This is a genomic window from Streptomyces sp. NPDC004838 (assembly GCF_053600955.1).
The window spans coordinates 284,285-339,664 of record NZ_JBSGAW010000002.1; the positions used below are offsets into that span (position 1 = coordinate 284,285).

Below are 55,380 nucleotides of genomic sequence, written 5' to 3' on the forward strand. Positions count from 1 at the left end.
CCAACATCCGTTCCAACTCCCAGAAGACCGATTCGACGCGGCCTGGCGGGAAATCGAGCCGAATCAGCCCGGCGATGTTCGACGGGGCCTCGCAGCCCTCCTCCGTCAGCAACGCCACCCGCCCGAACCCGTAACACCCCTGGAAGAGCCCGACCTGGTGGACCAGCCGCTCCCCGGCCCGGCGGCTGCCGCCCGCCATCGCCTGGGTGGCCGTCAGCACGCACACCGCGAACCCGCAGCGCGCCATTCGCTCCATCGACACCGGCTTCGGCTGCCCCGCTCCCGGCCGCGCCGGCGACAGATCGACCCGGTCCACGTTCAACTCCAGGTCCTGTGTGAGGAACCTGTCCAGCTCCTCTCCGCCCTGTTCCCCCTCGGACGCCACCAGCACCGCTCTGGGACGGCTCCCCGGCCCGGCCGGATCCTCCGGCGTCGTCACCAGCCCTTCCGCCAGATGGCGCACACCGGTACTGCGCCACGATCTTCGGGCCGCGCGCTGCCGGGACAGATCGAGACCGATCCGGGCCCCGAGTTCGACCTGCAACCGACCCGAGGCCACGGCGGCCAGCACCGACGCGGCGAACACGTCTCCCGCGCCGGTCGCGTCCTCGACGGCGCTCTCCCTGATGGGCCGCCGTAATCGGAAGCGCCGCGCGAGCAGTCCCGTACCCGCCATCCGGAACACATCCACCGCGTCGTACCGCTTGGTCACGAACAGCGTTGTCGCGGGAGCGCGTTCCAGCAGCCGGGCGGCGAGAACGTCGTCGGACTCGCCCACCGCGTAGCCCGCCAGCGCCTTCAGCTCCCGGTGGTTGACGAAGAGCAGATCCGCCATCCCGAGGATCGCCTCCACCCCCGGAGTGGGGTGCTGCGCCCAGTCGAATCCGGGATCGAAGCTGATGCGCATGCCCCTGCTCCGCGACTTCGCCTCCTTCAGCACCTCGCTCAGGACGCCGGGAGTCCTCTCGTCCAGGAACGAGGTGACATGCACCAGCCGTGCCTGCGCCAGATACGACGCGACGGCGTCGGCGTGCTGACGGAGATGATCGGCCATCGCGAAGTTCGCGCCCGGATGGGTGAGCATGACCCGTTCGACATCGTCCAGATGGGAGAGACAGACACCGGCGGTCAGATCCTGGCGGCGGGCCACCCAGCGTCGGTCGATGCCGAGCTGGTCCATCTGTCCGAGGAACGACAGCCCCGGAGTCTCGATCCGCCCCGCGACCCCCACATAGCCGAGGCGCAGATCGAGCCGTAACTGCGCGAGGGTGTAGATCGTCAGCCACGCCGACCCGCCGAGCGAGGCGTCCAGTGCGGCGCTGCCCAGCCGCTCGATGGCCTTCGCCACGGTCGTCTGGTCCACCGGCCCCTCGGTGTTCCACTCGAACCGCGCCACCGATTCGTGCACGCGCTCGGCCATACGCTGCGACAGCCGGGACGCGGAGGCGATGTAGTCCACATTCAGAGCGCCCACGCCGATCACTTCCACACGTGCCGCCTGTGCCGCCATCGCGCCCCCTCGTCCCGCTTCCGCGCGTCAACTGCCCTCTGCTACAAGGAAAGCCGCAGTGCTACGGCCCGGCAACCGGCCCTGTGACACACGGGAGCCGTGGTGCCGCGCACCGCCGAACGCAGTGCCGGAGGTCGGCCTCCGGGCTTGGGCCCCTGTTCCGAGCAGCTCGGCTGTCACGCCGCCGAATCGGCCCCGCGGGCCGACTCCGCTGGCCGCCTCCGCGGCGGAACGGTACAACCGCCTCGGCGGGCCGGACGGCACAACCGGCCACGGCGGCGGCCGTGTGATCATGCCCGTATGACAGCTGGCCGGATCATCTTCCTCAACGGCACATCCAGCTCCGGGAAGTCGAGCATCGCCCGGGAACTGCTGAACGTCCTGGACGACGGTGTCTTCTTCCACATGGCGGTGGACGGCTTCAACGCGATGCGCACCAAGCGGAACCTCGGACCGGAGGACCTCGACACGGCTCTGCGGCGGACCAGGATGGGATTCCACCGCTCGATCGCGGCCATGGCCGAAGTGGGCAACGACATCGTCGTCGACCACGTCCTCAGCGAGCCCTGGCGGCTGCTCGACTGCCTCTCGGTGCTGCGCCCGGAGGACGTGCTGTTCGTGGGCGTCCACTGTCCGCTGGACGAACTGACCCGCCGCGAGCAGGCCCGCGGGGACCGCCCGCCGGGCCTCGCCGCGCACCAGTACGAGATGGTCCACCGCCACGGCGAATACGACCTGGAGTGCGACACCGGTACGGCGAGCCCGCTCGAATGCGCCCAGCTGATCAAGGACTTCCTGCCGCACCGCCCGAGCCCCACCGCCTTCGCCCGCCTGCGCGGGCGCTACCTGACGGACGGCCGCCCAGCGGACCGCCCCGATCCGGGGAGCACGGAACCGGGCAGTGCGGAACCGGGCAGTGCGCTTTGAGTACGTGTACTCATGACCGGCGCACGCTACCGCAAGGAGGGTGGTCCCCACCGACGAGGAGAAGGAACCCACCATGCATCCCACCCGACGCCGCAGCAGTCTCGCCGCCGGAACCGTGGCCGCGGCGGTGACCGTTTTGCTCACGACAGGCTGTTCGGCGATGGAGGAGAACCAATGCAGGGGCGGCGAGTACCCGGTCATAGGGGTCGGCCCCGAGGGCGGCGGCGCGTGCGTGCCGAACGGCGAGGAACCGGGGGACGGCTATGTGCGCTACCCCGAGGGCAAGGTCCCCAAGAAGGTCGACGACAAGTGGGACGTGTACTGGAGGGACCACTACGTCGACGAGAACGGCAAAGAGGTCAAGCGCTAGGTCGTTCACATCGACGCCCGCATCGGCGAGACGGGCGAAAACGTCGTCGAATGGGTCGACTTCACCCCGCTGCGCGAGCAGGCACCGACCACTGCCGGCCTCGGCCAAGCCGTCTGAGTACCGCTGAAGGACCGCGAACGAGTTCCCTCAGTGGGACGGTGCCACCAGCCCCGCTTCGTAAGCGAGGATCACGAGTTGCACCCGGTCACGTGCGTCGAGCTTGGCGAGCAGCCGGGTCAGATAGGTCTTGGCGGTCGCGACGCTGATGAAGAGCTGGTCGGCGATCTCGGCGTTGGACAGGCCCTGGCCGATCAGGGTGAGCACCTCACGCTCCCTGTGGGTGATGCGCTCGAGTTCCGTCCGCCGTGGCGGCGTCCCTGTAGGGCGGCCGACGAACTCCTTGATCAGTCTGCGGGTGACGCTCGGTGCGATGAGGGCGTCACCGGCGGCCACGATACGGACTGCGGCCAGGATGTCGTCCAGGGCCATGTCCTTGACCAGGAATCCGGACGCGCCGGCGCGCAGCGCTCCGTAGACGTAGTCGTCGTCATCGAAGGTCGTCAGCACGACAACGCGTGCGGTGCCGGTACCGGTGGTGATCAGGCGGGTGGCCTCGATGCCGTCCATGCCGGGCATCCGGATGTCCATCACCACCACATCGGGGGTGACTTCCCCGGCCAGCCGGACCGCTTCGGCGCCGTTTCCGGCCTCACCCACGACCTGGACGTCCGCGGTGTCGGTGATGACCATCTGCAGGGCGGCGCGGACCAGGGGCTGATCATCGGCGAGTACCACCCGGACGGTCATCTGGCTCCAGCCTTCGCTACGGGTTCGATCCCTGCCACTGTCGGCACCGGCAGCCGGGCGTCTACCCGGAAGCCGCCCCCCGGACGCGGCCCTGCGGCGAAGTGGCCATGCAGCAGAGCGACTCGCTCCCGCATGCCGACCAGACCGAATCCGGTGTCCGGGGTCTTCGCATTCGTGCCGCAGCCCCTTCCCCTGTCGACGACCTCGATGCCGAGCTCGTCCTCGCGGTATTCGACTCTCACCCGGCAGCCATCGGCACCCGCGTGCCGCACGACATTCGTCACCGCCTCCTGGACGATGCGGAACGCCGCGAGGTCCACGTCCGCGGGGAGCGGGCGGCGTTCGCCCTGCCACCACACCTCCACGCGGACACCGGCGGCCGTGGTCGTCGCGGCGAGCCGTTCCAGATCCGCCAGGCCGGCGGCCGGTCGCAGCGGAGCCTGTGTACGCCCCTGGTCGTGGCCGGTCGGTTCCTGCCCCTGGGCAGCGGGTTCCTGCTCCTGGTCGGCCTGCCGCAGGGCGCCCAGCATCCGCCGCAGTCCCGCCAGCGTCTCACGCCCCACGTGCTCCACGGTGATCATCGCCTCGCGGGCCCTGGCCGGCTGTGTCTCCACGACGCGGGCCGCGGCTCCGGCTTGCAGGGCGATGATGCCGATGCTGTGGGCGACCGTGTCGTGCATCTCGCGAGCGATCCGCAGCCGTTCGGCGGTGACCGCCTGGGCGGCGGCCCGGGCGTGCAGTTCCGCGGTGTGGGCGCGGGCCTGGTGCACCGAGTTGCCGATGAGCCAGGCGATGACGACCGTCAGGGCGACGAACGGTTCCGAGGCGGTGCCGGATTCCCCTCCCGTGATCCACCGCAGGACGAGGAATCCGGCGAGCACGCCCAGCGCCCCGGCGGCCGCGGTGATCGCGGTGCGCCGGGGGCGTGTGGCGGCGACGTAGCAGAGGGCGGCGTCCAACCCCAGAAACTGCGTGGGCGGAATTTCGATCTGCCGCCAGGCCACCGACGAGACGACCGTGCCGGCCAACACCATTCCGTACGCTACCGCCGTCCGGCGGCGCAGCAGCGCGCTGCCGGTCAGGACCAGCAGAAAGGCGAGGGCGAGCAGAGCCTGAGCCGTCAGCGAGTCAAGGCCGTCCCGGGGATAGCTGTAGGAGTACCCCTGCCGGGGCGGCAGCAGGACGAACTGGACGATGGGCTGCACCGCTGCCGCGACCCACACCAGTCCCGTCCACAGGCCCGGCGGTACGCGCTTGAGCAGCGGCGACGGCAAAGGTGAGGAGGCGGGCATGCCGCGATCGTAAACGCGTACTCGCGACGGGGCATCGGACCGCGGTCGTACAACCAGGGTCGACACCGGCGCCCGGCGATTGTCAGCACCGGTCCGACGACGAGCGGGGGCGGCGAACGGCACCGTGGGCGCCGTGATCGAAGTCAACGAACTCACGAAGCGATACGGCGGCACGACAGCCGTCGAAGACCTGACCTTCTCTGTGCGCCCGGGGCAGGTGACGGGGTTCCTCGGGCCGAACGGCTCCGGCAAGAGCACCACGCTCCGGATGATCCTCGGCCTGCACGAGCCCACCAGCGGCACGGCCACCATTGAGGGCCGGTCTTTCCGTGACCGCCCTCGCGGCCTGCGTCATGTCGGCTCCCTCCTCGACGCGCACGACGTGCACGGCGGGCGCAGTGCGGCGGCGCATCTCGCCGCGCTGGCACGCGGCAACCGCATCCCGCGGCGCCGGGTGGACGAGGTACTGCGGGAGGTCGGTCTCGCCGAGGTCGCGGGGCGCCGCATCGGCGGATTCTCGCTCGGCATGAAACAGCGGCTCGGCATCGCGTCCGCACTGCTCGGCGACCCGCCGGTGCTGCTCTTCGACGAGCCGCTCAACGGCCTGGACCCCGAGGGGGTGAAGTGGGTGCGTGAGCTGTTCAGACGGCTCGCCGCCGAGGGCCGTACCGTGTTCGTCTCCAGCCATCTGATGTCGGAGATGGAGCACACCGCCGACCAGCTGATCGTGATCGGCCGTGGCGAACTGCTCGCGGCGGAGAGCCTCGCGGAGTTCTCGTCCCGCGGCGACCGGCGGAGCGTCACCGTGACCACGCCCGGCGCGACCGCCCTGAGGGACCTGCTGACGGCCGAGGGCGCGGCCGTGCACGTGGAGGGCGAGCAGCTCACCGTGACCGGCCTGACCGCAGTACGGATCGGTGAGATCGCCCGACGGCACGGCCTCCCGCTGCACGAGCTCAGCACCCGCTCCGCCTCGCTCGAGGAGGCGTTCATGGAACTCACCGCCGACCGTGTCCAGTTCTCCGGAGGAGAGCCCCGATGACCGCGACCACCACCACGGCGACGAACGTTCCCGGCGGACGATCCGCCCGCGAACCCCGCGCCCGGTTCCGCGACCTGGTCGCAGCCGAGTGGATCAAACACCGTTCGCTGCGCTCGACCTGGATCGCCTACGGGGCCACCGCCCTGGCCGTCATCGGTTTCAACGCGGGCACCGCCTATGACACATACAGCCACTGGACGCAGCAGGCGTCGAAGGACCGCGCCGCGTTTGAAGCCGCGTTCGAGAAGGACGGGATAGCGTTGCACGAGGCGTTCACCTCGAACGCGGCCCTGCTCATGGCCCTCGCCATCGGTGCCATCGGTGCCCTGATGATCGTCGGGGAGTACAGCACGGGCACCAACCGAACGACCTTTGCGGCCGTTCCGGCCCGCCGCTCGGTGATGGCGGCCAAGGCGGTCGTCGTCACCGTGGTCACGACCGTCTTCGGTGCGTTCGTCGCCGGGGTCTCGTTCGCTGTGACGCAGGCCATTCTCGATCGCCGGGACGCGGGCGTCTCCATCGGTGACCCGGGAGCCTTCCGTGTCGTCCTGGCCTCCGCACTCCTCGCCCCGGTGTGCGCGCTCGCCGGCCTCGCGCTCGGCGCCGTCATCCGACACACCGCCTCCACCATCACTACCTCGGTGGTGATCCTCCTCGTGCTGCCGCTGTTCCTGACCGACGGCCGCCACTGGTCGGCGGTCGCCGGGCACACCCTTCCCTACCGTGCATGGCACCGGCTCACCGATGTCGACTACTCCCCGATCGCGTTCCCATGGAGCACTGGCGGAGCCTGGACCGTCTACGCGGTGTGGGCGTGCGCCGCGTGTGCGGTCGCCGTCACCAGCGTCCACCTGCGCGACCAGTGAGCGGTCGAAGATCACAAAGTGCTGATCAACCTGGGCTGTCGCCTCCACCCGCGGGCAGCTTCAGGCGCTTCCGCGGCGTCGGCGTCCGAGGGGGAGACGTGGATCAGATCTCGGATGGCAGCGCCCATCGCGTTCGCCACACCTGCGGGTAGCTGCCACCCCCGTGCCGTGTTACCAGTCCCGTGCGGCTATCAGCTTCTCCGAGTCCGCGTCCTGGAACCCGTACGCGTGCGCCACGAACCAGAAATCCTCGCCGATCTCCTCTCGAGCGACGGTCTCGATCTCGCTGCCCGCCGCCTCGAACTCCTTCTCCAGCGCGTTGAACTCCTCCGTCGCCGCCTCCGTCAGCACATACAGCGCCTCCACATCCGACGGCCGCTCGGCCTCGATCCGCTCGCACAGTCTCAGCAGGATCGCCTTCCCCTTGTCCACGACGTGATCCGGAAAGTACGCGTCCTCGTACAGCCCTTGCAGAAACGCATAGCCTGCCACCTGCTCATTGGTGATCGGCACCAAGATCCCCTCCTCCAGCCGAAGAACCGAGATCTTCATCGTGCACCACACCACTGACAATGCCGGGCCCATGCTGTGCGCGCCCGAGGATCCGGAGCCACGAGAGCCCCGCGTCCATCGCCGAGGGCAGCGCTACGGGCCGCCTCATCGTGGTGATGAGACGGCCCGCAGCTTGGTTCTCAGCCGCTGAGCTGTCCGGCTTTGACGGATGAGACGAAGCCCATCCAGGCTCCTCCTTCGAAGATGAAGGCGGGGCCTTCGGGGTTCTTGGAGTCGCGGACGGCTATGGCGTTGGGGAGTTTGGCGGCTTCGACGCACTCGCCGCCTTCGTCGTTGCTGTAGCTGGAAGTGAACCAGCGGGCGTCAGTCAGTCTCGCCACTTCAACGCACTGACCACCTTGGTCGTTGCTGTAGCTGGACTTGTACCAACGAGCGTGGGATAGCCGGTCATTGGTCATGTGCGATGAGTCGCCCCGCGGCATGATTCTCAGCCGCCGAGCTGTCCGGCTTTGACGGATGAGACGAAGCCCGTCCACGCGCCGCTCTCGAAGATGAAGGCGGGGCCTTCGGGGTTCTTGGAGTCGCGGACGGCTATGGCGTTGGGGAGTTTGGCGGCTTCGACGCACTCGCCGCCTTGATTGTTGCTGTAGCTAGAGGTGAACCAATGGGCGTCAGTGAGTTGCGCCACCTCCATGCACGCACCACCTTCGTTGTTGCTGTAGCTCGACTTGTACCAACGAGCGTTGGCCAGCGGGTCATTGATCATGTGCTCAATGCTCCTTGATCGCATCTTTGATCATGCTCAGGGATTCCTTCGGTCCTAGAGCATCGGCTTGTAGGTCCTGGAATGCCACCTCGTACCGCTCCACGTCCTCTCCATTACGGACGACCTGGGCGAATCCCTGACCCTCCAGGTAGATGATCGGCTTCAGTGCGTCGCTCTCACGGAATCGCAGGAGGGTGAATGCCCCGTTCATGCCCTCATGTACTCCGCTCGCAAAGGGCACGACTTGGACACGCACCTGCGGAAGTGACGAAGCAACCTCCACGATGTGCCGCAACTGAGCGCGAATCAGCGAGGGCCCACCCACCTGACGACGGAGTACGGACTCGTTGATGACTGCCGTGAATCGAAGAGGCATCTCTGCGCGGTGCAGCACCACCTGCCGCGTCATCCGAACCGCCACATGCCGGTCGACCTCGTTGGCGTCACGCCCCAGATCTGAGACCTGATAGATCGCCCTGACGTAGTCCTCGGTCTGGAGAAGACCGGGAACGAACTCGGACTCGTACTTGTACATCGAGGCGGCCGTCGCCTCCAAGCCCAGGTACGCCTTGAACGTGGGGCTGATCGCCGGACGGTACTCGCCCGACTGCCACCAGTCCTTTTTCGTCTTCGTCACCACCGCGTACCCCACCAGCAGGGCCCGCTTCTCCGCGTCGGCCCCGTACATGTCGCACAGTGCTATGACGTCCGACGGCTCGACGCTGGCGTTCTCTCCCGTCTCCAGGCGGGTGAGCTTGGAGGGGCTCCAGATGAGCCTCCGCACCACCTGATTGGCCCTCAGCCCGGCCGCCTGGCGGAGCTGTCGTAATTCACTGCCCAAGTGCAGACGGCACAGAGCGGGCGTAGCCGACTCGATGTCCGTGATCATCTGCTGTCCTTCCTGCGAGCGTTACCCAGTGTGTCGGTGGAAGTTCCGCCTGTGCAAGGAACGTTCTGCGCCACAGCGGGAGGTTCTGCGTCCCCTCGTGAAATCCCTTCGAATCGAAGGTGGTTCACTCAGAAACTTGGTTTCGGAATCCCGCTGGAACGGTCCAAGCGTATCTCTCGAAGTGTCAGGCTTGATCCCAGTCGCTCACGCAGTGCGGTGTTCCCACTGCCTTGCGTGAGCACGCTGACCAACGAGCGAGAAGGGCTCGAAGATGCCACCTCCAACGATATTGACCGGTCAGACGGCTTCGGAGGCGGGTCGCAGACCGTGTGCGGCGGATGTTCGCCGCATCGAGGTGTCGTTCCGCCCCGAGCCCGCGTGCGTCTCGCTGATGCGGCGGCTGACAGTAGATATCCTCCAGCAGGGCGACCCCTTCGAATTGAAGGTGGTCTACACGGTTCAGCTGCTCGTGAGCGAGATCGTGACCAACGCGATCGCGTACGGGAACGGCAGCCGGATCACGTTGGCGCTCGAATGCGACCCGCTGAGGGAGGTGCGCATCGAGGTGGACGACCGTTCGCCGGGCACGCCCGAGGTGCGGTGGCCCGGACCGGACGAGGAGAGCGGCCGGGGCATGCAACTGGTCGAGCAGCTGGCGCGGGAGTGGGGCCGCGAGGGCACCTCCACGTGGTGCACGGTGTCGGCCGCCACCGACGGAGAGGAGGGCTGGGCCGATGGGCGCGACGAGGGATGACGCGACCGAGACGATCACGTCCGAGATACGCCAACACCCTGAAGAGGCGGTTTCGTTGAGGGCATCAGCCGACAGTTGCGCCGTGAGCCCCCGGAGTCAGCAACTCGCGTATGTGCTCGCGGTTCTGGCGCTGGGCGGATCGCTGGTGTGCGCGGTGCTCAGGGGCGCTGGGGCCGGGGCCGAAGACCGCTGTGCGCCGAGACCCGCGACCGGGGTCGCGGTCCGGTAATCGAGAACTTCCGCCCCGGCCGTCTTCCTTCGACAGCGGACGGCCGGGACGGGCGCAGGTGCACCAAACAGACACACCGAAAGGAACCATCTCATGAACGGTCTGTATGGACTTCCCCTCGAAGGGGCCACGTTCGAGAACTACTGCGGCGGCAACCAGGGCGGCGAGCACGAGACCTGCGTCGAGGTCGGCGCGATCCCGGACGCGCTTTCGGCCTTTGTTCTCCGGGACGGCAAGCCTGAAGGCGCGGGGCGCGAACTGCGGTTCACCACCGCCGAACTGGACGCCTTCGCCCTCGGCTGGGCCTCCCGGCGGGGCCTGACTCTGTCCGCCTGACCCTGCGGGTTCGACCTGGCCGGTCCCGACCTGCCCGTCCGATCGCGCCGGCATCGGTCGGCCGGCTCGGCCGGCTCGAACCCTTCCGTTCCGTCCGACCACCTCCCACGGGCCGCCCCTTGCACCCGCCCCCGGTCAAGGGGCGGCCCCCCTCCCCACGTACCCCCGAGGAACCCCCATGACCTGGCAGGGACACTGGCACGGCTACGGCCCCTGGACCGGAGCCGGTACCGAGTACGCGAAGGAGAGCAACCGGCGGCCGGGTCCGCATCCGGGCGACGAGCAGACGCGCGCCTTCCTCGCCGCCCCGATCCCGCCGATGATGACGGGGCACTGGTTGCTGCGCCGCACCCAGACCTCGCCGGACCGCACCTGGACGGACCCGGTCGCCGCGCTGGACTGGCTGACCGACCACTACGCGGCCAACCCGCCCTTCACCGGCCACACTTCCCGCGAGGTGAAAACGGCGCACGCGCGCGAGTGTCTGCCCCTCGGGGTGGACGTCACCTGGGCGTACTGGACGAACGCGGGAAGCCTGGTCTCGTACTCGGTGGTGTCCTGCCCCAACCGGCACCAGCCCCACATCCCGTGCCCGCTGCCGCCTCCGGCCGCCCGCTGAGGCCCATGGCTGTGGAGGGGGTGCGTTGTCAGGTGGTGGTGACGGGCGCACCGTCCCCACCACCGGCAGGTGATCCGACCAGGCCGAGAGCGCCGACGGACTCAGCACCCCGCAGGAGGTGAAGGACCCCTTCGCTGGCGGAGGGTGACTCAGGAGGCGGACGGCTCGATCTCCCCCGCGAAGACGATGACCTGGTCGATGAGGCTCCGCCGCAGATGGACGACGTCTGTTCCCGCCAGGCGGGGGCCTCCGTCCGGCGTGGTGAAGACCCACTGGTACCGGGCCCACTCGTCAGGCATGTCCACTGCCGAGCAGCGCACCATCGTGCCGGTCCCCGCCGGGTGGCGCCGGATGTCCAGCACGAACCGCTCGACCGCCTCGATCCCTTCGCTGCGGCCCAACGGCCCCCAGAGGACCACGTCCGAGGTCAGGGCCTGGGAGAGCAGCGCAGTCACATAGCTGTCGTCCGAGGCGTTGAACGCGGAGATGAACGTGTCGATCGCGGACCACGCGGTCTCTTCCTGCATGCACCAGTCATACCAGTCGCTACGCGGAACGCGCTCGTCCCGTGAGCCGTCTGTCTGAGGGTTCGAGCGACCCGATGCCGAGGGCCGGGGTGATCCGGTCGGCAGCAGGTCTCGACCACCGCGGAAGGGCTGAGAGGATAGGAGAGCATTCAACGAGATGGAGAGGGCATGCCGGAGTCGGAGAGCCGCCCCAAGGGCGGAGAGGGAGACATAGCGGCTTCGGAGACCTCGGAGGTCCTGGCCGTTCCCGAACCCCGGAAAGCCCTGGAGGCTACGCCCCCTGCGGGCGGCGCCGACGTCGGCGCCGCCCGCAGGGCCGGGCTGGTGGTGACGCTCGTACTCGGCGGGCTCACCGCACTGCCGCCGCTCTCCATGGACATGTACCTGCCCGCGCTCCCCGCCGTCACCGAGTCGCTGTCCGCGTCCGCCGCCACGGTGCAGCTCACACTCACCGCCTGTCTGGTGGGCATGGCGCTCGGCCAGCTCGTCATCGGGCCGCTGAGCGACAAGCTCGGGCGTCGCCGTCCGCTGCTCATCGGCATGGGCGTCTACATCGTGGCCACCGCGATCTGCGCGTTCGCCCCCAACGCCGAACTCCTCGTCGCCTTCCGGCTGCTCCAGGGACTGGCGGGCGCGGCGGGCATCGTCATCGCGCGAGCCGTTGTACGGGATTTGTACGACGGGGTGGAGATGGCCCGCTTCTTCTCCACCCTGATGCTGATCTCCGGTGCGGCCCCCGTCATCGCGCCGGTGCTCGGCGGGCAGGTCCTGCGCGTGACCGACTGGCGCGGCATCTTCGTCGTCCTCACCGTGGTCGGGATCGCGCTGACACTGGTGGTGGTGAAGTGGCTGCCCGAGACGCTCGCCCCGGAACGCCGGCACAACGGCGGCGTCGGCCAAGCGCTGCGCACGATGCGCGGCCTGCTCGCCGACCGGGTGTTCACGGGGTACATGCTCACGGGCGGGCTCGCGTTCGCCGCGCTGTTCGCGTACATCGCCGCGTCCCCGTTCGTGGTGCAGGAGATCTACGGTGCGTCCCCGCAGACGTACAGCCTTCTCTTCGGCGTCAACGCCATGGGGCTCATCGCGGTCGGCCAGCTCAACGGCAGGGTGCTGGTGGGCCGGGTCAGCCTCGACAAGGTGCTCGGCCTCGGCCTCACGGTCATCGTCCTGGCGGCGGTGGCGCTGCTGCTGATGACCACGGGGGTGTTCGGGGACGTGGGGCTGTTCGGGATCTCGGCGGGGCTCTTCGTGTTGATGGCCGCCATGGGCCTGACGACGCCGAACACGAACGCCCTGGCCCTGACGCGCACCCCGCACGCGGCGGGCTCCGCGTCGGCGCTGATCGGCACGGCCTCGTTCCTGATCGGCGCGATCGCCTCGCCTCTCGTCGGCATCGCGGGGGAGGCGACGGCCGTCCCGATGGCCGTGGTCCAGCTCGGCTGCGCGCTGGCGGCGGTGGGCTGCTTCCTGGGCCTGTGCCGCCCCTGGCGGCACCGGGTGGGGGCCATGGTCTGACGCGTACGAGTACGAGTACGAGTACGGATCGGGTAGGGGTTACGGATACGGGGCGCTGGAGCGGGGCGGGATGGCGGCCCGAAAGGTCACCATCCCGCCCCGCCGGGCTCCCGTCCCCCGATCCGACCGGGGCGTGCGGGTGACCCGTGGGTCAGATTCGCGGAAGCTTGGTCCACTTCTCGTCCTGCGCTCCATTGCAGGTCCACTGAATGAGCTGTGAGCCGTTCGTGGGGTTCGCGCCGATCCCGAGGCACTTGCCGGAGTAGACGTTCCGCAGTTCGCGGGTGGTGGAGTCGTACCACCATTTCTCGTCGACCGCGCCGTTGCAGGTGTACTGGATCACTCCGGCTCCATTGGCCAGACTGGACCCCACCCCCATGCATTTGCCCGAGTACTCGTTGCGCACGAAATACGCGACGTTCATGTTCGCGTCCGTCGTCTGCTCGAACAGCCAGAGTTCGTCCCGGGCGCTCGTGCACGTCCACTGGATGACCGGAGCGCTGTTGTCGATCCTGTTCCCGCCGCCCGCGCACAGAGAGCTGTGGTTGTTCATCAGTCTGACCGTCGCGTCGGCCTCTCTCGGCCGCAGCGAGAAGACGACCCGTTTGCCGGTGAGTTCGTTCATGCCCCACAGGCGACCGGAGGACGGTGAGTACGACAGATTCTGCGTCAGGGCCGGCGCGCGGGTCAGCACGGTCACCGCGGAGCCGGGCTTCGCCTCGAAGACGCACTTGTACGCGTTCGATGCCGCGGGGTCCGGAGTGCCCATGTAACCGGCGGGGCACTGACCCGACAGGTAGTAGTACACGCCGTCCGTGGCGACGCCTTGAAGTTGCTTGACGGCCGTGGAGAAAGCGCCTGTCGCGGTGACCGTGCCGGTGCCGTCGGCCTGGAGGAGGCCGGTGGCTTGGTCGAGAGGCCAGCGGATCACATGCGCGGTATCGGCACTGGCGGCGGAAAGGTACTCGCCCGAGACGAGATGGTCTGTCGGGCCGCTCCGGTCCAGACTCAGGGAACTGAGACACGCCCGTGAGCTGGGGCAGGCCCGCGGGTGATCGGTGGCAGGCCCGGTGAGATAGCGGCCCACCATGGGCAGGGCCCACTGGTGGTAGCGGGCGGAGGCGACGCCACCGCTGACGCCGGTCCGCTCGACGGCGGTGGTGCCCATCCTCCACATGTGCCGGAAGTCGTACACCTGCAGTTCGCCGCCGTTGGCGACGAACAGCTTGTCGCCGTACCAGACCACGCCGTCCGCGTGGACCCGGTCCACCGGTTCGAAATCCGCGAGCCCATTGGCGTGGCGCTTCGGCTTGACGAGCATGACGTGCCCGTAGCTCCAGTCGGTCCCGGTCGACTTCAGGATGGAGATCCGGGCGAGCTTGTCGCGGTCCACGCTCGGATCCGCGCTGGGGCCGTTGCCGTAGTACCAGGAAGCCACATAGAGGTGGTGGCCGTTCACCGTGCCGCCGGGGTAGGCGTCGTGCGAGGCCGTCAGGCCCTGGGGGTGCCAGCCTCCCGCCGGGTTGTAGGCGCTGGTGGTGTCATCCCCCGTGTCCCAGCAGAAACCGTTGTACTTGAAGGTGCCGTTGAGGCCGGTGGTGTGACACAGAGGGCGTCCCACGTGCTGCCGGGAAAGGGCGACGTCCACCGGCGACACCTTGGTGACGGCTCCGGACGCCTCCACGTCACCGATCATGGAGCCGTAGTCCCCGAACACCGATCCCGGAGCGACGCGCAGCTTGAAGCCGCCGGCGGGGACCCCCGTGAGCGACCCCTCCGCCGCGGCGGCCGACTGGACTCCGCCGAGGGTGATCGCGGCCATCGAGATCGCGATGACCGCCGCCCAAATCGAACGAATGATCCCTGAACGTATGTCTGGTCTCATGCGTGGACGGTACCGACGATGTGACACGGCCCACCAGACCGTCCGGACTCGTCCAGAGCCGTCCGGACCCGTCCAGATCGTGTGGTGGGAAAGCCCTACCGGAAGAGTGCGCCGCCCTGGAGAGGCGTGCGGTCGTCGGCGCGGCGTACGGTCCCGGTGCTCCCGCCGCGCCGACCGGTCCGCTCACCCCGCCGACCGGTCCGCCCACCCACTCGCCGGGCCTAGAATTTCTCGGTGAACGATGTCACCCACCCCACCGCCGAAGCCCTGCGGGGAGCGCTCGCCGCGCTGCTGGACGGACTGCCGCCCAGGCAGGCCGCGCAGGCCGTCGACCGGCTGATCGCCAGCTACCGCGGGACCACCCCGACCGACGCCCCTGTGCTGCGGGACCGGTCCGACGTCGTCGCCTACGCCGCGTACCGGATGCCCGCCACCTTCGAGGCCGTACGGTCCGCGCTGGCCGCGCTCCGGGACGCCGCGCCCGAGTGGACGCCCGAGACGCACACCGACCTCGGCGGCGGCACGGGTGCGGCGAGCTGGGCGGTGGCGGAAGCCTGGGAGGGCGCGGAACGGGTGCCGGAGACCACCGTGCTGGACTGGGCCGAGCCCGCCCTGGAGCTGGGCCGGGAGCTGGCCGCCGCCTCGGGAGTGCCCGCGCTGCGCGCCGCCCGGTGGCAGCGCTCCCGGATCGGTTCGGCGCTCCGGATCGAGAACACCGATCTCGTCACCGTCTCCTACGTCCTCAAGGAGCTGACCGAAGGCGACCGCGCCGCCGTCGTCACCGAGGCCGCCCGCGCGGCGCGGGCCGTCGTGATCGTCGAGCCCGGCACGCCCGACGGGTACGCCCGTGTCATCGAGGCCCGCGACCGTCTGATCGGGGCCGGACTGACCGTGGCCGCGCCCTGCCCGCACAGCGCCGCCTGCCCGATCGTCCCCGGCTCGGACTGGTGCCACTTCGCGGCGCGCGTCAGCCGTTCCTCGCTGCACCGCCAGGTCAAGGGCGGATCACTGGCGTACGAGGACGAGAAGTTCAGCTATGTCGTGGCCACCCGCTTCCCGGTCCGCCCGGCTCCCGCCCGTATCACCCGGAAGCCGCAGATCCGCAAGGGACTGGTCCTGATCGACCTCTGCACCGCGGAGGAAGGTCTGCGCCGGGACACGGTGACCAAGCGCCAGGGCCCGCTGTACAAGTCCGCCCGTGACGCGGTGTGGGGGGAGGAGTGGCCCCGGCCTGATGCCTGATGCAGGATGTCTCGTGCCGGGTGCGGGGTGCGGGATTGGAGGGTGTCTGGCAGGGTGTCTGATACCTGATGCAGGGTGTCGGACGTCTCGTGCTTGATGCCTCATGCCGAACCCGTTTCGTGCCGGGTGCCGGGGCCGTCTCGTGCCGGGTGCCTGATGCTTGATGCAGGATGTCGGGCTTTCCTCTCGGGCGCCGTGCCGGGGTGTCTAGTGCCTCGTGCATGATGCCTCGTGCATGATGCCGGGTGCCGGGTGCCGGGTGCCGGGTGCCGGGTGCCGGGTGCCTCGTGCGTGGTGCCGCACGTCTCAAACCTGGTGCCTGGTGCCCGATGTCGGGCCGCCGGACGCGGTGCCGGATGTCTCATGCAGGATGTCTGACATCCGACTCTGGTCTGCGGACGCGTCCCGCCGCGAGTGGGCAGGGCAGCCCGGCCGGGCCCCGGCCCGGAACCGGTCGGTTCGCGGCCCGGCGGCCCGGCCGTCACACGTGCCGCACGCGTGGTTCCCGTGGTTCACGTGCCGCACGCGTGCTTCACGCGCTCGCGCTCACGGACCTCACGGACCTCACGCGCGCAGCTCCTGCGTGCAGCACTTCACGCTGCCGCCCCCTTTCAGCAGCTCGCCCAAGTCCATCCCGATCGGCTCGAACCCGCGGTCCCGCAGCGGCTCGAACAGGCCCACCGCCGCCTGCGGCAGCAGAACGTGTCGGCCGTCGCTCACCGCGTTGAGCCCGAAGGCCGCGGCGTCTGACTGCCGTGCGATCAGGGCGTCGGGGAAGAGCCGGGCCAGCACCGCGCGGCTGCCGGGCGAGAACGCGTCCGGGTAGTACATGATCTCGTCCGCCGAGTCGTCCAGGACGCTCAGCGCCGTATCGAGGTGGTAATAGCGCGGATCCACCAGGTCGAGGCCGATGACGGGCCGGCCGAAGAACTCCTGCGCCTCGTCATGGGAGAGCGGACTGGAGCGGAATCCGCGCCCCGCCAGCAGATACGACGAGGTGACCGCGAAATCGCCCTCGCCCTCGTTGACGTGGACGGGCTCGTGGATCTCGGTGAACCCGGCGGCGCGGAACCACTCGCGGTGGACCGCCGCCTCGGGCTCCCGTTCCCGGTGGGCGAACCGGGCGCCGAGCACCCGGCCGTCGATGACGGTCGCGCCGTTCGCGGCGTAGACCATGTCGGGCAGGTCGGGGTGCGGCTGGAGCAACTCGACGGTGTGGCCGAGCGCGCGATAGCGGTCGCGCAGGTCCTCCCACTGGGTCTGGGCCAGCGGCAGGTCGACGGGTTTCGCCGGATCCATCCATGGGTTGATGGAGTACGTCACCTTGAAGTGCGCGGGTGGGCACATCAGAAAGCGGCGCGGCGATGCGTCACGGAGCGATGAGCGCAATGAGGGCTCCTCACATACGACTACACGGGGGTACGCGGGTGTGCGTGCCAGCCATGGTGAGGCCAAATCGGCCGTCGTGCAGCGAACCGGAACGGTGTTCGTCGTTTTGTACGGAACTTCTCGTGGCGGACGTTGGGCGAAACCCCGCATATCGTGGATCACGAGACGATGCGTAGCGTTTTGTCGCTGGACGGCCTCTGGGCCATGGCCCTGACCAGGCACCCGACGCAAGCCGCGGCGGCGAGCGCTCCCGCCCCGCGATCCACGGGGCGACCCTCGCTCTCGTCAGCGAGGTGGGATGCGCCCGTACCTCCATTGAGGGCATCGCAGCCCGTACCGGAGTCGGCGGGCGGACCATCTACCGCCGGTAGCCGTCCTAGGCCGCCGTACTCCTCGATCCGTCGCAGCGTCGCAGCGTCGGGGCGTCGGACCCGTCGGCGCCGGAACCCGCGGGCCCTCGGTCGGCCGCTCCAGGTCACGGCGGCGAAGTATCCCGTACCACACCCCCGTACACCCTGGAATGGGCCGAGAGGCCCCCCGGTTGAGGACAGTGGACACCCGCAGAGCAGGATGGTGGGACCATGGCAGAGACCGCGAGGGGCGAGCGTGATGTGTGAGGGGATAGATGGGCGACGGTAAAGGCCGCTTCCGCGGCACGGAGAACAGGCTCCCTCGGGAGAGCCGGCTGTCCCAGTGGCTGCGCCGGCGCCCCAAGGACACCGAGGCCGACGACTCCCACCGCGAGAACCTGCTGCTTGCCGTTGCCGCCGCGGGACTTCCGCTCGCGCCAGCCGCGTATCCCGTCGCCTACCGCTGCTCCTGCGAACGCATCGGCTGTCCCACGCCGGGCCGCCACCCCGTCTCCTTCGCCTGGCAGACCCAGTCCACCACCGACTCCGCCCAGATCCAGCGATGGGCCCAGGGCCAGCCGCACGCGAACTTCATCACCGCCACCGGCATGGTCCACGACGTGCTCGACGTACCGCTGGAAGCGGGCCGCAGCGCGCTCGAGCGGCTGCTGGAGCAGGGCATCGAGGTCGGCCCGGTCGCCGAGTCGGGCGGCGAGGGCGAGGACGCGAGGTCGCTGTTCTTCACCGCCACCAGGGGCACTCCCGAGGACGAGGACGAATGGTGGCCCTGTGAGCTGGACTGCCATCCCGAGACCATGGACGAGCATCCCGGTCTGCGCTGGCACTGCCGCGGCAGCTATGTCCTCGTACCGCCCGCGCTGCTCCCCGGCGACCACGTGGTCGCGTGGGTACGCGGGCCGGAGCACCCTCTTCCCGACCCGCTCACGCTGCTGGAGACGCTCACCGACGCGTGCGCGCGATACGCGGGGGAGCGGCAGCCCGGGGATCCGCACGAGGTGGCCTGGCCGATCCACCGCTGACACCGGGCTGACACCGGGTCCGGGGGCCGGGGGCCGGCTATCCGGGGTCGGCTTTCGGTGCGCGCGGGGGTGCCCGCTGTACGGCTTGGTCTTCCACGTGGGACATCCGTTGTACGGGACGTCCGTTGTACGGGTCGGCCTGCCGTACAGGCCGGCCTGCCGTACGGCGGACGAATGCCCCGTCCCACACGCTTCCCGTCCATGACCGCCGCCCAACAGGCCCTGAGACCGCCCGGGACGGGCTACCCGCCCTTCGCCGCCGTCAGACCCGCCAGCCGCGCCAGCACCTCGACCTTCCCGCCGTCCTGGCCACCGCCGCCCGCCGCCGGTACCAGTACCGTCTGGCTGGACACCCGCTCCTTCGTCATCGTGGACTTGGCGTCCCCGGTGAGCAGCGGCTTCACATCCGGGTGGACTTGCAGCGGCACCCCCTTCGCCGCGGTCTGCCGCTCGAAGTTGCGTATCGAAAAGAACACCAGCGCCCCGCCGTCCGCCGTCGCCAGGGCCAGCGGCGCGAAGTCACCGGTCTCCAGGGGCTGATCGATCCACTGGGTGGAGACACCCGGCAGATTCGACGTCTTCCGGCGCGCCTCGCGCCAGCCGGAGGTGTGAGGGCCGTCCTTGAACAGCTCGGGCTTTCCGGACTGCATGAACGACGCGTAGTTCTCGCTCAGTTCGCCGGGTGCGCTCACCAGTGAGGTGGTGTTCACCGCGACCGGCTCGGCGAAGCCGTCGCCGTCCGTTCGCAGCGCGGGCACGCGGCCGACGGGGACGACCGTCAGGTGGGCGGCCTTCCAGACGTCCGCCGGACCGTTGCGCAGGAAGACCAGCAGCCAGCGCTCGTCCAGATTTCCCTGGTCCTCGTCGCGGTTGGAGTCCACGTCCGCGAGGAAGTAGCGCGGCCAGCCGGCCTTCTTGGGAATCGCGTACTTCGCATCGGTCAGCTCCATCGGCACATGCCGCGGGTTGCCGCCGGGGTAGTTGCTGCCGCGCGACTTCAGCCCGGCCTGGTTTATCGCCCCCAGCGCCCCGGTGACCTGCTTCGCGTCCAGGGCCGGATCGTACGCCTTGTCAGCGGCGTTGTAGGCGTCGGTGAACTCCTTGAGCGCCTGTGCCGCCTCAGCCTTCGTCGCCGCCGGAACGATTTCCCGCTCCCCGTGCACCGTCACGCATCCGCTCGCCGTCAGAGCCAGCGCCGTCATCGTCACGAGCCCGGTCAGCGCCCGTCCGTGCCGTGGCGTCACCGGCCCCACCAGCCCCATCGCCGCCCGCCCTCGGCTCCGGCTCCGATTTCCCACCCGTATCGGCCTTCTCATCGGTCGACTTCTCCTTGCCCCCTGCGCCCCCGACTGATCGTCCGAACCCTACCGGGGTGAGGAACAGCACGAGTGTCGGGATGACGTACAGGGCCCAGACGACGACCTGGAGGACGGTCGGGTTGGGCTGGAAGTTGAAGACGCCCTTCAGGAGGGTGCCGTACCAGCTGTCCGGCGGGATCGTGGAGCTGATGTCGAACGCCTTGTTCGCCAGACCGCCCAGGAAGCGGGCCTCCTGGAGATCGTGCACCCCGTACGCGAGCACTCCCGCGGCCACGATGACCAGCATGGCGCCGGTCCAGGTGAAGAACTTCGCCAGATTGATCCGCAGCGCGCCCCGGTAGAACAGCCAGCCGAGGACCACCGCGGTCGCGATGCCGAGCAGCACCCCGATCAGCGGCTGCGCGCTGCTGCTGTCCCCGGTCGCGGCCCGCACCGACGCCCACACGAACAGGGCGGTCTCCAGCCCCTCCCGCCCCACCGCCAGGAACGCCGTGGCGACCAGCGCGCCCGTGCCCATCCGCAGGGCCGTGTCCAGCTTGCCGTGCAGCTCGGACTTGAGATGCCGCGCGGTGCGCCGCATCCAGAACACCATCCAGGTCACCAGGACGACCGCGATGATCGAGAGGGTGCCGCCGAGGAGTTCCTGGGCCTCGAACGTCAGGGTCTGGGAGCCGAATTCGAGGGCGAAGCCGAAGCCGAGCGAGATCGCCACCGCGACCCCGATACCGGCCCAGATGGGACGGAGCGCGTCCCGCCGGTCGGTCTTCACCAGATACGCGATGAGGATGCAGACGACCAGGCTGGCCTCAAGACCCTCGCGCAGGCCGATCAGATAGTTGCCGAACACGGCGGGGTCCCTTCCGGTGTGCGTGTCTGGGGTGTGAGGGGCCGGGGTGTACGTGGCCGGGGTGTACGGGTCCGGGGTGTACGTGGCCGGGGTGTACGGGTCCGGAGTGTGCAGGTCCGGAGTATGCGGGTCCGGGCACGGGCCCGTGCAACGCGCCTCCGTCCGGGCCCGCCTTGTCCGGGCCCGCTCGGTCCAGGCCGGCTCCGTCCGGGCCCGCGTACGCCTGAGCGGGTGGCCTTCCGCGCGGGGCCGGGCGTGGGTCCGGTCATGAGAACAGGGCCCGGCCCCACCAGTCGTCCCCGTCGCGGACGCCCGGCGGGATCGCGAACAGCGCCGAACCCACGTGCTGGATGTACTCGTTGAGGACGTCACGCGCGGCGAGCGAGCGCTGTACCGGCACGAAGCCCTTGTCGATGTCGCGCTGGTAGGCGAGGAAGAACAGCCCGGCGTCCAGCCGCCCCAGACCGTCCGTGCCATCGGTGAAGGAGTAGCCGCGGCGCAGCATCTTCGCCCCGCCGTTGGTGTCCGGGTGCGCGAGCCGCACATGCGCGGTCGGCAGCATGGCGGGCAGGAACGGCTCGTCCCGCTCCTTCGCCTTGCCGACCGGGGCGCCCTCGCCCTTGTCGCGGCCGAAGATGTCCTCCTGCTCCTGGAGCGAGGTGCGGTCCCAGGTCTCGATGTTCATCCGGATCCGGCGGGCGACGAGATACGAGCCGCCCGCCAGCCACGCCGGGCCGTCCCGGTCGGACACCCAGACGTGCCGGTCCAGTTCGGCGGCGTCCGTTCCGGAGATGTTCCGGGTGCCGTCCTTGAAGCCCATCATGTTGCGCGGGGTCTGCTCGTCGGGCGTCGTCGACGACGTCTTGCCGAAGCCGAGCTGCGACCAGCGGATCGCGACCTTGCCGAAGCCGATGCGGGCGAGGTTGCGTATCGCGTGGACCGCGACCTGGGGGTCGTCGGCGCACGCCTGCACACAGAGATCGCCGCCGCTGCGGGCCGGGTCGAGATTGTCGCCGGGGAACTTCTCCAGCTCGACGAGGGCCTTCGGGCGTCGCTCCTCCAGGCCGAAGCGGCCCTTGTCGAACAGGGACGGGCCGAAGCCGATCGTCAGCGTGAGCCGGGACGGCTTGAGGCCGAGCGCCTCGCCGGTGTCGTCCGGCGGAGCCTCGGCGACCCCGCCGAACGCGCCCTCGCCGACGGCCTGGCCCGCCGCCATCCGCTCGGCCGCGCGGGTCCAGTCCCGCAGCAGCCGTATCAGCTCGGCGCGGTCCCGTGTCTTCACGTCGAACGCGGCGAAGTGCAGCCGGTCCTGTACGGCGGTGGCGATACCGGCCTGGTGTACGCCGTGGAACGGCACGCCCGCGCCGCTCGCCGCGGCGGGGGCGGCGGCCTCGTCCCGCCGGGTCAGCCCGACGGCGGTGCCGCCGGCCGCGGCGGCGCCGACGACCAGCCCCGCGCTGCCCCAGCCGAGCAGCGCCCGCCGTGAGGGCGCGGGCCGTCCGCGCTCGGACGGCGAAGGCTCCGGGGGCTGCGGGGGCTGCGGCTCGCGCGGCTGCGGCTCGGACCGGCGCGGTTCGGTCCCGGAACCGTTGCCGGTCCCGGAACCGTTGCCGGTCTCGGGCAGGCGCGGCTCAGAACGGCGAGGCTCAGAACGGCGCGGCTCAGAAAGGCGGGGCTCCGGCTGTGGGGGCTCGGACGCAGACATCTCTGGCATCTCCGGCATCTGCGTACTCCCTACTTCACCACTGCCGCGGCCAGCTTGGACAGCGGCTCCGCGAGCGCGTTGACCGCGTCGCTCAGTTCCTTGCGCTGGTCCTTGCCGACCGTTTCGTACGACACGAAGTCATAGGACGTCTTGTCCTGGCGGTACTTGTCCAGCAGCGTGTCGAGCGCCGCGAACTGCTTGTCCAGCTCGGCCACCAGACCGGGGTCGTTCTTGGTCGCGACCGGCTTCAGCAGCTCGTGCGACTGCCGCGCGCCCTCCACGTTCGCCTTGAAGTCGACCAGGTCGGTGTGGCTGTAGCGCTCCTCCTCACCCGTGACCTTGCCGGTGGCGACCTCGTCGAGCAGCTCCTTGGCGCCGTTCGCCATGGAGGTCGGGGTGATCTCCGCCGTGCCGACCTTCTTCTGCCAGTCGGTCAGGTCCTTGATGAGGGTGTCCGCGAGGGCCTTCTCCTCGGGGCCGATCTTCTTCTCCTGCCACAGCGCCTTCTCCAGGCGGTGCCAGCCGGTCCACTTCTGGCCCGGCTCCAGGCCGTCCTCGCGGAGGTCGACCTTCGGGTCGATGTCGCCGAACGACTCGGCCACCGGCTCGGTGCGCTCCCAGCCGATACGGGAGGTGGCGTACGCCTTCTTCGCGGCCTCGACGTCCCCGGCCTTGACCGCGTCCGTGAACACCTTCGCCTTGGGCAGCGTCTCATCGGCCTGCGCCTGCGCGTACTGGCGGTACGAGGCCACCGCGGCGTCCATCTCCGGGCTGCGCGCGGCGGTCTTCCCTCCGGTGACCGTGACCTGCTGCCGGATGCCGTCGCCCTTCATGCCGGGCTTGCAGGCGATCTCGTACGAGCCCGCCTTCACCTCGGCGGTGAGCTTCGCCTTCGTGCCGGGGCCTATGTTCTCGCGTTCGGTGACGATCCGGTCGTCGGGGAAGAGGATGTAGACCTCGGTGATCTTCGAGCCCTTGTTCTCGATGTCCAGCTCGACGTGCCCCGCCGGGAACTCCTTCTTCGACACCTCGCAGGCGTCGTCCTTCGCGAGGACCCGGACGGAGCCGTCGCCGCCCTGGCTGTCGGCCTTCTCGGCGCAGCCCGTGAGGGCGGCCAGGGCGGCCACCGCCGTGGTGGCGGTGACGACGGAGAGACGGGCGCGCATAGGGGCTCCACGAGGAGAAAGGGGCGGCCGGGAGACCGCCGGCAACGGGGTGAGGCAGCCCTAACTTAACCGAGGCTTACCTGACCGAAACCCGCCCTCGCAGTGATGTAAACCTCAAAAAACGGGCCCGGAAAACGGGGGGTCACGGGCCGGCCATGACGCCCCCATGGCCCGGTCAAGCAGAGGTCAAAACGCCCGTTTCGGGAGGACCACGGGAGTGCCGGAGCGGGGGTGCGGAAAGACCTCGACGGGCTGCCGGTAGACCCGGCTCAGCAGCTCGTCGCCGAAAACCGATCCCGGCTCGCCCTCGGCCTCGATCCGTCCCTCGTGGAGGACGGCCACCCGGTCCGCGTACGCGGCGGCGAGCCCGAGGTCGTGCAGGACGACCACGACGCCGTCCCCCGCGGCGGCCCGCTCACGGCAGATCCGGAGCACCAGCTCCTGGTGCCGCAGATCGAGCGCGGCGGTCGGCTCGTCGAGGAGCAGCAGCGGGGTCCGCTGGGCCAGCACGCGGGCCAGGGCGACGCGGGCGCGCTCTCCGCCGGAGAGCGCGGAGAAGGGCCGTCCGGCGAACGCCTCGGCCTCGGTGGCCGTCAGCGCCGCCGCGACCGCCTCGTCGTCCTCGTCCTCCCGGTCGGTCCCCGCCCAGGGGGCCCGCCCCATCCGTACGACGTCCTCGACCGGGAACGGGAAGGAGAGTGTGGCGGCCTGCGGCAGCACGGCCCGGCGCAGGGCGAGTTCGGCCGCCGTCCAGTCCCCGGCGGGGCGGCCGGCGATCCGTACGCTTCCCCGGTCGGCGGGGAGGTCGGCGGCGAGCGCGGCGAACAGCGTCGATTTGCCGGCTCCGTTGGGGCCGACGAGCGCCAGCACCTCGCCGGCGCGGGCGGTCAGGTCGATCCCGGTGAGAATCCCGACGCCGCCGAGCCGGACGTGGAGACCGTGCGCCTCGGCGAGCACGGCGCCGGGGGAGGGGCGCGCGGGCAGCTCCCGGCGGCGGATCCCGAAGAGCGTTCTCATGCCCAACCACCTTGCTTGCGACGGGTCCTGCGCAGCAGCCAGAAGAAGAAGGGGCTGCCGAAGAGCGCGGTGAGCACCCCGAGGGGAAGTTCGGCGGGCTCGGCCACGGTCCGGGCGGCGAGGTCGCCAGCCGCCAGCATCAGGGCTCCGCCGAGCGCGCTGCCGGGGATGAGGAAGCGGTGTCCGGGGCCGTTCGCCATCCGCAGCAGATGCGGGACGAGCAGTCCGACGAAGGTGATGATCCCGGCGACGGCGACCGCGGCGGCGGTGAGCAGCGCGACGACGAGGACCAGGACGATACGCAGCCGCTCGACGTCCACGCCGAGATGCCGGGCGGGCCGTTCGCCGAGGGCGAGCAGGTCCAGCTTGCGTGCGTAGAGGGGCGCGAGGAGGAGCCCGAGGAGTGTGCACGGCAGTACGGCGAGCACCTTGGGCCAGGTCGCCTGCGAGAGCGAGCCGAGCTGCCAGAAGGTGATCTGGGTGATCTGCGCGTTGTCGGCGAAGAAGATGAACAGGCCGATCAGGGCCCCGGCGAAGGCGTTGACGGCGATGCCCGTGAGGATGAGGGTGACGACCTCGGTCCGCCCGCCCGAGCGGGACATCAGATAGACGAGGAGCACGGTCGCGAGCCCTGCGACGAACGCGCAGAAGGTGATCGTCCAGTTGCCGAGGAAGCTCAGCCCCAGCGCGATGGAGGCGACGGCCCCCACGGCCGCGCCGGACGAGATCCCGATGATGCCCGGCTCGGCGAGCGGATTGCCGAACACGCCCTGCATCAGGGCTCCGGCGCACCCGAGGGACGCCCCGACGAGCAGCGCGAGGACGACTCTCGGCAGCCGTACGTTCCACAGGACGCTCTCGCCCACCTGGTCGAGCGGCTGCCCGCCGAGTCCGGCGCGGTGCTGCACGGAGGCGATGACGTCCCCGAGCGGAATGTCGTACGCCCCGTACCCGGCGGAGACGAGGGCGACGGCGAACAGCGCGGCGACGAGCCCGGCGGTGAGGAGGTAGGCGGTGGAGCGCCGTCGGCCGGGTCTCGCTTCGTGCGGAGCCGTGCCGGGGGCCGGGAGCTTCCCGGTGGCGGTCTTCGCGAGCCGACCGGCGCCCGGTACGGGCCCTGGCGTCGGTTCCGGTACGGACCCTGGGGTCGGCTCCGGTACGGACCCTGGCGCAGGCTCCGGTACGGGCCCAGGCGTCGGTGTCGGTGTCGGTTCCGGCGCCGGCTCCGGTACGGCCCCTGATGCAAGTCCCGGCCCGGTCGCCCCGGTCGGGCGGCTCGCCGTCCCCGCCCGCGCGTTCTCGCCTGACGGGTCCTGCGCGCGGGGTTCCGTATGGGTCGTCATCGTCACTCGCCGTTCGCGTAGAGCTGGTCCACGAGGGACTTGAGCACCTGGTCCGTGCGCGGGCCGTAGTTCAGCATGACCCCGTCGTCGATCGAGACGACCCTGCGGTCCATCCCGGCCGGGGTCTGCGCGACACCCGGAATCTCGACCAGGCCGTCGACGCCGTTCACCGACTGAAGCCCCTTGGTCATCACGAGGATCGCGTCGGGCGCGGCCTTGGCGAGGGCTTCGCTGGTGATGGCGGTGAAGTCCTTGGTGAGGCCCGACTCCTTCCCGGCGTCCACTGCGCCCGCTGCCTCCAGCAGGGACGCCGCTCCGGACTCGCTGCCGCCGAGGAGATAGACGGAGGCCGAGCCGCGCAGATACAGGAACGCGACCCGTGGCTTCTTGCCGTCGGCCGGCTCGGGGATGTCCTTCTGGACGGCCGCGATCCGGGACTCCGTACGCGCCTTCAGCTCGTCCCCGGCGGGCTTCACCCCGAGCGCGGCGGCCACCGTGTCGATCCTGGTCCCCACGTCCGCGAGGCTCTTCGCCGTCTTCACCGTGATGAGCGGGACGCCCGCGTCGCGTATCTGGTCCACGGCCTCCGCAGGGCCGGTGGTGGTGTCGGCGAGGACGAGTGTCGGCTTCAGCGACAGCACGCTCTCGGCGGAGACGTCGTGTCCCCGTGTCACCACCGGCAGATCCTCGGCCTGTTCGAAGGTCGCGGTGACATCGCGCGCCACGACCCGCTCGCCGAGTCCGAGTGTGAAGACGATCTCGCTCAGCGATCCCGAGAGCGGGACGATCCGGTCCGCCGAGGTGACCGTGACCCGCTTCCCGTCCGCCGAGGGGACGGTCACCGGCAGCGCGGGCTTCGGCACGGCCGCCAGCGGCTCCACCCGGTCGACCGAAACGGAACCGGAATTCGCCTTGTCGTTTCCTGTGGGGGAGGCGTCGCCGCCACCGCAGCCGGTCGCCGCCAGGGTGAGGGCGAGCGCGGCGACCGCCGTGCGCGCCAGCCGAGTTCTACGCGTCGCTGAGGCTGTACGCGCCGAGGGCCGCGAGAGCTGCGAGAGCACCGGGAGCACCGTCCTGTCGTTCTGTGGTCTGTGGTTTTCATGAGGCCGTGGGGGGCTGTGGGGGCGGGCGTCCTTCCGGAACCGGAGTGCCCGGGGCTACCGGCATGGGCTGGAGATAGCTTAGGTTAGCCTTACCTCGCTGGCCAGGGTGGTGTGCCCCCTGGCTTGCCGCTCGACGTACCCAGGGAGGGAACCCATGCAGCCGTTCAGACCGGCCCGCGCGTTCGCCGTAGCGCTCCTCGCGGCCCTGCTCGGAGCACTGCTCCCGGCCGGAGCCGCCCATGCGGCCGAGCGCACGGTCCAGGGAGGCCGGCTCGACTGGGGGATCAAATCGTCCTTCCAGACCTATGTGACCGGGCCCATAGCAGGCGGCAACTACCGGCTCACATCGGGCGCGGCCACCGTCGGCGGCAGCCAGTTCCGCTTCCACTCCGCCAAGGGCTCGTACGACCCCGCGACCGGCGCGTTCGAGGCCCGCTTCACCGGCGGAGTCCACTTCACCGGCCACCGCAAGGCCGATGGCGGCAATGAACTGGACCTCGCCATCAGCCGCCCCACCGTCCGGATCTCCGGCGGCCGGGGCACCCTCTACGCGGACATGGTCAGCAAGGCCAGGGGCACCGGCAAGGTCACCAGCGCCGGCCAGGTTCCCTTCGCCGCGCTCGATCTCTCCGGCGTGAACATGGTCGGCGGCGGCGGGCCCATCGCGCTCAACCGCATCCCCGCGACGCTGACTTCGCAGGGCGCGGCGGGCTTCGCCGGCTACTACACCGCCGGTACGGCCCTCGACCCGATCAGCCTGAGCGTCGACCTCGCCGCCGCCCAGCAGCCGCAAAAGACCGAGAAGCCCCCGGTCAAGAAGGACGACAAGGCCGCCGCCCAGTCGGGCGCGGTGCGGAACGCGGCCGTCGACTGGGGAGTGCGCCGCACCTTCCGTGAGTACGTCACCGGCTCCATCGCCCGTGGCAAGTGGACCCTCGCGGACGGCGCCCAGGATGGCGGAGCGCTCTTCCGCTTCCCGCAGGGCAAGGGCACGTACGACCCGAAGAAGCAGACCCTGGACGCCGCCTTCGCCGGATCCGTCCGCTTCACCGGCGAACAGCTCGATCTGACCCTCGCCAAGGTCACCGCCAAGGTAGCCGGAGGCAAGGGCACGCTCAGCGCCGATGTGACCAGCGAGGGCACGACCCGCAAGGCCGTCCCCCTGATCACCTTCACCGCCGCCGGCTTCGCGCCCAAGAACGGGCTCGCCGCCCTGACCGAGGTCCCGGCCGTCCTCACCGAGGGCGGAGCCCAGGCGTTCGGCGGCATGTACAAGGCGGGCACCGAGATGGACCCGGTCTCCCTGGCGGTGGCCGTGGACGAGAAGGCCCAGCTGCCCGCCCTGCCCGACCTCGGCAGCGACGCCGCGCCCACACCGCGGGAGACCGAGTCCGCGCCCGGCCCGGCAACCCCCTCCGACGCGGCGGTGGCCGCGAACTCCACAGACTCGTCCTCCCCCACGGGGACGTACATCGCCGCGGGCGCGGGAGCGCTCCTCCTCGCGGCGGTCGCCCTGTATGTCGTACGCCGTCGTCGTACGACCGAGAACAGCTGATCCGGAAACGACGGATCCGAGCGAACCACCTTAGGAGCAGACCCTCATGGCAGTACCCAGACGCCCCATATCGATAGCCGCCGCGGCAGCCACCGCGGTCGTGCTCGGGGCCACCGCCCTCGCCCTCCCGGCGTCCGCGTCGACCGCGGCCTCCGACACACTCGGCACAGGCAGCACGTCCGGCACGCCCGGCACAGGGAGCGCGCCCGGCACAGGCGGTGCCTCCCAGGCGGACAAGAGCGCCCCCGCGGCTCCGTACAAGCTGAAGGAGGGCACGCTGGAGTGGGGCTTCAAGGAGTCCTTCCGCGGCTATGTGCTCAAGTCACAGGGGACGGTCGAGGTCTCGGACGGGGCCAAGCAGGCGGCCGGCAACGGTGTGTTCACCTTCGTGGACGGCGTCGGCACGTACGACATGGGCAAGCACGCCGTCACCACCGCCTTCAAGGGCACGGTGCGCTTCCAGGCTCCCCAGCGCTTCACCCTCCAGATCGCCGATGTGAAGCTGGTGACCGAGGGCAAGGGCGGCAGCATCAAGGCCGACGTCACCCTCGACGGCGTGACCATGAACGACGTCGATCTCGCCTCGCTCGACCTGACGGACACCAAGCCCGAGATGGGCCAGGGCGGCGCCATGGCCTTCAAGGGCATTCCGGCGAAGCTCACCGCGGACGGCGCGAAGGCGTTCAACGGCATGTACAAGGCGGGGGACGCGCTGGACGCGGCCACCCTCACGGTGAAGGTCGACGCCGGCCCGCCGCCGAAGCCCGATCCCGAGAAGCCGGACCCCGAGAACCCCGGGAAGCCGGACCCGGAGAACCCCGGGAAGCCCGACCCTGAGAACCCGGAGAAGCCGGAGAAGCCCGATCCGGAGAACCCCAAGCCCGAGAACCCCGGCAAGCCGGACGGCACGGCGGGCACGATCCTCGACGGCAACCTCGACTGGGGCGTCAAGGAGAGCTTCCGCGAGTACGTCACCACCGGCTTCGGCAAGGGCAAGATCGAGGTCTCCGGCGGTACGACCAGCAACGCCGCCGGCTTCCGCTTCCCTAAGGGCAAGGGCGTCTTCGACGCCTCCAAGAAGTCCCTCTCCGCCTCCTTCGACGGGCAGGTCCGCTTCCTCGGTCACCTGACCGACGGTCAGTACGTCCTCGACCTGAAGCTCTCCGACCTCAAGGTCAAGGTGGAGGGCACCAAGGGCACCCTGCTCGCGGATGTCAGCACCAAGGACCGCGAGACCCAGAAGGTCTCCACCTTCAACGACCTCGGCATCGCGTCGCTGGCGGTCCCGGCGAACGCCCTCAAGGCCGAGAAGAAGGTCGTCACGCTGAACGACGTCCCGGCGACCCTCACCGCGGACGGCGTGAAGGCGTTCGGCGGCATGTACCAGGCGGGCATCGCGCTCGACAAGGTCGATGTCGCGGTCTCCCTCGACAAGGACGTCACGCTGCCCGGCGCGAGCAACGGCGGTTCCTCCTCGGGCGGTTCCGGTGGGTCTGCCTCGGGCGGTTCCGGCGGGTCCGGCGGCTCGTCCACCGGCGGTTCGTCCGTCGCGGGCGGCGGCGGCACTGTCGGCGGTGGCGGCTCGGTGGGCGGCTCCCTGGCCGCCACGGGTTCGGACGTGCCGACGGCCGCGCTCCTCGCCGCGTCGGCGGGCATCGCGGCGGCCGGTGCGGGTGTGATCTACGCGGCCCGTCGCCGCAAGGCCACCGAGAGCTGACCCGGACGTCACCCTCACCGTGCGCACGGAGAACACAGAAAACACAGAAAACACAGAAGGCACGAAAGTACCGCGCGCATGGTGAGGACCCGACCGCCCGTCCTCGTTCCAGGACCCTCACACGACAGGCCGCACCGGCGTCGATTCGCCGGTGCGGCCCTGCCGTTGACGCCGTCGCGGCCTGTGTGGCGTTCACGACGCTCCGCGGCCGAACTGCGCGCCGGAGCCCGGCTGGTGCTTCAATGCCGGGGTGACTCAAGCACCCGCACGTTCCGCACAGCCCGCGCTCGATGTGCTGAACGTCTTCTGTGCCGCCGACGGCCGGCACGGCAACGCCCTCGGTGTCGTACGCGACCCCCGCCCCTACCCGGACCAGTCGTCCCGGCAGGCGCTCGCCGCCGAACTCGGCTTCAGCGAGACCGTCTTCGTGGACGACCCCGAGCGGGGGGTCGTCGACATCTACGGCCCCGGAGCGCGGCTCCCGTTCGCCGGGCATCCGCTCGTCGGGGCCGCCTGGCTGCTCGACCTGGAGGAGCTGAACCCTCCCGCGGGGTCCGTGTGGGCCCGTAACGACGGGGAGTTCACCTGGATCACCGCGCGCGCCGAATGGGCGTCGCCCGCGCTTCTGGAGCAGTACGCCTCCCCGGCCGAGGTGGACGCGCTGCCCGGCCCGCCTCCCGGTGAGGGCAGGCTCTACGCCTGGGCGTGGGAGGAGGAGGCGGCCGGCCGCGTACGGGCCAGGGCGTTCCCCCGGCGCGACGACGGCATCGTGGAGGACGAGGCCACGGGTGCGGCGGCGCTGCTGCTCACGGACCGGCTCGGCCGGGCGCTGAACATCACTCAGGGCCGGGGGTCGCAGATTCTGACCGCCCCCGGCCCTGATGGCGAGGTCGAGATCGGCGGGCGGGTACGCCTCGCCTCCCCGGCCCCCGTGGTGACTCCCGTGCCCCCGCCGGCCCAGGTGCCGGCGCGCAGACTGAGCGTCGCCCAGGCTCTGAGGCTCATGAGCTGACGCTCACGCATCGACGTCCGCGGGCCGACGTCCGCGGGCCGGCGTCCGTGAGCCGACGTCCGTGAGCCGACGTCCGTCGGTCGGCGTACAAGGTGCTGTCGCGGCCCGGACCGTCACGCGCTGAGCGGGAACTCCGCGCCCAGCTCGCGGAAGACTGCGCCGTTGAAGTCGAACGCGCGCTTGCACTCGTCGATGATGCGCTGCTTCTCCAGATCGTCCGCGTTCACCGCGTCCAGCAGCTCGCGGTAGCCCCGCTTGAAGGCGGCCGGGTTGGGGATCTGCTCGAAGACGTAGAACCGCACGCCGTCGCCCTTGCGCGCGAAGCCCCAGGTCTTCTCCGCCTTGTCCCGGATGATCTGGCCGCCCGAGAGATCGCCGAGGTAGCGGGTGTAGTGGTGCGCGACGTACCCGGCGGGCCAGGTACGCGCGCACTCCTCGACCCGTGAGGCGTACGCCTCGGTCGCGGCCAGCGGGGTGGCGGCCGTACGCCAGTCGGCGCCCCGCAGATGCGCGAGGTCGCGCTCCAGCTCGGCCGTGCGCATCAGTTCGGGCTGGATGAAGGGCCCGGCGACCGGATCGTCCTCGAGCGACTGCGCGGCGTCCTCCAGCGCCCGGTACACGAACCACAGCTGCTCGGTGTAGCGCGCGTACGCCTCGACGCCGAGCCGTCCGCCGAGCAGATGGCTCATGAAGGGGGAGGTCTCCGCTTCGGTGTGCTGCTCGTGCGACGCGACACGGATGAGGGTGGAGAAGGGCGTGGCGTCCAAGGCGGACCTCCGGGGAACGAAAGGACGGAGAACGGGCGGCGGCAGCCCATGGCTGTTGCCAGCACCGATTCTTTATACTTAGGCTTACCTAAGTCAATACGTTCCCGACGGACTGTCGGTAAAAACCCGCTCTTCGGGTTGCTCGGCGGGTGTTATGGGTGAATTCGTGGCCTCTTGTGGGTAGTCGATGGCCGCTCGGCCCGGCTCGGGGCGGTCATGGCGGCCCTGGCCTCCACGGCGGCCTGGGCTCCGGCGGGCCCACGTCGGCCTGGTCTCCGCGGCAGCCACGGCTGTCACGTGGAGGCCGCGGCGGTCACGGCAGCGTGAGGATCTCCGTTCCGGTCTCCGTCACGACCAGCGTGTGCTCGAACTGCGCGGTCCGCTTCCGGTCCTTCGTCACCACGGTCCAGCCGTCGTCCCACATGTCGTACTCGTGCGTCCCCAGCGTCAGCATCGGCTCGATCGTGAACGTCATCCCCGGCTGGATGACGGTCGTCGCGTGCGGGGCGTCGTAGTGCGGGATGATCAGCCCGGAGTGGAACGAGGAATTGATCCCGTGCCCGGTGAAGTCACGGACCACCCCGTAGCCGAAGCGCTTGGCGTACGACTCGATGACCCGCCCGATCACATTGATCAGGCGGCCCGGCCTGACGGCCTTGATCGCCCGGTCGAGTGACTCCCGAGTCCGCTCCACGAGCAGTCTCGACTCCTCGTCGACGTCGCCGCAGAGGTAGGTGGCGTTGTTGTCGCCGTGGACACCGCCGATGTACGCCGTGACGTCGAGGTTCACGATGTCGCCGTCGCGCAGGACCGTGGAGTCGGGAATGCCGTGGCAGATGACCTCGTTGACCGAGGCGCACAGCGACTTGGGGAACCCCCGGTAGCCGAGGGTCGACGGATAGGCTCCGTGGTCGCACATGAACTCGTGGGCGACCCGGTCCAGTTCGTCCGTGGTCACTCCCGGTGCGATGTGCTTGGCGGCCTCCTCCATCGCCTGCGCGGCGATACGCCCCGCGACACGCATCCGCTCGACGGTCTCGGGGTCCTGCACCTCCGGCCCGGTGTAGGGGGTCGGCGCGGGCTTCCCGACGTACTCGGGACGCCTGATCGACGCGGGGACGGAGCGGATGGGGGACAGCTCCCCTGGAACGAGCAGCGACTGGCCAGAAGACATGCCAGCGAGTCTATCCAGCGCCGGTGGGGCAGCATGGACGAGAGGAAGGGAGCCGACGATGGCCCTGTTCAAGAGGCGCACGGTCGGAAAGCCGGGCGAGTGGTACTACTGCCTCAAGCACCAGAAGGTCGAAGAGGGCCCCGAATGCCCCGCTCAGGACCGCTTCGGCCCCTACGCGAGCCCCGAGGAAGCGGCCCACGCGATGGACACCGCGCGGGAGCGCAATCTGGAGTGGGAGAACGACCCCAAGTGGCACGACAAGGGCCGCGCCGAGTAGCCACAGGGCGGGCGGCACCCCGGCCGCCGAGGGGTGACCCGGGATCCGGGGCACCCCTCGGCGGGGGATCCGGGGCACCCCTCGGCGGCCAGGGGCGTCAGGCCGGGAGCTTCGATTCCCTCTCGGCGCGGCGGCGCAGCGAGTCCTCGTCCGTCGTGGCGTCGTAGCTGATCAGTCTGGGCAGGGCCGCCGAGAGGAGGGCCACCCCGGCGATACAGGCCAGGCCACCGCTCCAGACGGCCGGGCGGGTACCGGTCCAGCCCGCCATCGCGCCCGCGCGCACCTGGCCGAGCTGGGGGCCGACGCTGTACGAGAGGACCTCGATACCGGCCAGCCGGCCCCGCAGTTCCTCGGGGATCGTCTGGTTCCAGATCGTGGAGCGGCCCAGACCGCTCAGCATGTCGCCCGCGCCCGCGAACGCCAGGCAGAACAGCACCAGCCACACATTGCCGAAGAACCCCGCCCCCGCGATCGCGACTCCCCAGCCCGCCGCGCCGAAGACCACCAGGAGACCGTGCCGCCGTACGCGGGAGGTCCAGCCGCTCGTCAGGCTCACGGCCACGGAGCCGATCGAGCCCGCCGCGTACATCAGGCCCAGCGACCAGTCCGCGTTCAGATCGTCCGCGAGGAACGGGAAGATCGCGTTCGGGAAGGCGAACACCATGGCCACCAGGTCGATCGCATACGTACCGAGCAGCACCGGCCGCGACCAGGCGTACCGCGCACCCTCCGCGATGCCCCGCAGCGACGGCTTCTCCGCGTCGTGCGAGGGCGGCGCCGGCGACAGCCGGAGACAGAGGAGCACGGAGACGACGAATCCGATGATGGTGACCCCGTACGCCGGTCCGAACCCCGCGTAGGCCACCGTCAGACCGGCCAGCGCGGGCCCGGCGATCGCACCGAGCTGCCAGCGCAGGGCGTTGAGCGCCGCCGCCGCGGCGAGCTGGTCGTGCGGGACGATCCGCGCGATCAGCGAGTCCAGCGCCGGGCGCTGGAGACCGGCCAGCGCGGAGACGCCCGCCGCGACCACGTACAGCGGCCACAGCATCGGATCCGGCAGCAACGCGTTCACCAGCAGGACGAGGGCCAGGAACCCGAGCCCCGCCTCCGTCCAGAGGATCATCTTGCGGCGGTCCGCGGAGTCGGCGAGCGCGCCCCCGTACAGACCGAAGACGATCAACGGGACCAGCTCCACCGCGCCCATCGCGCCGACCGCGAGCGGGGACCCGGTGAGGTCCTTGATCTGGAGCGGGAGCGCGATCATCGCCATGAAGCTGCCGAAATAGGTGATCAGGCCCTGGACCCAGAGGCGGCGGAAATCGCGGGAGGACCGCCATGGCGAGAGGTCCGGGAGTACCGCGGACAGCTTGGACGTCACAGGGGCCCATGGTCCGTGTGCCCGAGCGGCACGGGCAACTGGTTTTCCGTCGGCCAACTGGTTTTCCGTCGACCTCTCGCCCGTCGCCCCCTCGCCCGTTGCCGATCGCGGGTTGCCCACGACACGTTGCCCACGACACGTTGCCCGGAGTCCGCCGACGGGCGGCCCGTCCGCCGGGGCCGGAGATCGCGCGGCACCCATGAGCCGGCAGAGTCCGCCACCGAGCCGGCACACTCCGCCGCGCGGGATCCACGCGAACGGCGGACCCCACAGACCCACTCGATCGTGAACCTCGTCTCGATCACGCCACAACATGATCCATACACGTTCCCCGCGGCTAGGGTCGGCCCATGACTTCCTCAGACAACACCGCCGCCGCCAAGCCCGCCCCGAAGGATCCCTGGGATCTTCCCGATGTGTCCGGTCTCGTCGTCGGCGTTCTCGGCGGTACGGGCGATCAGGGCCGGGGGCTGGCGTACCGGCTCGCGAGGGCGGGGCAGAAGGTGATCATCGGTTCGCGGGCGGCGGAGCGGGCCCAGGCCGCCGCCGAAGAACTGGGTCTCGGCGTCGAGGGCGCGGAGAACGCGGAGTGCGCGCGCCGCAGCGATGTGGTGATCGTGGCCGTGCCGTGGGACGGGCACGCCAGGACCCTGGAGTCGCTGCGCGAGGACCTGGCGGGCAAGCTCGTCGTCGACTGCGTCAACCCGCTCGGCTTCGACAAGAAGGGCGCGTACGCCCTCAAGCCCGAGGAGGGCAGCGCCGCCGAGCAGGCCGCCGCCCTGCTCCCCGGCTCACGGGTGACCGCGGCCTTCCACCACCTGTCGGCCGTCCTCCTCCAGGACGAGTCCATCGACGAGATCGACACCGATGTGATGGTCCTGGGCGAGTCCCGCGCCGACACCGACATCGTCCAGGCGCTGACCGCCCGTATCCCCGGCATGCGAGGCGTCTTCGCCGGACGCCTGCGCAACGCCCACCAGGTCGAGTCCCTGGTCGCCAACCTGATCTCCGTCAACCGCCGCTACAAAGCACACGCGGGACTGCGCGTCACCGACGTGTGAGGGGCGCGGGTGCATGGGGGACACTGGACGGGACGTACCGACCCCCGACAGGAGCCTCATCCCATGCCCCGCCTCGCTCTCTACTCCCTCGCCGTCTGCGCTCTCGCCGTCATCGCGGCCGTGGTCTCCTTCACCCAGGGCATGTGGATCGGGATCGTCTGGGTGCTGCTCGCGGGGCTCTCGTCGAACATGAGCTGGTACTACATCCGCCGCGGGAAGGCGGAGCGCCGCTCGGCCGCCGGCTGAGCCCCCCGGCGGACGGTCGTCCGCCGACGCTCACCGGCGAAGGCTCACCGGCCGTCCGTCACCGGCCGTCCGTCACCGGTCATCGCTCCGCTCCGCTCATCGTTCGGCGAACGACGCGCACACGTCGTGCTCGCCCTCCCAGAACCGGTAGTACTCGTAACCGCAGCGCGACTCCAGATCGCTGAGGCCGAGCCCCCGCAGCACCGCGTCGACCAGATCGAAGAACGCGCTGTTCACCGCGGGGACGAAGAACAGCAGCGCGAAGACGACCAGCAGCCCGTACGGCGCGATCGGCTCGATCTGACGCCGGATGTTGTACGAGAGCCAGGGCTCGACCACCCCGTAGCCGTCGAGGCCCGGCACCGGCAGCGAGTTCAGGATCGCGGCGCTGACCTGGAGCAGCGCCAGGAACCCGAGGGCGTACCGGAAGATCATCGGTACGCCGTCCAGCGCGCCCAGCCAGAACGGGGCGGTGCAGACGATCGCGAACAGGACGTTCGTCAGGGGACCCGCGGCCGAGATCAGACTGTGCTTCCAGCGGCCCCGGATCCGGCCGCGCTCGATGAAGACCGCGCCACCGGGCAGACCGATACCGCCCATGATCACGAACAGCACGGGCAGCCCGATGCTGAGCAGCGGATGGGCGTACACCAGCGGGTTGAGCGTCAGGTACCCCTTCGTGCCGACCGAGATGTCCCCGCTGTGGAGCGCGGTGCGGGCGTGCGCGTACTCGTGGAGACAGAGCGAGACGATCCACGCCGAGGTGACGAAGAGGAAGACCGCGAGCCCCGGCACCTCCGAGAAGTCCGTCCACACCGCCCATCCGGTGACCGCCATGATCGCGACGATCCCCAGGAAGACGGGGCTGACGCCCCGGCCGCCGTGGCGCGTGGTGGAGGTGGTCATGGGCGCGCTCCTGGGCTCCGGTGATGTGCGAACCGACGGTACCGGGTAGGGGTGACATCGCGTTCAGGGGGTTCCCGCCGGTTCCTTCCGGTTCCCGCCGGTGCGGGCGGCCTCCGGGGGAGGGCCGTGTCCGGGGCTCTCCGTGCCCTCGGCCGGTTGTACGGACCCTGGCCTGCCCGTGACCGCGCCCCTCTCCACCCCCTCCAACCCTCCAGCCCGTGACTGCGCCCCTCTCCAACCCTCCAGCCCGTGACTGCCCCTGCCGCTCCGTGCCCTGCCCCCGCCGTGCTGTGCCCCTGCCCCGGCCGTGCTGTGCCTGGCGCTCCGTGCCCGCCGGGCCCGCCTCTCCACCGCCGTTGTCCTCGGCAGTCGCGTCCGTGCGGCGTATTCGGCCGGTACTTTCCCTTCCGGCTCGGGGTCGCCGGTGGGAGCGGGGACAATGGGCGGGTGCACTATCGCGTACTCGGCACCACTCAGGCTCTCCACGACGACGGCACGCGCGTCGCTCTCGGCGGCGTACGGCTGCGGGCACTGCTCACCGTGCTGGCGCTGCGTGCCGGCCGGACCGTGCCCGTCGGGGTGCTCGTCGCCGAGGTGTGGGGCGCGGACGAACCGCGGCCCACCGACGCGGTGGGCGCGCTCCAGGCGCTCGTCGGACGGTTGCGCCGCGCCCTCGGGCCCGACGCGGTGCTCTCGGCCGACGGCGGATACCGCCTGGGGGCGGACCCGGACGATGTGGACCTGCACCGGTTCGGGCGGCTCGCGGGAGAGGGGGCGCGGGCTCTGGACGAGGGCGATCCGGCCAAGGCCGCCGTCGTCCTCGAAGAAGCGCTCGCTCTGTGGCAGGGCCCCGCCCTCGCCGATCTCCCCGACCGTTCGTCCGAGGCGGTCCGCGTCGAAGCCCGGTGGCTGGAGGCCCGGCGGGCCTTTCTCGCCGCACTGGTGGGCCTCGGCAGAGCGGACGAGGTGCTGCCCGAACTGGCCGCGCTGTGCGACGAGTTCCGTCTGGACGAACCGCTTCAGGCGCTGCGGGTACGGGCGTTGCGCGACGCGGGCCGTTCGGCGGAGGCGCTGGCGGCGTACGAGGAGGTACGGCGCGAACTCTCCACCCGGCTCGGCACCGACCCCGGCCCCGAACTGCGCGCGCTCTACCGGGAGCTGCTGTCCCCGGCGGACCTCGAACCGGCCACCGCCGTGTCCGGTCGCCCCGACGGCCGTACCGCGCCCGACCAGTACCCCTTCCCGGCCCCACCGTCGGCACCCGCCCCGGACGCGCCCCGGACCGAGCGCCCGCCCGAGGGGGCGCAGGACGCCCACCCCGGCGCGTACACGGACCGAAGCCGCCCCGGCGGAGAGGCAAGCGAGGACGGAGACCGGGGCGCGGGCGCCTCCCCCGCGCGGGCGGCCGGCAATCTGCGCGCCCGGCTCACCTCCTTCGTCGGGCGGCGGGAGGACATCGACGCCATCCGCGACGACCTGCGCGGGGCCAGGCTGGTCACCCTGCTCGGGCCCGGAGGGGCGGGGAAGACCCGGCTGTCGCAGGAGGCGGCCGAACGGACCGTGACGGATCACCCCGACGGGGTGTGGCTGGCCGAACTCGCCCCCGTGAACGATCCGGCGAATGTGCCCGAAGCCGTGCTCACCGCGCTCGGCGCGCGGGAGACCATGCTCCGCGCCGCCGGCGCGGAGGAACTGCGGGCCATCGATCAGCCGGACGACGACCCGCTCGCGCGGCTGATCGAGCACTGCGCCCGCCGCCGCATGCTGCTGCTGCTCGACAACTGCGAACACGTGGTCGAGGCCGCCGCCGTTCTCGCCGAGCGGCTGCTGGAGAGCTGCCCGGAGCTGACCGTGCTCGCCACGAGCCGTGAACCGCTCGGCGTGCCGGGTGAGCTGGTGCGGCCGGTCGATCCGCTGCCGGGCCCCGTGGCGCTGGAGCTGTTCGCGGACCGGGGCGCCGCCGCCCGGCCCGGTTTCCGCCCGGACGACGATCCCGAGGCGTGTGCGGAGATCTGCCGCCGGCTCGACGGGCTGCCGCTGGCCATCGAACTCGCCGCCGCCCGGCTCCGTATGCTCACACCGCGTCAGATCGCGGACCGGCTGGACGACCGGTTCCGGCTGCTGACCGGCGGCAGCCGTACCGTACTGCCCCGGCAGCAGACCCTCCGCGCGGTCGTCGACTGGTCCTGGGACCTCCTCGACGAGGTCGAGCGGACCGTCCTGCGGCGGCTCTCGGTCTTCTCCGGCGGCTGTGATCTGACCGCCGTGGAGGCCGTCTGCGGGGACGACGCGTACGACGCCGTCGGCTCGCTCGGCTCGCTCATCGACAAATCCCTGGTCGTCGCCGCCCCCGTCGCCGACGGCGAGATGCGCTACCGGCTCCTGGAGACCGTGGGGGAGTACGCCTGGGAGAGGCTCGACGAGGCCGGTGAGCGCGCCGCCGTGGAGCGCCGCCATCTCGTCCACTACCGGGAACTCGCCCGTACCACCGATCCGTTGCTGCGCGGACAGCGACAGCGCGCCGCGATCGCGCTGATCGAGCTGGAGTACGAGAATCTGCGTTCCGCGCTCCGCCGGGCCACGGTCGCCCGTGACGAGCAGGAGGCGCTCGTCCTCGTCCTCTCGCTCGCCTGGTACTGGCACATGAGGAATCTGCGCACGGAGGCCCGGCACTGGGCCGTCGCCGTCCGCGGGCTGGGCCCGGACCCCTTCGCGCCGCCGGTCACCCCGGCGGTCCCGGTGCCCGAACGGTTCACGGACGCCCCGCCGCCCATGCGCCGGGAGCTGACCGAGGAGGCCAGACGGGCCGTCGAGCTGATCCGGATGTCCTGTGCCCACCACCCGGCCGAGGAGTTGACCACCCCCGAGGGTCTGGCCCGGCTGCGCGCGATCAAGGACGCGTACCAGACGGTCCTGCCGCAGAACTGCCGCTTCCCCGGGATGCTGTGGTCCTTCGCGGTCGTCTTCACCGAGGACCTCGCCGTGCTGCGGACCATGCTCGACGACACCGTGCGGGCCTGCCGGGAGCAGGGTTACGACTGGGAGCTGGCCGCGGCGCTCCAGGCCCGGGCCAATGTCCTCGCCAACCGGACCCTCTGGGCCCGCGAGGCCGTCCGCGACGCCGAGGAGGCGCTCGGCGTCTTCGAACGGCTCGGCGACGACTGGGGCGCGGCGGAGGCGCTGTCGGCGCGCGCCGAGGCCCATGAGAGACAGGGCGACTACGTGTCGGCCGCCGAGGGCTACACGGCAGCCGCCGAGTGCGCCGAACGGATCGGCGCCCAGAGCCAGGTGGCCCTGCTGCGCTCCCGGCTCGGCGGGGTGCTGATGGAACTGGGCCAGGAGGAACGCGGTGAGGCCATCCTCCGTGAGGTGATCGCCGCACAGCGGGGCGCGATCAGCGAGGCCGTGGCCTTCGCGCGGTTCATCCTCGCGTTCTGGCTCGGCCACACCGGCCACCGCGACCAGGCGAGGGACGAGCTGGACACACTCCTCGAAGACTTCCGTTCGAGCAGCATGGCGATCTTCGAGAGCCTGCTGGCCGGCGCCCACGCCTGGCTGGACTTCCTCGACGGCAGATACCGGGAGGCCCTGGACCAGGTGCGGAAGGCACTGCCGATGGCGCGGGGCCCGCTGGGCGCGATGGTCGCACCGCAGCTGGTGTCGATGCATCTGCTGACGGCGGCGGGGGCGCTGGCCGGAGGGTGGCCCGAGCGGGCGGCCGACGCGGCCCGTGTCATCGCGGTCGCCGACGCCAACCTCCCGCTCGGCCACTTCTCCTCCCGCTACGAGAAGGAGAACCGGGCCGCGAGCGAGGCGATCACGCGCGCCGCGCTCGGCGACGCCGCGTACGAGGCCGCGTACGCCGAGGGCGGTCTGACCCTGGAGGAAGCACTCGCTCTCGTCTCGGCGGCCTGAGTACGTGCCGTCCGTCACGTCTTGCTGTGCCGATCAGATCTTGCTGTGCCGATCAGGTCGTGCCGCGGAACTCGGGTCCCGTCGCGGAACTCAGGTCTTGCTGCGGAACTTGGCCACCGCCAGCGGCGCCGTGACCACCGTGATCAGCGCGGCCCAGCCGAGGGTCATCCAGACGGAGTCCCCGAGCGGGCCGCCGTTGATCAGGGCCCGTGCCGCGTCCGCGAGATTGGAGAGCGGGTTGTACTCGGTGAACGTCTCCAGCCAGCCCGGCATCGTCGTCGGCGGGGCGAAGATCGAGGAGCCGAACTGCAGCGGCAGCAGCACGATCATGGCCATTCCCTGCACGGCCTGGGCCGTCTTGAGCGTGAGTCCGAGCAGGATGAAGACCCACATCAGCGACGCCCCGAAGAGGAGGGACAGGCCCACCGCCGCCAGCAGCTCGACCACCGAGGTCTTGATCTCCAGGCCGAGCAGAAAACCCATCCCGAGCAGAACGGTCGTCGCGACCAGCATCCGGCCGACCTCGACGACGATCTTCGCGATGAGGACGGACGAGCGGGCGATCGGCATGGACCGGAAGCGGTCCATCACCCCCTTCTTGAAGTCGTCGTTGACACCCGCGCCGACGCCCATCGCGATGTTCATGCCCATCATCGCCATCAGGCCGGGGACGACATAGTTGACGTAGGCGTCCTGATTGCCCTCGCCCGAGATCGCGCCGCCGAACACGAACACGAACAGCAGGGTGAAGATGACCGGCATCAGCAGGGCGTCGAACATCGACTCCGGGTCCTGCTTGATCTGGAGCAGATTCCGGCGGGCCAGCGCGCCGATGTGCCGCAGATTGGCCCGCAGGCCGATCCGTCCCTCGCCGGTCGGGACCTCCCTGACCGGAGCGGGCGAGGACGAGGGCGCGGTCGCGGTCGCGGGGGCCCGAGCGCCTGAGCCGGTGGCCGCCTCCGCGCCCCTGCCCGTGTCGGTGCTCGTGTCCGTGGTGGTGGTGCTGTTCATGCGGCGACCTCCTCGGGAAGCGTCTCGGACACGGGCGTCTTCTCGCCGGTGATGGCCAGGAACACCTCGTCCAGACTGGGCAGATGGGTGCCGATGTCCGCGATGCCGAAGCCACGCGAGGCCATCAGGCCGATGACGGCGGTCAGCTGGACGTCGGCGAGGATCGGTACGTACAGCCGCCCCTCGTCGGGTACGACCGTCGCGCCGGCGACCCCGTCGAGACCCGACTCGGCGAGCGTCCTGGCCATCGCGGGCAGCTGCGCCGGATCGACGGGCCTGATCTGGAGGGTGCGTCCGCCGACCTTGGCCTTCAGCTCGTCCACCCGGCCGCCGGCGATCACCCTGCCCCGGTCGATGACGGTGAGTTCGTCCGCGAGCTTCTCGGCCTCCTCCATGTACTGCGTGGTGAGGAGCACCGTCACCCCCTCCGCGACCATGCGCTGCACCTCCTCCCAGACCTCGTTGCGGGTCCGGGGGTCGAGTCCCGTCGTCGGCTCGTCGAGATAGAGCACGGAGGGCTGCCCGATCATGGACGCGGCGAGGTCCAGTCGGCGGCGCATACCGCCCGAGTACTGCATCACGGGCCTCTTCGCGGCCTCGGTGAGCGAGAAGCGCTCCAGCATCTCGTCGGCCCGGCGGCGGGCGGCCGGGCGGGACAGATCGAGCAGCCGTCCGATCATGTAGAGGTTCTCCCAGCCGGAGAGCTTCTCGTCGACGGAGGCGTACTGCCCGGTCAGCCCGATGGTGCGGCGCAACTGGCGGGGCTGGCGCAGCACGTCGTAGCCCGCGACGGTGGCGGTGCCCGCGTCGGGGACGACGAGGGTGGAGAGGCAGCGTACGAGGGTGGTCTTCCCGGCGCCGTTGGGGCCGAGTACGCCGAGGACGGTTCCCTCGCGGACATCGAGGTCGACACCGTCCAGGGCCTTGGTCTCGCCGTAGTGCTTGACCAGCCCCCGGACCTCGACGGCGTTGCCCCGGCCGTCCCCCGGATTCTTGTCGATGCGTTTCATGCGATCAACGATGCGGGCCCCCGCCGACAGGACGCCGACAAGCCGCCGACACGCTCGTGAACACGGTGTTCCCGGCCTACAGCACGCTGATGGAGACCGCTGGAGAACCGACAGCCCGCCGACGGGGGAAGATCGGCGGGCTGTCGTCTGTGCCGGGAGTGGTCTGCCGGGGCCGATCGGGTGAGCCGAGGCTGTGCCTCGGCGGATCGGCGGGTCAGTGTCTCGGCGGGTTGGCTGGCTGGCGGATCGGTGCCTCGGCGGGCCGCATGACCGGCGGGCCGGAGGGCTCAGTGGAAGGTGTGCTCCTCCTGCGGGAACGCACCGCCCACGACATCGTCGGCGAACGCCTTGGCCGCGTCGCCGAGCGTCTGACGCAGCTGGGCGTACTGCTTGGTGAAGCGCGGCACCTTGCCGCCGGTGAGGCCCGCCATATCGGTCCAGACGAGAACCTGCGCGTCCGTGCCGGACCCCGCGCCGATGCCGATGGTCGGGATCTGCAGGGAGCGGGTGACCTCGGCGGCCAGCTCGGCCGGGACCATCTCGAGGACGAGGGCGAACGCGCCCGCGTCCTGCGCGGCCTTGGCGTCGCGCAGCAGCCGGTGGGCGGCCTCGTCGCCGCGGCCCTGCACCCGGTAGCCCATGGTGTTCACCGACTGCGGGGTCAGGCCGAGATGGGACATGACGGGGATGCCCGACTGCACGATCAGCTCGGTCTGGGGCAGCGACCGCTCGCCGCCCTCCAGCTTGACCGCGCCGACCCCGGCCTCCTTGACCAGCCGGGTGGCGTTGCGCAGGGCCTGGACCGGCCCCTCCTGGTAGGAGCCGAAGGGGAGGTCGCCGACGACGAGGGCGCGGCTGGTCCCCCGGACGACGGCGGCGGCCAGCAGGGTCATGTGGTCCATGGTGACCGGGACGGTGGTGTCGTAGCCGAGGTGCGTATTCCCCATGGAGTCGCCGACGAGCATCACCGGGATTCCGGCCTCGTCGAAGACGGACGCGATCATCGCGTCGTAGGCGGTGAGCATGGGCCACTTCTCGCCGCGCTCCTTGGCGGCGGCGATGTCGTGGACGGTGATGCGGCGTGTGCCTTTCCCGCCGTACAGCGCCTTGGTGCTGTCTCTGCTGCTGTCGGCGGACTCGTGGGCAGCCTGAAGCGTCATGGCCAACGGCTCCTTTGTCATCTCGAGGCGCCCTGACGGCGTCCCCGGATCTCCCTCATGGTGGCACTTCGTGCCGCATCCTGCTAGGGCCTCTCGTCCGGATCTTGCCGGGCCGGCCTGATCCGAGCGGAAGACCCTGGACCGGGGCTGCCCGGTCCCGTCGCACCACGCCTGCCCTGGCACGGGATGCCCGCCGGTGCTCCGCCGGTCGTCCGCCAGTGGTCCGGCAGTGGTCCGCCAGTGGTCCGGCGGTGGTCCGGCGGTGGGGGATCGCGGTATCCGACGCCGAGCGGTATCGGGGCCGAGCGGTATCCCGGCCGCGCCGTCGGCTCCGCCGGGGATCCCCGCGCGGGCGCGCATGGTTCGGCGCCGCGCGGTTCCGGGGCCGCACTGGTCCATGGCCGCTCCGGTCCAGGGCCGCGAGGAGCGGGCGGATGTGGCCAAGAGCACGTCATGGAGAATTCCTATACGAGACGGTCTCGTATCGAAATAGGGCTACGCTCACGCCATGCCGACCCCGTCATCCCCGCAGGACCCTCCCGCCGTCCCGCCGCCTGCCCTGCCCTCCGAGCGGTCCGGTGTGCCCGAGGCCGTGCACCGCCGCCGCTGGCTCATCCTCGCCGTCCTGATGTTCAGCCTGCTCGTGGTCGTGCTGGACAACTCGATCCTCAACGTGGCGGTGAAGACCATCGCCGCCCCCGCGCCCACCGGCGTCGGAGCCACCCAGAGCGAGCTGGAGTGGGCGATCAACTCCTACACGCTCGTCTTCGCCGGGCTGCTGTTCACCGCGGGCCTGCTCGGCGACCGCATCGGCCGGAAGAAAGTCCTCCTCGCCGGGATCCTGGTCTTCGGCATCGGCTCGGCATTCGCCGCGTTCTCCGGCGATCCGGGTGAACTCATCGCCTGGCGGGCCGTCATGGGCTTCGGCGCCGCCTTTGTGATGCCCGCCACCCTCGCCGTGCTGATGAACATCTTCGAACGCGACGAACAGCCCAAGGCGATCGGCATCTGGGCCGGCAGCGTCGGCCTCGGCATCGCGATCGGGCCCGTCACCGGCGGAGTGCTCCTGGAGCACTTCTGGTGGGGCTCGATCTTCCTCGTCAACGTCCCCGTCGTGGTCGTCGCCGTGATCGCGATGGCCGTCCTGGTCCCCGACTCCAAGGATCCCCGCCCCGGCCGCATCGACCCGATCGGCGTGCTGCTCTCCGTCGTCGGCCTCGTCCTGCTGGTCTACGGGATCATCCGCGGCGGCGAACTCGCCGACTTCACCGCGGCCACCGTCCTGCTGCCGATGCTCGGCGGCCTCGCCGTCCTCGTCCTCTTCGTCCTGCACGAGAAGCGCAGCGACCACCCGGCCATCGACATCTCGTACTTCAGGAAGCCCGCCTTCTCCGCCGCCGTCGTCGCGATGGCCCTGGTCTTCTTCGCGCTGACGGGCGTGACGTTCTTCTCCGCCTTCTACCTCCAGAGCGTGCGCGGCCACAGCGCGCTGGAGTCCGGCCTGCTCGTCCTGCCGCTGGCCATCGCCCAGATGGTGTTCGCACCGCGCGCCCGCCTGGTCGTCGAGCGCTTCGGGAACCGCGCGGTCTGCACGACGGGCATGCTGCTGGTCGCCGCGGGGCTCGGGGCCTTCGCGTTCTTCGACGCCGGCACCCCGCTCTGGGCCATCGAACTCTCCCTCTTCGTACAGGGCTTCGGAATGGCGCACATCATGCCGCCCGTCACCGTCGCGGTGATGCAGTCGATTCCCCGTGAGAAGGCGGGCTCCGGCTCGGCCATCAACAACACCTTCCGCCAGGTCGGCGGCGCCATGGGAGTCGCCGTGCTCGGCTCGGTGCTCTCCGCCCGCTACCGGGGCGAGATCGAGGGACACCTCCACGACCTCCCCGGCGCCACACGCGAAGCGGCCGGAGAGTCCATCGAGGGAACGCTCGCGGTCGCGGAGAAACTCGGACCCTCCGGCCAGGCGCTCATCGGCCACGCCCACGAGGCGTTCCTCGACGCGATGCATCTGACGGCGATCGGCTCGGCCGCGGTCGCGCTGCTCGGCGCACTCCTCGTCGGTCTCTTCCTGCCGGGCCGGCCCGTCGCCGAGCCGGTGCCCGGACCCCGGCACGGAGCGGAACCCGACAGGAAAGCCGACAGAGAAGCCGACAGAGAAGCCGCGTCCAAGTCCGTATCCGCGCCTGAATCCGGACCCGCGACCGGCCCGGCACCGGGACCCGCGACCGCGGAGGAAGAGGTCGCCGGACGGTGACCTGCGGCGCCGATCCGCCCAAGGCCGCACCGGCCGCACCGGATCGGTGAGAATCGGCGGTGAGAACTGTGACGGCGAGAGAGTGAGAGACGGAGAGCGGCCGTGCCCCTCAAGGAGCATCACGACGAACGCGGAAGCGGCGACGGCCACTCCGGAAGTTCATCCCCCGCCGGGACCGGCCCCGTGAAAGCGGGCGCGGTCCGCCGGGGGCGCCCCCGCAGCGAGGCCGCCGAGCGCTCGATCCTCGACGCCGTGGTACACCTCGTCGAGGAGGGCGTCCCCCTCTCCGACCTCTCCATCGAACGCATCGCCCGAACCGCAGGTGTCGGCAAGGCCACCATCTACCGCCGCTGGGAGGGCAAGGAGGCCCTCTTCGTCGACGTCGTGAGATCCGTGGAACCCGTGGGCACGCCCCTGCCCGGCACATCCGTACGCGACGACCTGGTCGCGCTGGTCGAGTTCCTCCGCGAACGAGGGCTCGCCAAACGCTCCTCCGCCCTCCTCCACAGCGTCTTCGCCCAGATGCAGACGTATCCGCAGTTGAAGCTGATGTACCACAGGGTCGCGGTGGAGCCCCGGCGCGCGCAGATGAGGAAGGTGCTGGAGCGCGGTGTCGCGAACGGCGAGATCCGCGGCGACCTCGACCTCGACCTGCTGAACGATCTGTTCGTGGGACCCATGCTCGTACGGACCGTTCTCCAGCCGGAGGCGACTCCCGGCGAGGGCAGCGCCGAACAGATCGTCGATCTGGTGCTCGCCGGAGTACGGCCGCTTCCGCGCGACTGAGGGCCATCCGGGCCATCCGGCCAACCGGTGATCCGACCATCGGAGTGCCGGACACGCCCGAGCGGGCAGCGAGCCCGAAGTGTGCGGGTTCTGTCACAGCGTCCGTACCTGGACCGACATCCGGAACTCCGTACCCCAAGGCTGTCGTCATCGGGACAGAACGGCCGCACCAGGGGCGGCATGAGGAAGTCCCAACATCGCCTAGTGTCGACACCGAGGCTGATGTGTGACGGCGCAAGGCAGTGAGGACGGCTCCATGGTGCAGGCGTACAGAACGGAAACGGAGCAAGGCGACCCGGGCGACCGGCTCACCAGATCCCGGATCCGGCGCCTGCTGGACTCCTGGCGGGGTGACCGAGGCATCTGGCGGCGCGGCATTCTCCTCGCCGCGACCGCCGTGGTGCTCACGCTGCTGATGGCCCTTCACGCACAAGTGCCCAACCGGATCGGCAACCTGGGCAGCCTCTCCGAGACGTTTCTGCCCTGGCTGGCCGTCGTCCTCGTCCCACCGCTGCTCGCCGCCGCGCTCTGGCGGCGCTCGGCCACCGCGCTGCTCGCCCTGCTGCTCCCCGTCATCGTCTGGTTCAACCTGTTCGGCGGGCTGCTCACCGACAAGTCCGCGGGCGGCGGCGATCTGACCGTCGCCACCCACAACGTGAACGCGGAGAACCCCGACCCGGAGGGCACCGCCACCGAGGTCGCCGCCTCGGGCGCGGATGTGCTGGCGCTCCAGGAACTGCCCCAGGGGCAGGTCTCCACGTATGCGGACGCCCTCTCGGGCAGCTACAAGTACCACTCGGTGCAGGGCACGGTCGGCCTGTGGAGCAAGTACCCGGTGACGGATGCCGCGCCCGTGGACATCCGGATGGGCTGGACCCGCGCGATGCGCGCCACGGTCCGTACGCCCGAGGGCCAGGTCGCCGTCTATGTCGCCCATATGCCGTCCGTACGGGTCAAGATGCGGGCGGGCTTCACCGCCAACCAGCGCGACAACAGCGCGGACGCGCTCGGCGAGGCGATCGCCCGCGAGCCGCTCGGTAAGGTCGTCCTTCTCGGCGATCTCAACGGGACCATGAACGACCGCGCCCTGAAGGCGGTGACGTCCCAGATGCGTTCGACGCAGGGCGCGGCCGGTGACGGCTTCGGCTTCAGCTGGCCGGCGGCGTTCCCGATGGCGCGGATCGACCAGATCATGGTGAAGGGCGTCGAGCCGGTGTCGTCCTGGACGCTCCCGCGGACGGACAGCGACCATCTGCCGATCGCGGCGGGCATCAGACTCTGACGACCGTCGGCGGGGCCGACGCGGGACGGCCGCGGTCCGGACCACCAGGCTCCGGACCACCAGGCTCCGGACCGCTCGTCCCTGGACCGCTCGCTCCCCGACAGCCGGACAGCCGGACCTGTGGGCGGCTGGACCGGCGGGGGCTCAGCCCGTCGTCTCCCGCCAGCGGTTGGTGATCGGCAGCCGGCGGTCCTTGCCGAAGCCCTTCGCGGAGATCTTGGTGCCCGGCGGGTACTGACGACGCTTGTACTCGGCGGTGTCCACCATCCGCAGGGTCTTCGCCACCAGTTCCTCGTCGAACCCGGCCGCCACGATCGCGTCCTTGCCCCGGTCCTCGTCCACGTACAGCTCCAGGATCCGGTCCAGAACGTCGTAGTCGGGCAGTGAGTCCGTGTCCATCTGCCCCGGGCGCAGTTCCGCGCTGGGCGGCTTGGTGATCGACTCCTCCGGGATCGGCGGGGTCTGCCCGCGTTCCTCGGCGACCCGGTTGCGCCACTTCGCCAGCCGGAAGATCGTCGTCTTGTAGACGTCCTTGATGGGCCCGTACGCGCCGACCGAGTCGCCGTACAGCGTCGAGTAGCCGACCGCCAGCTCGGACTTGTTGCCCGGCGCGAGCACGATGTGGCCCTCCTGGTTGGAGACGGCCATCAGCATCGTGCCGCGCAGCCGCGACTGGAGGTTCTCCTCGGCGAGGCCGGTCAGCCCGAGCGCGCTCATATACGCGTCGAACATCGGCTCGATGGGGACGGTGCGGAAGTGGAGGCCGGTACGGCGGGCCAGTTCGGCCGCGTCGTCCTTGGAGTGCTCGGAGGAGTACTTGGAGGGCATGGAGATGCCGTACACATGCGCCGCCCCCACCGCGTCGCAGGCGATCGCGGCGACGAGCGCCGAGTCGATGCCGCCCGAGAGCCCGACCAGCACCGAGCGGAACCCGTTCTTCGCCGCGTAGGCGCGCAACCCCACGACCAGCGCGGAGTACACCTCCTCGTCGTCGTCGAGCCGTTCGGCGTAGCCGCCCGCCAGCTCGGCCTCGTAGGCGGGCAGCGGCTCGGGCGAGATGACGACATGGTCGATCCGCAGACCGTCGTCCACCTCACCGGACGGGATCGGGCCCGCGGCCGGGAGGTCCAGATCGAGCAGGACGCTGCCCTCGGCGAACTGCGGAGCACGCGCGACGACTTCGCCCGCCGCGTCCACGACGATCGAGTCGCCGTCGAAGACCAGCTCGTCCTGGCCGCCGATCATCGCGCAGTAGGCGGTCACGCACCCGGCCTCCTGGGCTCGCTTGCGCACCAGCTCCAGCCGGGTGTCGTCCTTGTTCCGCTCGTACGGCGAGGCGTTGATCGAGATCAGCAGCCCGGCCCCGGCGGACCGGGCCGCGGGCACCCGGCCGCCGTCCTGCCACAGGTCCTCGCAGATCGCGAGCGCCACGTCGACGCCGCGCACCCTGATCAGCGGCATGGTGTCGCCGGGGACGAAGTAGCGGAACTCGTCGAAGACGCCGTAGTTCGGCAGATGGTGCTTGGCGAACGTCAGCACCACCTCACCGCCGTGCAGCACGGCGGCGGCGTTGCGGGGCGCGCCGGCCGGCTGACCGTACCTCGGCCGGCCCGCGTCCGAGCGGTCCAGATAGCCGACGACGACGGGCAGGTCCCCGAACCCCTCCTCGGCCAGCCGGGAGGCGAGTGCCCGCAGGGCCGCGCGGGACGCGTCCACGAAGGACGGCCGCAGGGCCAGGTCCTCCACCGGGTAGCCGGTGAGCACCATCTCCGGGAAGGCGACGAGATGCGCTCCCTGCTCGGCGGAGTGCCGGGTCCAGCGCACGATCGCCTCGGCGTTGCCGGCGAGATCGCCGACGGTCGAGTCGATCTGATTCAGGGCGAGGCGTAGTTGAGGCACGGGCCCAGTGTAATCGTCTTTCTGACGCGATGTCCTGGGCCGGAGTGTGGGACGCCCCACGTGGGACGCCCCTCCCGCGAGGGACGCCCCAGCAGGCCCGGCAGGCCCGGCTCGGTTCGGGCCGTCCGGGCCGTCCGGGCGAGTGGCCCCGGCCGCCGGAGCCCTCCGGGCCGTCTGAGCCGTCCGGGCCGCCTGAGCTTCCCGGGCTGCCTGGGCTTGCCTGGGATATCCGGAATGTTCGGAATGTTCGGGCGATCCGTCGGGCCCGGACGGCGGCCGTCCGCTACTTCCGGTATCCGACTACTTCCGGTATCCGACGACCGTCATCATGCCCGCCTCCGCGTGGTAGACGTTGTGGCAGTGGATCATCCACAGCCCCGGATTGTCGGCGTCGAAGTCGGCGGTCAGCGTCCCGTTCGGCAGGATGATCGCCGTGTCCTTGCGCGGCCCGCCGGTGACATTGGCGAGCCCGAAGGTGTGCCCGTGCAGATGGAGCGGGTGCCACATCTCGGTCGGATTGCTGAAGACCAGCCGGACCCGCTCGCCCGAGCGGACCTCGTGGCGCGGGTCGGGTGAGTACGGCTTCCCGTCGAAGGCCCAGTCGTACTTCTCCATTCCGCCGCTGAGCTTGATCTTGATCGTGCGGTCCGGCTTACGGGAGGCGAGGGCCACGGACTCGTCCGCGCGCAGCCGGTCCGCCGTCAGCACGCGCTTGGACAGCTCCTGCGGGCGTACGGAGGCGGCCGGAGCCGCCCCGCCGCCGGTACGGAGCAGGGCGAGCCCGGACGCGTTCTTGCCCTCGGCGAGGGCGACCAGGGGAAAGACCCCGTCGCCCGCGGTGACGAGCACGTCGTACCGCTCGCCCATGCCGAGGAGCAGGGCGTCCGTCTTCGTGTGCTGGACCGGGAAGCCGTCGGTGTGGGTCACGGTCATCTCATGGCCGCCCAGCGCGACCCGGAAGGCGGTGTCACCGCCCGCGTTGACGATCCGGAGCCGGATCCGGTCACCGGGCTTGGCGCTGAAGGCGACGGGCGCCTTCGGGGTCCTGCCGTTGATCAGGTAGTGCGGATACGCGACGTCTCCGGCGTCCCCGCCGAGAAGGTCGCTCTTCGCGCCCATCATCATCCGGGACGGCCCGTCGGGGCTCGGCGACTCGGTGGTCATCGCCCCCATGTCGTGGCCCTCGTGCCCGCCCCCGGACATGCCCTTGCGCAGCTCCTTGAGAACGGCGTCGGGGGTGGAGCCGTCCACCCCGTCGACCCAGTCGTCCAGGACGACGACCCACTCCTTGTCGTACTTCAGGGGCTCCTTGGGGTCCTCCACGATCAGGGGCGCGTACAGCCCCCGGTCCTGCTGGACGCCCGAGTGCGGATGGAACCAGTAGGTGCCCGGATGCGCGACGGCGAACCGGTAGTCGAAGGAGGCGCCAGGCTTGATCGGCTTCTGTGTGAGATCCGGCACGCCGTCCATGTCATTGCGCAGGGCGAGTCCATGCCAGTGCAGGGACGTCGACTGCGGAAGGTTGTTGGCGAGGGTGAGCGCCAGGGTGTCGCCGGCGGTGACCCGCACCTCCTGGCCCGGCAGCCTGTCCCCGTAGGCCCAGGACTTGGCGGTGAGCCCGCCCCCGAGGTCGAGCGTCGTCGCGACGGCGGTGAGCTTGACCTTCCGCTCGGGGCCGCCGCCCCGCTTGGCCTCGGCGGCGAGGACTTCCTTGCCGCCGGGCTCGACGAACCCCTTGGGCGTGCCGCCCTGCCCGCCCCCGGTGTGGCCCTGGTGCCCGCCCCCGTCGCTCCCGCCGCCGGACGTGTCGGATCCGGAGCAGGCGGCCAGGACGCCCGTCCCGGCCACGGCGAGCGACGCTCCGAGCAGGGTGCGGCGCGTGATGTACGTACTCATGACTGAGTCCACCTCGTGAAGATGTCGATATGTGTGCATACGGATGGGGCGCGTCGCGCCTCCTAGATCCGCAGCACCGACAACTGGGCGAGGAGTATCCGGGGATGAGGGGGGTCGGCCCGCAGCGTGTCGCGTCGGGTGGTCCGGTGGGGTACGCCCGCCACGATCCGCCGCCCGCGCCGCCTTACCAGTCCGCCCACGAGGACCAGCAGGGCGACACCCCAGGCCCCGAGGACCGCCAGACAGACGAGACCCGGGTCCATGACACCCGGAGCGGGGTCGGAGGAGCCGACGGCATGCGCGGCGGCCGGGGCGATCCCGGCGGGCCGGTCGGTGAGCGGGGCGTCCGCTGCCGCGGTGGGGCCGGAGGCTCCGTGCGGCGACCCGGACGCGGGGGACCCGGCGGGGCCGGTGTTTCCCTGTACGGACGGGCTGTGCGCCGCGAGGGCGGTGGCGTGTCCGGCTCGTACGGTGTCCGGGGCCGGGTCACCGGGTCCGGCCGCCCACGCGGCACCGCGCGCACCGACCGCGTCGGCCGGGGCGATGGCACCGACCGCCCCCGCCGGATCGACGGCATGCGTGGCTCGGGCGGCATGCGAGGTCAACGCGGCGGCAGAGGCGACCCCGGCGGGCCGGGCCGCGCCCGGTGCCGCCCGTTCGCCCGCCGCCGCCGCTGACGCGTGCGCGGCCGTCGGCGCGTGCGGGGCCGCGCCGTGGCCCGACGACGGGTGGCCCACCGTATGCATCGTGGCGACGCCGAAGAGCAGCGTCAGGAACAGCAGCAGCTGCCCCATACGCGTGCCACGACCTATCGCCATGCGCCGCATACTACCCCCACCGGGTATGCGAGAAAGAGAACCGGCCACCGATAAGGGATCATTGGCTGATGCATGCGGCTCTGATCGCGCTCGGCGCGCTCGCCTACACCGCCTGGTTGCTCGAAGTCGTCGTGTCGACCGGGCTCGACCCCGTACAGACCTACGTCAGCGAACTCGCCGCCGCCGACCAGCCCCTCGGCGGTCTCTTCCGGACCACCGACCTCGCCGCCGGAGTCCTCGTCTTCGCGGGGGCGGTATGGGCCCTGGTCCGTACGCCCCGAAGACCATGGGCGCTGATCGGCTGGGGCGGGCTGACCCTCTTCGGCGCGGCGACCGCCGTCGACTCACGGCTGCCGCTCAGCTGCGCGCCCACCGCGGACCCGGAGTGCGCCGCGCGGGAGACGGCGGGGCTCGTGCCCGCCACGCACACCGCGCACGCCGTGAGCAGCTCCCTCGCGATGACGGGTGCGCTGGTGGGGATCATCGCGCTCACCGTCGCCGCCCGGAGGTACGGATGGTGGCCGGATCTCGCCCGTTTCGGTCCCGCGCTCGTCGTGCTCGAACTCATCGCCACTGTATGGACCCTCTCCGCGATCGCCGCCTTCGAGGCCGGGCGCGGCACCTGGTCGCTGGGAGCGGGGCAGCGGCTGCAAGTGCTCTTCGTGGCAGTCTGGCTGGGGCTGCTCGCGCTGTCGACGGCGCGGGAACGGCGGGCGGAGCGCGGGCCGGGGCAGCCACGGCCGGCGGGAGACGGGGCGTTGTGATGTTCGTACGGGTCGCGGGGGTGCCGCACCATGTGGTCGTCGAGGGCGGCGGACCCGTCTGCGTACTGAGCGTGGGGCTCGGACTGAGCTGGTTCGACTGGGACCCCGTCATCCCCCTGCTCGCCCCCCACCGGACCGTCGTCCGCTTCGACCGCCCCGGACACGGGCTGAGCGCTCCCGCCGCCGTCCACCCCTCCGCCGCCGGCGAGGCCCACCGCGTCGCCGGGATGCTCGACGCGCTGGGCCTCGCCCGCGACGGCGAACCCGTCACGGTCGTCGGGCACTCGATCGCCGGATTCCACGCGGAAGCCTTCGCCCGGCTGTATCCCTCCCGTACCGCCGCCGTCGTCCTGGTCGACTCCAGTGTCGAGGAGCGCGCCCGCACACCGCGGGCTCCGGCCGTGCGCACGGCGCTCGCCCGCGCCGCCGGCGGGGCGTTCGGCGCGGTGGGCATGCCCGCCGCGTTCGGGCCGCTCGCCCGGCGGACGATGATCGGGCTCTCCCGCGCGGGCGGTAAGGACCCCGCCCCGGCCGATCTCGTACGCCGTGTCTACGGGACCACACGGGCACTGGAGGGCGCGCTGCTGGAGAACACCCACTACCGGGCCGTCGCCGCCGAACTCCTCGCGCTGCGCGACCGCCATGCCCTGCCCGCGGGCGTCCCGGTCACCGTGCTCGCCGCGACGGGGGGCGGGCGGCGCTGGACGGCGCGGCAGCGGGCGCTCGCGCTGCTGCTCGGAGCCCGCTTCCGTGAGATCGGGCGCGCGGGGCATCTGATGATGCTGGACCGCCCGGACGCGGTGGCCCGAGCGGTCCTCGACAGCGGGGACGAGGCTCAGCCCCGCGCGTAGACACGCTCCATCCACGACGCCAGCTGCTCGTCGGAGAGATGCTGTGCCAGATCGGCCTCGCTGATCATCCCGATCAGCCGCTTGTTCTCGATCACGGGCAGCCGACGGATCTGATGGACCTCCATCTCCTGGAGCACGTCCTCCACACCCGACCCCGCGTCGATCCAGCGCGGAGTGCCCTGGGCCATCTCGCCCGCGGTGGTCTGCGCGGGGTCGTGCCCCATGGCGACACAGCCGATGACGATGTCGCGGTCGGTGAGAATGCCG

The 55,380-nt window shown here is 70.8% G+C and carries 50 protein-coding genes and 1 pseudogene (2 of these 51 only partly in view); 23 read left to right on the forward strand and 28 right to left on the reverse strand.

The window, feature by feature from the left end; all coding sequences use genetic code 11:
• Positions 1-1,510, reverse strand: partial view of a PfkB family carbohydrate kinase gene (locus ACWEFL_RS03585; RefSeq protein WP_451706819.1) — the 5' portion only. Its footprint begins 44 nt before the window's first position; only the first 1,510 of its 1,554 coding nucleotides appear in the window; its start codon is at positions 1,508-1,510; its stop codon lies beyond the left edge, outside the window.
• 300 nt (positions 1,511-1,810) lie between these two features.
• Here ACWEFL_RS03585 and ACWEFL_RS03590 point away from each other — a divergent pair, with 300 nt between their 5' ends.
• Positions 1,811-2,437 carry a chloramphenicol phosphotransferase CPT family protein gene (locus ACWEFL_RS03590; RefSeq protein ID WP_451706821.1) on the forward strand — a complete coding sequence of 209 codons (627 nt, stop codon included), beginning with the start codon at positions 1,811-1,813 and terminating at the stop codon, positions 2,435-2,437.
• A gap of 73 nt (positions 2,438-2,510) precedes the next feature.
• Entirely contained in the window at positions 2,511-2,807 is a 297-nt protein-coding gene (locus tag ACWEFL_RS03595) for an SCO0607 family lipoprotein (RefSeq protein ID WP_451706824.1), read from the forward strand.
• Between the two features lie 147 nt (positions 2,808-2,954).
• Here the strand turns inward: ACWEFL_RS03595 and ACWEFL_RS03600 are convergent, their stop codons facing one another.
• Complete coding sequence (locus tag ACWEFL_RS03600) at positions 2,955-3,614, reverse strand: response regulator (protein ID WP_451706827.1); 660 nt, start codon at positions 3,612-3,614, stop codon at positions 2,955-2,957.
• Positions 3,611-4,906 carry a sensor histidine kinase gene (locus ACWEFL_RS03605; protein WP_451706829.1) on the reverse strand — a complete coding sequence of 432 codons (1,296 nt, stop codon included), beginning with the start codon at positions 4,904-4,906 and terminating at the stop codon, positions 3,611-3,613. Before ACWEFL_RS03605 ends, ACWEFL_RS03600 begins: the two co-directional genes overlap by 4 nt.
• Positions 4,907-5,039: 133 nt before the next feature.
• Here ACWEFL_RS03605 and ACWEFL_RS03610 point away from each other — a divergent pair, with 133 nt between their 5' ends.
• Both ACWEFL_RS03610 and ACWEFL_RS03615 read left to right on the forward strand, forming a co-directional pair.
• Positions 5,040-5,948 carry an ATP-binding cassette domain-containing protein gene (locus ACWEFL_RS03610; RefSeq protein ID WP_451706832.1) on the forward strand — a complete coding sequence of 303 codons (909 nt, stop codon included), beginning with the start codon at positions 5,040-5,042 and terminating at the stop codon, positions 5,946-5,948.
• A complete protein-coding gene (locus tag ACWEFL_RS03615) occupies positions 5,945-6,814 on the forward strand; it encodes an ABC transporter permease subunit (protein ID WP_451706835.1) in 870 nt (289 codons plus the stop codon). The genes ACWEFL_RS03610 and ACWEFL_RS03615 overlap by 4 nt, the downstream gene beginning before the upstream one ends.
• Before the next feature lie 171 nt (positions 6,815-6,985).
• Here ACWEFL_RS03615 and ACWEFL_RS03620 read toward each other — a convergent pair whose 3' ends face one another.
• From ACWEFL_RS03620 to ACWEFL_RS03635, 4 genes are all read right to left on the reverse strand, one after another.
• Positions 6,986-7,327, reverse strand: a complete 342-nt coding sequence (locus tag ACWEFL_RS03620) for a DUF5713 family protein (RefSeq protein WP_451707310.1) — start codon at positions 7,325-7,327, stop codon at positions 6,986-6,988.
• Between the two features lie 179 nt (positions 7,328-7,506).
• Positions 7,507-7,809: a DUF397 domain-containing protein gene (locus tag ACWEFL_RS03625; protein ID WP_451706838.1), complete on the reverse strand. Its 303-nt coding sequence runs from the start codon at positions 7,807-7,809 to the stop codon at positions 7,507-7,509.
• A gap of 5 nt (positions 7,810-7,814) precedes the next feature.
• Entirely contained in the window at positions 7,815-8,093 is a 279-nt protein-coding gene (locus ACWEFL_RS03630; protein ID WP_451706841.1) for a DUF397 domain-containing protein, read from the reverse strand.
• Positions 8,094-8,097: 4 nt separating this feature from the next.
• A complete protein-coding gene (locus ACWEFL_RS03635; RefSeq protein WP_451706844.1) occupies positions 8,098-8,982 on the reverse strand; it encodes a helix-turn-helix domain-containing protein in 885 nt (294 codons plus the stop codon).
• Between the two features lie 355 nt (positions 8,983-9,337).
• On the opposite strand from ACWEFL_RS03635, the gene ACWEFL_RS03640 reads away from it, so the two are divergent.
• The 3 genes from ACWEFL_RS03640 (at position 9,338) to ACWEFL_RS03650 (ending at position 10,920) form a co-directional block, all read left to right on the forward strand.
• The gene (locus ACWEFL_RS03640) at positions 9,338-9,736 is read left to right on the forward strand and encodes an ATP-binding protein (protein ID WP_451706847.1); all 399 of its coding nucleotides are present in this window, start codon (positions 9,338-9,340) and stop codon (positions 9,734-9,736) included.
• Between the two features lie 322 nt (positions 9,737-10,058).
• On the forward strand, positions 10,059-10,301 hold the full coding sequence (locus ACWEFL_RS03645; protein ID WP_451706848.1) for a DUF397 domain-containing protein: 243 nt from the start codon (positions 10,059-10,061) through the stop codon (positions 10,299-10,301).
• 178 nt (positions 10,302-10,479) lie between these two features.
• Positions 10,480-10,920: a hypothetical protein gene (locus tag ACWEFL_RS03650; RefSeq protein WP_451706851.1), complete on the forward strand. Its 441-nt coding sequence runs from the start codon at positions 10,480-10,482 to the stop codon at positions 10,918-10,920.
• Positions 10,921-11,069: 149 nt separating this feature from the next.
• On the opposite strand, the gene ACWEFL_RS03655 is transcribed toward ACWEFL_RS03650, so the two are convergent.
• Positions 11,070-11,447: a nuclear transport factor 2 family protein gene (locus ACWEFL_RS03655; protein WP_451706853.1), complete on the reverse strand. Its 378-nt coding sequence runs from the start codon at positions 11,445-11,447 to the stop codon at positions 11,070-11,072.
• A 168-nt stretch (positions 11,448-11,615) separates the two neighbouring features.
• Between ACWEFL_RS03655 and ACWEFL_RS03660 the strand changes: the two genes are divergently transcribed.
• Positions 11,616-12,965 (forward strand): multidrug effflux MFS transporter, encoded by a 1,350-nt coding sequence (locus ACWEFL_RS03660; protein WP_451706855.1) that lies wholly within the window; start codon positions 11,616-11,618, stop codon positions 12,963-12,965.
• Positions 12,966-13,116: 151 nt separating this feature from the next.
• Here the strand turns inward: ACWEFL_RS03660 and ACWEFL_RS03665 are convergent, their stop codons facing one another.
• The gene (locus ACWEFL_RS03665) at positions 13,117-14,850 is read right to left on the reverse strand and encodes an RICIN domain-containing protein (RefSeq protein ID WP_451706858.1); all 1,734 of its coding nucleotides are present in this window, start codon (positions 14,848-14,850) and stop codon (positions 13,117-13,119) included.
• Positions 14,851-15,084: 234 nt separating this feature from the next.
• Here ACWEFL_RS03665 and ACWEFL_RS03670 point away from each other — a divergent pair, with 234 nt between their 5' ends.
• On the forward strand, positions 15,085-16,092 hold the full coding sequence (locus ACWEFL_RS03670) for a small ribosomal subunit Rsm22 family protein (protein ID WP_451706860.1): 1,008 nt from the start codon (positions 15,085-15,087) through the stop codon (positions 16,090-16,092).
• 564 nt (positions 16,093-16,656) lie between these two features.
• Here ACWEFL_RS03670 and ddaH read toward each other — a convergent pair.
• Positions 16,657-17,481 carry a dimethylargininase gene (ddaH, locus tag ACWEFL_RS03675; protein WP_451706862.1) on the reverse strand — a complete coding sequence of 275 codons (825 nt, stop codon included), beginning with the start codon at positions 17,479-17,481 and terminating at the stop codon, positions 16,657-16,659.
• Between the two features lie 197 nt (positions 17,482-17,678).
• On the opposite strand from ddaH, the pseudogene ACWEFL_RS03680 reads away from it, so the two are divergent.
• Positions 17,679-17,846, forward strand: a pseudogene (locus ACWEFL_RS03680) (TetR family transcriptional regulator); the annotation flags it as partial.
• Between the two features lie 260 nt (positions 17,847-18,106).
• Positions 18,107-18,871: a bifunctional DNA primase/polymerase gene (locus tag ACWEFL_RS03685; protein ID WP_451706864.1), complete on the forward strand. Its 765-nt coding sequence runs from the start codon at positions 18,107-18,109 to the stop codon at positions 18,869-18,871.
• 242 nt (positions 18,872-19,113) lie between these two features.
• Here the strand turns inward: ACWEFL_RS03685 and ACWEFL_RS03690 are convergent, their stop codons facing one another.
• The 7 genes from ACWEFL_RS03690 to ACWEFL_RS03720 form a co-directional block, all read right to left on the reverse strand.
• A complete protein-coding gene (locus ACWEFL_RS03690) occupies positions 19,114-20,073 on the reverse strand; it encodes a hypothetical protein (protein ID WP_451706866.1) in 960 nt (319 codons plus the stop codon).
• Positions 19,991-21,037 carry an iron uptake transporter permease EfeU gene (gene efeU / locus ACWEFL_RS03695; protein ID WP_451706869.1) on the reverse strand — a complete coding sequence of 349 codons (1,047 nt, stop codon included), beginning with the start codon at positions 21,035-21,037 and terminating at the stop codon, positions 19,991-19,993. Before efeU ends, ACWEFL_RS03690 begins: the two co-directional genes overlap by 83 nt.
• 265 nt (positions 21,038-21,302) lie before the next feature.
• Positions 21,303-22,751, reverse strand: coding sequence for an iron uptake transporter deferrochelatase/peroxidase subunit (efeB, locus tag ACWEFL_RS03700; protein ID WP_451707313.1), 1,449 nt, complete (start codon positions 22,749-22,751; stop codon positions 21,303-21,305).
• Between the two features lie 20 nt (positions 22,752-22,771).
• The gene (efeO, locus tag ACWEFL_RS03705) at positions 22,772-23,908 is read right to left on the reverse strand and encodes an iron uptake system protein EfeO (protein ID WP_451706872.1); all 1,137 of its coding nucleotides are present in this window, start codon (positions 23,906-23,908) and stop codon (positions 22,772-22,774) included.
• Positions 23,909-24,094: 186 nt separating this feature from the next.
• Entirely contained in the window at positions 24,095-24,925 is an 831-nt protein-coding gene (locus ACWEFL_RS03710; RefSeq protein WP_451706874.1) for a heme ABC transporter ATP-binding protein, read from the reverse strand.
• Complete coding sequence (locus ACWEFL_RS03715; protein ID WP_451706876.1) at positions 24,922-26,268, reverse strand: iron chelate uptake ABC transporter family permease subunit; 1,347 nt, start codon at positions 26,266-26,268, stop codon at positions 24,922-24,924. The genes ACWEFL_RS03710 and ACWEFL_RS03715 overlap by 4 nt, the downstream gene beginning before the upstream one ends.
• Before the next feature lie 2 nt (positions 26,269-26,270).
• The gene (locus ACWEFL_RS03720) at positions 26,271-27,269 is read right to left on the reverse strand and encodes a heme/hemin ABC transporter substrate-binding protein (RefSeq protein ID WP_451707316.1); all 999 of its coding nucleotides are present in this window, start codon (positions 27,267-27,269) and stop codon (positions 26,271-26,273) included.
• A 256-nt stretch (positions 27,270-27,525) separates the two neighbouring features.
• On the opposite strand from ACWEFL_RS03720, the gene ACWEFL_RS03725 reads away from it, so the two are divergent.
• The 3 genes from ACWEFL_RS03725 to ACWEFL_RS03735 all read left to right on the forward strand — a co-directional run bounded on the left by ACWEFL_RS03725 (position 27,526) and on the right by ACWEFL_RS03735 (position 31,655).
• Entirely contained in the window at positions 27,526-28,926 is a 1,401-nt protein-coding gene (locus tag ACWEFL_RS03725) for an HtaA domain-containing protein (protein WP_451706879.1), read from the forward strand.
• Positions 28,927-28,972: 46 nt separating this feature from the next.
• Entirely contained in the window at positions 28,973-30,643 is a 1,671-nt protein-coding gene (locus ACWEFL_RS03730) for an HtaA domain-containing protein (protein ID WP_451706882.1), read from the forward strand.
• 250 nt (positions 30,644-30,893) lie between these two features.
• Entirely contained in the window at positions 30,894-31,655 is a 762-nt protein-coding gene (locus tag ACWEFL_RS03735; RefSeq protein WP_451706884.1) for a PhzF family phenazine biosynthesis protein, read from the forward strand.
• A gap of 113 nt (positions 31,656-31,768) precedes the next feature.
• On the opposite strand, the gene ACWEFL_RS03740 is transcribed toward ACWEFL_RS03735, so the two are convergent.
• Positions 31,769-32,422 (reverse strand): biliverdin-producing heme oxygenase, encoded by a 654-nt coding sequence (locus tag ACWEFL_RS03740; protein ID WP_451706885.1) that lies wholly within the window; start codon positions 32,420-32,422, stop codon positions 31,769-31,771.
• A gap of 313 nt (positions 32,423-32,735) precedes the next feature.
• Entirely contained in the window at positions 32,736-33,596 is an 861-nt protein-coding gene (gene map / locus ACWEFL_RS03745; protein WP_451706887.1) for a type I methionyl aminopeptidase, read from the reverse strand.
• A gap of 58 nt (positions 33,597-33,654) precedes the next feature.
• On the opposite strand from map, the gene ACWEFL_RS03750 reads away from it, so the two are divergent.
• On the forward strand, positions 33,655-33,873 hold the full coding sequence (locus tag ACWEFL_RS03750; RefSeq protein WP_451706890.1) for a hypothetical protein: 219 nt from the start codon (positions 33,655-33,657) through the stop codon (positions 33,871-33,873).
• 97 nt (positions 33,874-33,970) lie between these two features.
• Here the strand turns inward: ACWEFL_RS03750 and ACWEFL_RS03755 are convergent, their stop codons facing one another.
• Positions 33,971-35,251, reverse strand: coding sequence for an MFS transporter (locus ACWEFL_RS03755; RefSeq protein ID WP_451706893.1), 1,281 nt, complete (start codon positions 35,249-35,251; stop codon positions 33,971-33,973).
• A 350-nt stretch (positions 35,252-35,601) separates the two neighbouring features.
• Between ACWEFL_RS03755 and npdG the strand changes: the two genes are divergently transcribed.
• On the forward strand, positions 35,602-36,312 hold the full coding sequence (npdG, locus tag ACWEFL_RS03760) for an NADPH-dependent F420 reductase (protein WP_451706896.1): 711 nt from the start codon (positions 35,602-35,604) through the stop codon (positions 36,310-36,312).
• Between the two features lie 63 nt (positions 36,313-36,375).
• Positions 36,376-36,558, forward strand: a complete 183-nt coding sequence (locus ACWEFL_RS03765; protein ID WP_451706899.1) for a hypothetical protein — start codon at positions 36,376-36,378, stop codon at positions 36,556-36,558.
• A 96-nt stretch (positions 36,559-36,654) separates the two neighbouring features.
• On the opposite strand, the gene ACWEFL_RS03770 is transcribed toward ACWEFL_RS03765, so the two are convergent.
• On the reverse strand, positions 36,655-37,464 hold the full coding sequence (locus tag ACWEFL_RS03770) for a site-2 protease family protein (protein WP_451706902.1): 810 nt from the start codon (positions 37,462-37,464) through the stop codon (positions 36,655-36,657).
• 447 nt (positions 37,465-37,911) lie between these two features.
• On the opposite strand from ACWEFL_RS03770, the gene ACWEFL_RS03775 reads away from it, so the two are divergent.
• Positions 37,912-41,379 carry an AfsR/SARP family transcriptional regulator gene (locus ACWEFL_RS03775; protein ID WP_451706904.1) on the forward strand — a complete coding sequence of 1,156 codons (3,468 nt, stop codon included), beginning with the start codon at positions 37,912-37,914 and terminating at the stop codon, positions 41,377-41,379.
• A gap of 90 nt (positions 41,380-41,469) precedes the next feature.
• Here the strand turns inward: ACWEFL_RS03775 and ACWEFL_RS03780 are convergent, their stop codons facing one another.
• The 3 genes from ACWEFL_RS03780 to panB all read right to left on the reverse strand — a co-directional run bounded on the left by ACWEFL_RS03780 (position 41,470) and on the right by panB (position 44,560).
• Entirely contained in the window at positions 41,470-42,390 is a 921-nt protein-coding gene (locus ACWEFL_RS03780; protein WP_451706906.1) for an ABC transporter permease, read from the reverse strand.
• Positions 42,387-43,400, reverse strand: coding sequence for an ATP-binding cassette domain-containing protein (locus ACWEFL_RS03785; protein WP_451706909.1), 1,014 nt, complete (start codon positions 43,398-43,400; stop codon positions 42,387-42,389). Before ACWEFL_RS03785 ends, ACWEFL_RS03780 begins: the two co-directional genes overlap by 4 nt.
• A gap of 287 nt (positions 43,401-43,687) precedes the next feature.
• Positions 43,688-44,560, reverse strand: a complete 873-nt coding sequence (gene panB / locus ACWEFL_RS03790; RefSeq protein WP_451706912.1) for a 3-methyl-2-oxobutanoate hydroxymethyltransferase — start codon at positions 44,558-44,560, stop codon at positions 43,688-43,690.
• Positions 44,561-45,068: 508 nt separating this feature from the next.
• On the opposite strand from panB, the gene ACWEFL_RS03795 reads away from it, so the two are divergent.
• The 3 genes from ACWEFL_RS03795 to ACWEFL_RS03805 all read left to right on the forward strand — a co-directional run bounded on the left by ACWEFL_RS03795 (position 45,069) and on the right by ACWEFL_RS03805 (position 48,885).
• Positions 45,069-46,817: an MFS transporter gene (locus ACWEFL_RS03795; protein ID WP_451706915.1), complete on the forward strand. Its 1,749-nt coding sequence runs from the start codon at positions 45,069-45,071 to the stop codon at positions 46,815-46,817.
• Between the two features lie 102 nt (positions 46,818-46,919).
• Positions 46,920-47,603 carry a TetR/AcrR family transcriptional regulator gene (locus ACWEFL_RS03800; protein WP_451706918.1) on the forward strand — a complete coding sequence of 228 codons (684 nt, stop codon included), beginning with the start codon at positions 46,920-46,922 and terminating at the stop codon, positions 47,601-47,603.
• Between the two features lie 256 nt (positions 47,604-47,859).
• A complete protein-coding gene (locus ACWEFL_RS03805; RefSeq protein WP_451706921.1) occupies positions 47,860-48,885 on the forward strand; it encodes an endonuclease/exonuclease/phosphatase family protein in 1,026 nt (341 codons plus the stop codon).
• A 144-nt stretch (positions 48,886-49,029) separates the two neighbouring features.
• On the opposite strand, the gene ACWEFL_RS03810 is transcribed toward ACWEFL_RS03805, so the two are convergent.
• From ACWEFL_RS03810 to ACWEFL_RS03820, 3 genes are all read right to left on the reverse strand, one after another.
• On the reverse strand, positions 49,030-50,784 hold the full coding sequence (locus ACWEFL_RS03810; protein ID WP_451706924.1) for an NAD+ synthase: 1,755 nt from the start codon (positions 50,782-50,784) through the stop codon (positions 49,030-49,032).
• 300 nt (positions 50,785-51,084) lie between these two features.
• Positions 51,085-52,680, reverse strand: coding sequence for a multicopper oxidase family protein (locus ACWEFL_RS03815; protein ID WP_451706926.1), 1,596 nt, complete (start codon positions 52,678-52,680; stop codon positions 51,085-51,087).
• 62 nt (positions 52,681-52,742) lie between these two features.
• Positions 52,743-53,498, reverse strand: coding sequence for a hypothetical protein (locus tag ACWEFL_RS03820; protein ID WP_451706928.1), 756 nt, complete (start codon positions 53,496-53,498; stop codon positions 52,743-52,745).
• A gap of 68 nt (positions 53,499-53,566) precedes the next feature.
• Between ACWEFL_RS03820 and ACWEFL_RS03825 the strand changes: the two genes are divergently transcribed.
• Both ACWEFL_RS03825 and ACWEFL_RS03830 read left to right on the forward strand, forming a co-directional pair.
• A complete protein-coding gene (locus tag ACWEFL_RS03825; protein WP_451706930.1) occupies positions 53,567-54,262 on the forward strand; it encodes a DUF998 domain-containing protein in 696 nt (231 codons plus the stop codon).
• A complete protein-coding gene (locus ACWEFL_RS03830) occupies positions 54,262-55,113 on the forward strand; it encodes an alpha/beta fold hydrolase (protein ID WP_451706932.1) in 852 nt (283 codons plus the stop codon). Before ACWEFL_RS03825 ends, ACWEFL_RS03830 begins: the two co-directional genes overlap by 1 nt.
• Here the strand turns inward: ACWEFL_RS03830 and ACWEFL_RS03835 are convergent.
• A protein-coding gene (locus ACWEFL_RS03835; protein ID WP_451706935.1) for a CBS domain-containing protein crosses the window boundary here: on the reverse strand, positions 55,098-55,380 show its 3' portion. It continues 137 nt past the right edge of the window; the window shows 283 of its 420 coding nt (coding positions 138-420); the start codon falls outside the window, past its right edge; it ends in the stop codon at positions 55,098-55,100. The genes ACWEFL_RS03830 and ACWEFL_RS03835 overlap by 16 nt on opposite strands.

Excerpts from the sequence above, each read along its gene's own strand:
- ACWEFL_RS03595 (WP_451706824.1), top strand. The coding sequence starts at position 2,511 with ATGCATCCCACCCGACGCCGCAGCAGTCTCGCCGCCGGAACCGTGGCC.
- ACWEFL_RS03615 (WP_451706835.1), top strand. The coding sequence starts at position 5,945 with ATGACCGCGACCACCACCACGGCGACGAACGTTCCCGGCGGACGATCC.
- ACWEFL_RS03770 (WP_451706902.1), bottom strand. The coding sequence starts at position 37,464 with ATGACCACCTCCACCACGCGCCACGGCGGCCGGGGCGTCAGCCCCGTC.
- ACWEFL_RS03820 (WP_451706928.1), bottom strand. The coding sequence starts at position 53,498 with ATGGCGATAGGTCGTGGCACGCGTATGGGGCAGCTGCTGCTGTTCCTG.
- ACWEFL_RS03635 (WP_451706844.1), bottom strand. The coding sequence starts at position 8,982 with ATGATCACGGACATCGAGTCGGCTACGCCCGCTCTGTGCCGTCTGCAC.
- ACWEFL_RS03625 (WP_451706838.1), bottom strand. The coding sequence starts at position 7,809 with ATGCCGCGGGGCGACTCATCGCACATGACCAATGACCGGCTATCCCAC.
- ACWEFL_RS03665 (WP_451706858.1), bottom strand. The coding sequence starts at position 14,850 with ATGAGACCAGACATACGTTCAGGGATCATTCGTTCGATTTGGGCGGCG.
- ACWEFL_RS03765 (WP_451706899.1), top strand. The coding sequence starts at position 36,376 with ATGCCCCGCCTCGCTCTCTACTCCCTCGCCGTCTGCGCTCTCGCCGTC.
- ACWEFL_RS03590 (WP_451706821.1), top strand. The coding sequence starts at position 1,811 with ATGACAGCTGGCCGGATCATCTTCCTCAACGGCACATCCAGCTCCGGG.
- ACWEFL_RS03715 (WP_451706876.1), bottom strand. The coding sequence starts at position 26,268 with ATGACGACCCATACGGAACCCCGCGCGCAGGACCCGTCAGGCGAGAAC.
- ACWEFL_RS03795 (WP_451706915.1), top strand. The coding sequence starts at position 45,069 with ATGCCGACCCCGTCATCCCCGCAGGACCCTCCCGCCGTCCCGCCGCCT.
- efeO (WP_451706872.1), bottom strand. The coding sequence starts at position 23,908 with ATGCGCGCCCGTCTCTCCGTCGTCACCGCCACCACGGCGGTGGCCGCC.
- ACWEFL_RS03645 (WP_451706848.1), top strand. The coding sequence starts at position 10,059 with ATGAACGGTCTGTATGGACTTCCCCTCGAAGGGGCCACGTTCGAGAAC.
- map (WP_451706887.1), bottom strand. The coding sequence starts at position 33,596 with ATGTCTTCTGGCCAGTCGCTGCTCGTTCCAGGGGAGCTGTCCCCCATC.
- ACWEFL_RS03630 (WP_451706841.1), bottom strand. The coding sequence starts at position 8,093 with ATGATCAATGACCCGCTGGCCAACGCTCGTTGGTACAAGTCGAGCTAC.
- panB (WP_451706912.1), bottom strand. The coding sequence starts at position 44,560 with ATGACGCTTCAGGCTGCCCACGAGTCCGCCGACAGCAGCAGAGACAGC.
- ACWEFL_RS03725 (WP_451706879.1), top strand. The coding sequence starts at position 27,526 with ATGCAGCCGTTCAGACCGGCCCGCGCGTTCGCCGTAGCGCTCCTCGCG.
- ACWEFL_RS03825 (WP_451706930.1), top strand. The coding sequence starts at position 53,567 with ATGCATGCGGCTCTGATCGCGCTCGGCGCGCTCGCCTACACCGCCTGG.
- ACWEFL_RS03830 (WP_451706932.1), top strand. The coding sequence starts at position 54,262 with ATGTTCGTACGGGTCGCGGGGGTGCCGCACCATGTGGTCGTCGAGGGC.
- npdG (WP_451706896.1), top strand. The coding sequence starts at position 35,602 with ATGACTTCCTCAGACAACACCGCCGCCGCCAAGCCCGCCCCGAAGGAT.
- ACWEFL_RS03655 (WP_451706853.1), bottom strand. The coding sequence starts at position 11,447 with ATGCAGGAAGAGACCGCGTGGTCCGCGATCGACACGTTCATCTCCGCG.
- ACWEFL_RS03710 (WP_451706874.1), bottom strand. The coding sequence starts at position 24,925 with ATGAGAACGCTCTTCGGGATCCGCCGCCGGGAGCTGCCCGCGCGCCCC.
- ACWEFL_RS03690 (WP_451706866.1), bottom strand. The coding sequence starts at position 20,073 with ATGACGGCGCTGGCTCTGACGGCGAGCGGATGCGTGACGGTGCACGGG.
- ACWEFL_RS03805 (WP_451706921.1), top strand. The coding sequence starts at position 47,860 with ATGGTGCAGGCGTACAGAACGGAAACGGAGCAAGGCGACCCGGGCGAC.
- ACWEFL_RS03650 (WP_451706851.1), top strand. The coding sequence starts at position 10,480 with ATGACCTGGCAGGGACACTGGCACGGCTACGGCCCCTGGACCGGAGCC.
- ACWEFL_RS03815 (WP_451706926.1), bottom strand. The coding sequence starts at position 52,680 with ATGAGTACGTACATCACGCGCCGCACCCTGCTCGGAGCGTCGCTCGCC.
- efeB (WP_451707313.1), bottom strand. The coding sequence starts at position 22,751 with ATGCCAGAGATGTCTGCGTCCGAGCCCCCACAGCCGGAGCCCCGCCTT.
- ACWEFL_RS03750 (WP_451706890.1), top strand. The coding sequence starts at position 33,655 with ATGGCCCTGTTCAAGAGGCGCACGGTCGGAAAGCCGGGCGAGTGGTAC.
- ACWEFL_RS03685 (WP_451706864.1), top strand. The coding sequence starts at position 18,107 with ATGGGCGACGGTAAAGGCCGCTTCCGCGGCACGGAGAACAGGCTCCCT.
- ACWEFL_RS03605 (WP_451706829.1), bottom strand. The coding sequence starts at position 4,906 with ATGCCCGCCTCCTCACCTTTGCCGTCGCCGCTGCTCAAGCGCGTACCG.
- ACWEFL_RS03780 (WP_451706906.1), bottom strand. The coding sequence starts at position 42,390 with ATGAACAGCACCACCACCACGGACACGAGCACCGACACGGGCAGGGGC.
- ACWEFL_RS03785 (WP_451706909.1), bottom strand. The coding sequence starts at position 43,400 with ATGAAACGCATCGACAAGAATCCGGGGGACGGCCGGGGCAACGCCGTC.
- ACWEFL_RS03660 (WP_451706855.1), top strand. The coding sequence starts at position 11,616 with ATGCCGGAGTCGGAGAGCCGCCCCAAGGGCGGAGAGGGAGACATAGCG.
- ACWEFL_RS03730 (WP_451706882.1), top strand. The coding sequence starts at position 28,973 with ATGGCAGTACCCAGACGCCCCATATCGATAGCCGCCGCGGCAGCCACC.
- ACWEFL_RS03600 (WP_451706827.1), bottom strand. The coding sequence starts at position 3,614 with ATGACCGTCCGGGTGGTACTCGCCGATGATCAGCCCCTGGTCCGCGCC.